The organism is Pseudomonas batumici (genome assembly GCF_000820515.1).
GTDB classification, from domain to species: Bacteria; Pseudomonadota; Gammaproteobacteria; order Pseudomonadales; family Pseudomonadaceae; genus Aquipseudomonas; species Aquipseudomonas batumici.
Window position 1 is genome coordinate 1 of the sequence record NZ_JXDG01000035.1, and the last position, 57671, is coordinate 57671.

A 57671-nucleotide genomic window follows, 5' to 3' on the forward strand; every position below is an offset into this window, starting at 1 on the left:
CTGACGCCATGGCCGACGTAGATCGCGCGGTCCAGGTCCTTGCAACTGATCACCGCGTGACCTTCGGCATCATCAACGACCGTGCCGTCAAAGGCGTTCACGTTGCCGATGAACTCGCAGACCAGGCGGCTGGTGGGGGTTTCATAGATGTCCACCGGGCTGCCGATCTGGGCAATCCAGCCCAGGTGCATGATGGCGATGCGTTCGGCCATGGTCATGGCTTCTTCCTGGTCGTGGGTCACCATCACGCAGGTCACGCCGACGCGCTCGATGATCTCGACCAGCTCAAGCTGCATCTGCGAGCGCAACTTCTTGTCCAAAGCCCCCATGGGTTCGTCGAGCAACAGCAACTTCGGCCGCTTGGCCAGGGAACGGGCCAGGGCCACGCGCTGACGCTGGCCACCGGACAGCTGGTGTGGCTTGCGCTTGGCGTACTGGCTCATCTGCACCAGCTTGAGCATTTCGGCCACGCGGGCATCGATCTCGGTCCTGGGGAGCTTGTCCTGTTGCAGGCCGAAGGCGATGTTCTGCGCCACGGTCATGTGTGGGAACAGCGCGTAGGACTGGAACATCATGTTGATCGGCCGCTCGTAGGGCGGCAGGTCGGTGATGTCGACACCGTCGAGGAGAATCCGCCCTTCGGTCGGCCGCTCGAAGCCGGCCAGCATGCGCAGCAAGGTGGACTTACCCGAACCCGATCCGCCCAGCAGGGCAAAGATTTCGCCCTTCTTGATTTCCAGGGACACATCGTCCACGGCAATGGTTTCGTCGAACTTCTTCGTGACCCTGTCGATCTTGACCAGCACCTGTTTCGGTGCCTGGTGACCTTCAAGAGCCTTCCTATAGGTGCTGGAGGCGTTTGCCATGTGAAACTCCCAACAGGTTTCAGTCGTCAGGCCAACGCGGCCCGACTTAATAGTTGATTGCAGCCCGCAGCGAGCGGGCTTATTCGGCGCCGCCGTCCTGGCTGCCTGGTTGTACTTGTTGTTATCGCGGTTTGTTGTTGTCGTGAAGGACGGGCGCGCAAAGGCACGCCCGCCTGTTTCACGGGGGCAGTTAAATCGTTGAGTGGGTCTTGAAGTCGTCAGTCAGCGCGTATCACGAAGCGCCGCGCGTTGTCGGCAGGCCTCGCCAAACGCCTGGAAAATACTCAAGTAGGGCGGGTTGTCCAGGACCTGCCATTCCGGGTGCCATTGCACGCCGACGGCAAACGCCGTGCTGTGCTCGACGGAAATCGCCTCGATCAAACCATCCGGCGCGACGGCTTCGGCATGCAGGCCGGGGGCCAGTCTGTCGATGCCTTGGCTGTGAATCGAATTGACCTGGAACACCCGAGGCAGCTCCAGCGCCTCGAACACGCCGCCCGGTTGCACGTTGACCGCATGAGCCGCTGCGTACTGCACGGCCAGGTCCGGATGATCCGCTTCGCGGTGATCGAGGAAACCGGGGAGTTCATGGACCTTCTGATGCAGGCTGCCACCGAACGCCACGTTCATTTCCTGAAAGCCGCGGCAGATGCCGAGCACCGGAACGCCCGCCGCAATGGCGGCCCGCAAGAGGGGAAGGGTGGTGGCATCGCGCGCCGGATCGTGATCCGTACCGGGTGCGCTGGCAGGGCCTTGATAGTGGAACGGTTCCACATTCGACGGCGAGCCGGTCAGTAACAAACCGTCCAGATGCGCGAGCAGCTCATCTATTTCGGTCAGTTCAGCCAGGGAAGGAATGACCACCGGCAGCCCCGACGCCGCGACGCTGACAGCACGCAGGTACTTGTCGCCGCTGACGTGGTAGGGGTGCAGGCCAATCTGTTTGACGCACGCAGTAACGCCGATCAATGGCTTGAGTGCCATTTTTATCACCTCGAAGTTTCACACTTGAACGAGCTTTTCCGGAGCTTAGCCTTGTTGATTTTAATTGACAACCTTAATGTAAAAAATCCTAAACACTGCGCGTCAGATGCTCATGCTTTACGTGTGCGTCAAGGCTGATCCGGCACTTCATCACCCCAATAATGGCCCGAAAAATAACGCTGAGAGGCCAGGTGTTCGCTATTGACTTCACTTTGCCTTTCGGATTGACTGGGGGCGTGAAAGGGCGGTGAACATAATAATTAACACAAAAAGGTGCATCATGTCGGTACCCCCGCGTGCCGTTCAGCTCAATGAAGCGAACGCATTCCTTAAGAAACATCCTGAGGTTTTGTACGTCGACCTTCTGATTGCGGATATGAACGGCGTGGTGCGCGGCAAGCGCATCGAGCGCACCAGTCTCCACAAGGTCTACGAGAGCGGTATCAATCTCCCGGCGTCACTGTTTGCCCTGGACATCAATGGCTCGACGGTGGAAAGCACCGGGCTGGGTCTGGACATCGGCGACTCGGACCGGATCTGCTACCCCATCCCCAATACCCTCAGCATCGAGCCTTGGCAGAAGCGCCCGACCGCGCAACTGTTGATGACCATGCACGAACTTGAAGGCCAGCCGTTCTTTGCTGACCCGCGGGAAGTGTTGCGTCAGGTCGTCAGCAAGTTCGATGACATGGGCCTGACCATTTGCGCCGCGTTCGAGCTTGAGTTCTACCTGATCGACCAGGACAACGTGAACGGTCGTCCGCAGTCGCCACGCTCGCCGGTGTCCGGCAAGCGTCCGATGTCGACCCAGGTCTACCTGATCGACGACCTCGACGAATACGTCGACTGCCTGCAAGACATCCTCGAGGGGGCGAAAGAGCAGGGCATTCCGGCCGACGCGATCGTCAAGGAAAGTGCCCCGGCGCAGTTCGAAGTGAACCTGCACCACGTCGCCGACCCGATCAAGGCCTGCGACTACGCGGTGCTGCTCAAGCGTGTGGTGAAGAACATCGCCTACGACCATGAGATGGACACCACCTTCATGGCCAAGCCGTATCCGGGCCAGGCGGGCAATGGCCTGCACGTGCACATTTCGATTCTCGACAAGCAAGGCAACAACATCTTTGCCTGCGAGGATCCCGAGCAGAACGCCGCGCTGCGTCACGCGATCGGCGGTGTGCTCGAGACCCTGCCGGCGCAGATGGCCTTCCTTTGCCCGAACGTCAACTCGTACCGTCGTTTCGGTGCGCAGTTCTACGTGCCGAATTCGCCGAGCTGGGGCATCGACAACCGGACCGTCGCGGTGCGTGTACCGACCGGTTCCGCCGACTCCGTGCGCATCGAACACCGCGTTGCCGGTGCCGATGCCAACCCGTACCTGCTGATGGCGTCCGTTCTGGCCGGTATTCACCACGGGCTGACCAACGAAATCGAACCGGGCCCACCGGTGGAAGGCAACAGCTACGAGCAGAACGAACAAAGCCTGCCGAACAACCTGCGCGATGCCCTGCGCGAGCTGGACGACAGCGAAGTCATGGCCAGATACATCGACCCGCTGTACATCGACGTATTCGTGGCGTGCAAGGAAAGCGAGCTCGCCGAGTTTGAGAACTCCATCTCGGACCTCGAGTACAACTGGTACCTGCACACGGTTTGATGGGCGAATGGCCGTCATAACCTGACGGCCATCAGTCTGACGATTACTTGTTTCTCTGCGTAAGGTCACTTCCATGGCAAACACTCGCAGCGACTGGGAGCAACGCTTTCAGTCCTTGACACTAGAAGGGCGGGCCTTCATTGATGGCCAATACCGCCCGGCACTCAGCGGCGCAACCTTCGAATGCATCAGCCCGGTGGACGGTTGCTTTCTGGCGAACGTCGCCAGCACCGACGAAGCCGATGCCAATGCGGCGGTGATCGTCGCGCGCCAGGCATTCGAATCCGGCGTCTGGGCCAAACTCGCTCCGGTCGAGCGCAAGCGTATCCTGATTCGTTTCGCCGACCTGATCCTGGCCAACCAGGAAGAACTGGCGCTGCTGGAAACCCTGGACATGGGCAAGCCCATCAGCGACGCCATGGCCATCGACATCCCGGCGACTGCCAACGCGATCCGCTGGAGCGCCGAAGCGATCGACAAGATCTACGACGAAGTCGCGGCCACACCGCACGACCAACTGGGCCTCATCACCCGCGAACCTGCCGGTGTCGTAGCGGCCATCGTGCCGTGGAATTTCCCGCTGATCATGGCCAGCTGGAAGTTCGCTCCAGCGCTGGCGGCCGGTAACTCGTTCATCCTCAAGCCTTCGGAAAAGTCGCCACTGACGGCTATCCGTATCGCCCAGCTGGCGCTGGACGCCGGTATCCCGAAAGGCGTGTTCAACGTCCTGCCGGGTTTCGGTCACACCGTCGGCAAGGCGCTGGCGTTGCACATGGACGTCGACGTGCTGGCCTTCACCGGCTCGACGGCGATTGCCAAGCAACTGCTGATCTACGCCGGCCAAAGCAACATGAAACGCGTCTGGCTCGAGGCGGGGGGGAAGAGTCCGAACGTGGTGTTTGCCGACGCACCGGATTTGCGCGCGGCGGCACAAGCGGCGGCCAGCGCCATTGCCTTCAACCAGGGCGAAGTCTGCACCGCCGGTTCGCGCCTGTTGGTGGAGCGCTCGATTCGCGAGCCATTCATTGCGCTGCTGGTGGAAGCCCTGCAAGCCTGGAAACCGGGGCATGCCCTGGACCCGGCGACCACCGTGGGTGCGGTCGTCGATCAGCGCCAGCTGGAGTCGGTCCTGCGCTACATTCAGATCGGCAAAGAGCAGGGCGCCCAACTGATCGCTGGCGGCCGGCGCACCCTCGATGCCACCGGTGGCTTCTATGTCGAACCGACGATTTTCGACGGCGTGACCAACACCATGACCATCGCCCGGGAAGAGATCTTCGGCCCGGTGCTGTCGCTGATCACCTTCGACACCGAGCAGGAAGCACTGGCGATTGCCAATGACAGCCTCTTCGGTCTGGCCGCCGGTGTGTGGACCAGCAACCTGAGCAAGGCCCACACCTTTGCCCGCGGCTTGCGCGCCGGCAGCGTCTGGGTCAACCAGTACGACGGCGGCGACATGACCGCGCCGTTTGGCGGGTTCAAGCAGTCGGGTAACGGTCGGGACAAATCGCTGCACGCGTTCGACAAATACACCGAACTCAAAGCGACCTGGATCAAGCTCTGACACCTTTGCAACGGCGGTCGCCGGCGCGTGCCGGCGGCCATCGGAGAAATTTATGAAACAAGTTCATGTAAACAGCTACTACGCCGCGACCCGCAATCACACAGGCGACTTCCCGGTTCTTGAGGAGCTGGTGGAATGCGATGTCTGCGTGATCGGCGCCGGCTACACCGGCCTGTCCTCGGCCCTGTTCCTTGCCGAAGCGGGCTACAGCGTGACTGTGCTCGAGGCCGCGAAAGTCGGTTTCGGTGCCAGCGGTCGCAACGGCGGTCAACTGGTCAACTCCTACAGCCGTGACGTCGACGTCATCCAGGCGCGCTACGGCGACAAGACGGCCGAAGTGCTCGGCAGCATGATTTTCGAAGGCGCCGACATCATCCGTCAGCGCATACAGCACTACGACATCCAGTGTGATTACCGTCCGGGTGGCCTCTTTGCCGCACTGAACAAGAAGCAGTTCAAAGGCCTGGCCGAACAGAAAAGCAGCTGGGAGCGCTACGGCAACCAGAACCTGACACTGCTCGACGCGGCTGACATCAAGCGTGAAGTGGGTTGCGACAACTACGTCGGTGGCCTGCTGGACATGCAGGGCGGGCACATCCACCCGCTGAACCTGGCACTCGGTGAAGCCTCGGCCATCATCGGCCTGGGCGGCAAGATCTTCGAGCAATCGGCCGCCGTGGACATCACTTACGGTGAGCCGATCACCGTGCGCACCGCCAAAGGCGTGGTTCGGGCCAAGTACCTGCTGATCGCCGGTAACGCCTATTTGCCTCAGGACCTCGACAGCCGCGTGACCCGCAAAAGCATGCCCTGCGGTTCGCAAATTGTCGTGACCGAGCCACTGTCGGAAAAAGTGGCCCGCAGCCTGATCACCCACAACTACTGTGTCGAAGACTGCAACTACCTGCTGGATTACTACCGCCTGACCGCCGACAACCGTTTGCTGTACGGCGGCGGCGTGGTCTACGGCGCCCGCGAACCGGACGATATCGAGCAACTGATCAGGCCGAAAATCCTCAAGACCTTCCCGCAATTGAAGGACGTGAAGATCGACTACCGCTGGACCGGCAACTTCCTGCTGACCATGTCACGCATGCCGCAATTCGGCCGTATCGAGAAGAACGCCTACTACATGCAAGGCTACAGCGGCCACGGCGTCACCTGCTCGCACCTGGCCGGCAAACTGATCTCGGAAGTGATCCGCGGCGACGCCGAACGCTTCGACGCGTTCGCCTCCCTGCCGCACATGCCGATGATCGGTGGCCGCACCTTCCAGGCGCCGCTCACCGCCATGGGGGCCGCGTATTACGCCATGCGTGACCGTTTCGGGATCTAGCGTCAACCCCGCTGGCGGCCACGCCACGGGTGTCGCGCATGGACTGACAGTGATCATGCGCCGGCTCTATTTATCGGCCATTTGTCGAACCTGCTGAGCAACGCGAACAAACGTGATTTAATAGCCGCCTTTCACGTTTCTGGGATAGGGGGACGGTGCGATTTGCGGCGCCCGTCGCCCGCCACCGACCCCCATCACCCTTCAGTCGTTCTCACATAAGGCTGTCATGGACACGGGCTCACGACTCAAATTAGTACGCGAAAGCTACAAACTGTCCCAGCGCGAGCTGGCCCGGCGTAGCGGCGTCACCAATGCCACCATTTCCCTGATCGAACAGAATCGCGTCAGTCCGTCTGTCAGTTCCCTCAAGAAACTGCTGGAAGGCATCCCCATGTCTTTGGCGGACTTCTTCACCTTCGACCAGCCGCCCCGCGAACACCAATACGTCTTCCGCGCCAGTGAACAGCCGGATCTCGGACGTGATGGCTTGCGGTTGCTGCTGATTGGCGCTTCGGTGCCGAGTCGGCAGATGCGCTTGTTGCGCGAGCAATACGCGCCGGGCGCCAGTTCAGGGGAGGAGCCGATCGTGCACGCCGAAGGGGAGGAGTGTGGGCTGGTGACGCGGGGGACGGTTGAACTCACCGTCGATGGGCAGATCAGCGTGTTGAATGCCGGGGATGGGTATTACTTTCCGACGACGCTGCCGCATCGGTTCCGCAATATCGGCGCGGATGAGGCAGAGATCATCAGCGCGAATACGCCGGCTAACTTCTGATGTGAAAGCGGCCTCACTCCGTTCCCAAGGCATCCCCTTGTGCGTCGAAAATGACCTGCAAATGCGGACTTCGAAGCACGCTTGCCGGAGTGACTGTGCAGCGTTGCCATGGAATTCGGCCGAAGTACCAGAAACGCCAGAAGGTGAGCTTCGGATCGGGGTTGTGGTGCAGTAACGTGGCGAACGTCTCCACTTCGCCGAGCTGAATCGCTGTCGCCTCCTGGATGACTTCACGTACGAAGCGAGAGCAGAACTGGCGTCGCGAACCGATGTTGAAACCGGTGTCGTAGAACGTACCCATCCTGCGATTGGCGGCCTTCACCAGCACACTGCGATGTTGCTCGTCGAGCGGTGCGGTCAGCCTTGCGATTGCGCAGCGCCCGTGTTCGGAGCGTTCCAGGAAGCGCGTCATCGGCGTTGTTCGGGCAAAAGGAAACGTGCTCTCCGCAATCAGTGGCTCATCGCCGCGGTTATCGACGATGACGCCCACATGGTTGGTCCATGAGTTGGTGGCGTTGGCCACTTCCAGGAAGGGGCGCGCGGTGACACGGATGAACACCAGGTCGCCGATTTGCAGATCACCCATCGGCGGTCTGTCCGCTACTCCGGCGACAGGTGGCGTGATACGCGGATTCGTGCGCCTGCCAGGCGAAGGTGTGGTGCTGATCATCCCGCTGCTGTCGAACATACCGGTCTCCTTGTTCTTTTGATGAGCCAGTATGGGAGGAGGTTGCAGGTTTCACACCTTTATCCTTGAGTTTTCCTTAAAATGATACCTTTGGTATCGGATTCCAATACTTATATGACCCAGATTACCCAGCTCATTGCGACGATCAAGCAGCGCCTCAAGTCAGCGGGAATGACCTATCGTGACGTTGCACAAGCGCTTGAACTGTCGGAGCCCAGCGTGAAGCGCCTGCTGGCTGGCGGTCGCCTGACGGTCGAGCGCCTCGCCCAGTTCGGTGATCTGCTGGGCCTCACGATGGCGGAGTTGCTTCAGGAGGCCGAGTTGTCGACACCGCGCCTGCAGATGCTGACGCGTGAGCAGGAAGCGCAGCTTGTCTCGAACGAGAAGTTGCTGTTGGTGGCCGTGTGCGCGCTGAACCAGTGGTCGCTGCAAGACATGGTGTCTGCCTACCACCTGTCGAAAGCCGAGTGCATCAAGCACCTGCTGGTGTTGGAGCGGATGGGCCTGGCGGACCTGAAGCCGGGAAACCGGATCAGGTTGCTGGTGGCGCGGGACTTTGATTGGCTGCCGGACGGCCCTATCCGGCACTTCTTCGTGCGCCAGGGGTTACCCGATTTCATGGGCAGCCGGTTCGATGAGCCTGACGAGACCCTGGACTTTGCCCATGGCATGTTGACGCAGTCGGCGTACGCCCAGTTGCAGGTCGAAATGCACCGGTTGCGTAGCAAGCTGGCAGCCCTTCACAACGAGTCGTTGACCGCCCCGTTGTCCGAGAAACGCGGCACTGCGCTCCTGCTGGCGATGCGTGTATGGGAGCCACAGGCATTCAGACAGCTTAAGCGGATGTAGTCGGCCAGCAAGGCTCTCTTCATCTCTCTAGCCTCTGCTGCAGGACGGGCGGGGTGGCCCCGCCCGGGTGAAACGGAAAGGACTGGCTTTTAGTAGCCGATCGCTGCGCCGGCCGGGCGGCGGATGTCGTTGGCACCGTAGTAGTAGCCGGAGTGCACTTTGCCGGACAACGCCGCGTCGTTGCCTGAAGTGGCTTCCTTCAGGCCCGGTGCGCCCGGGATGCCGGCCATGATCAGCTCCACCGCGCTCCACGGCGTCTGCTCGACCATCTTGTAGCCCATGCCGGTGAGCGTCTTCACCGTGTCGGGTGACAGGCCGCGCGTTTCATACGACACCTGATCCGGCAGCCACTGATGGTGGATACGCGGAGCGCTCACCGCTTCTTGCGGTTCCATGCCGTAGTCGATGATGTTGAGCGCCGACTGCAGCGTGGCGGTGATGATGCGCGAACCGCCCGGCGAGCCGAGCACCAGGAATAGCTTGCCGTCCTTGGTGACGATGGAGGGAGACATGGACGATAGCGGACGCTTGCCTGGCGCGATCGCGTTGGTCACGCCCTGCACCAGGCCGAACAGGTTCTGCTCGCCCACTTTGACGGTAAAGTCATCCATTTCATCATTGAGCAGGAAGCCGGTGCCCGGTGCGATCACGCCGGCGCCGAACAGGCCGTTGACGGTGTAGGTGGTGGAGACCGCGTTACCGTCCTTGTCGGCCACCGAGTAGTGGGTGGTCTCCGGCTTTTCATGCGGCTCCATGCCCGGCTGAACCTGCTTCGACGGCGTGGCCTTGTCCGCCTCGATATGCAGGCGGGTCTGCGCCGCGTAGTCCTTGCTCAGTAGCTTGTCGAGCGGGTTATGCACGAAGGCCGGGTCGCCCAGCAGATTGTTGCGGTCGACGTAGGCGTAGCGCATCGCTTCGGTCAGGGTGTGTACCTGTTGCGCCGAACCATAGCCCATGGCCTTCAGATCGTAGCCCTCGAGGATGTTGAGGGTCTCGCAGATCGCGGTGCCACCGGAGCTCGGTGGTGGCGAAGAGATAAAGGTATAGCCCCGGTAGCTGCAACTGAGCGGAGCGGTCTCCACCGCCTTGTAATTGGCGAAGTCCTGCGCGGTCAGGATACCTCCGCCTTGCTTGGAGGCCCGCTCGACCGCCTGCGGGATGCGGCCTTTGTAAAAGGCGTCCGGCCCGTGCTTGGAGATGGCTTCCAGCGTATTGGCCAGATCCTTCTGCACCAGCCGGTCGCCCGGCTGTAACGGGCTGCCGTCCGGACGCAGGAAGATACGCGCGGCCACCGGGTCTTTGCGCAAACCCTGCGTCTTGGCGTCCAGGATGTCGGTGTCGGCGCGGGTCAGCACGAAGCCCTGATGCGCCAACTTGATGGCCGGCGCCATCACCTGGGCGCGCGTCAGCTTGCCGTATTTTTGCAGCGCCAGATCCAGTCCGGCTACCGTACCGGGTACGCCGGCGGCCAAATAGCCGTCCAGGCTGGCGTCCTTGCGCACGTTGCCCTTGTCGTCCAGGTACATATTGGCGGTGGCCGCCGCTGGCGCGGTCTCGCGGAAGTTGATGAACGTGTCGCGCCCGTCGGCCAGGTGCAGGGTCATGAAGCCGCCGCCACCGATATTGCCGCAGCAGGGGTTGACCACGGCTTGCGCATAGCCCACGGCTACCGCGGCATCGATCGCGTTGCCGCCCATCTTGAGAATATCGACGCCCACTTGCGAGGCCAGGCGCTGCGAGCTCACCACCATGCCGTGCCTGGCTTCCACCGCCGGTTCGCTGGCGGCTTGGGCATCCGCACTCAGGGCACTGGCGCCGATATAAAAGACCAATTGCATAGCGGCCATGAGGGCCGCAGCCTGTCGAGGCTTACTGGGAGGCAGCGGTAGGGATTTCATCCTTATCTCCTGTAGCTAGGTGTTGAGTGGCGTTTCACGCGTATAATTTTTGCTAGTTATGAAACAGCCGTTGCATGCTGCACAATTTTTCATGAAACGTCAAAAACGTTTCATTATGTTGTTGAAATGAGTTTATGAAATGAACGTTTCACGTTGCAGGGACGAGACGGTTGCTGAGTATGGGGGGGAGATGGATCAGAACGGAATGACTGTTCACGCCATGATTTACGCGGCGATGGAGCGGCTGTCGCCGTCCGAACAACGCCTGGCCAAGGTGTTGCTAGCCAGCTATCCGAGTGCTGGCTTGAAGACCGTGGCCGAGCTGGCGGCTCGCGCACAGGTGAGCGGAGCCACCGTAGTACGTTTTGTGCGCCATTTGGGCTTCAACGGGTATCCGGATTTTCATCAATGCCTGCATGAGGAGGTGCAGCAGAGCGCGGCCTCGCCCTTGCAGAGGTACGAGTCGCACCAGGTAACGCACCGCATGGGGGAGCTAGAGAGCACGCTGGCGGGGTTCGAGCAGGGGCTGCGTCAGACCTTCGCTCGCACCACGCCGGCCGAGATCAAGAAAGTAGTGGCTCTGCTGGCCGATCCGGATCGGCGAATCCTGTGCGCCGGCGGCCGCTTCAGCGGCATGCTGGCGCAGTATCTGGCGCAGATGCTCACCCAGTTGCGCGAGCAGGTGAGCTATGTGCCGGGTGGCACGGAGTGGGCCAACCGTTTGTTGGACATCGGCAAGCGTGACTTGCTGGTGATGTTCGACTTTCGCCGCTACCAGGCGGACAGCGTGCGTTTTGCCCGGGCCTGCCGCAAGCACGGTGCGACCGTCATATTGATCACAGACCCTTGGTTGTCGCCAATCGCCGAAGTCTCCAAGCATGTGCTGACGTGCGAGGTTGATAGCACCTCGCCCTACATTACGTTCGTGCCGGCTATGGCCATGGTAGAGCGGCTGGTTTCCGAGCTGATCGACTCCTTGGGGGGGCGCGCTCGTGAACGCCTGGAAAAGCTGGAAGCGGTATGGCAAGAGATCACCAATGACAATGAGCGTTAGCACAGCGAGCGTGCCTGTTGGGAGACTCGCAGGGCTAGCTCCCGAACGTGGTGGGTGTCCCTTTTCCCATCATTCAGCCAAGGTGCGCTGAGGTCAGGACGATCTTGCCGATATGACGGCCACTGTCGATCAGCTCGTGCGCCTGGCGGGCCTGTTCGAGCCTGAACGTCTGGAAGATCACCGGCTTGATCTTGCCGGCCTGGATCAGCGGCCATACCTGCGCTTCCAGTTCGGCGATGATCTGTGCCTTCTCGTCAGGGCTGCGCGAGCGCAGGGTCGAGCCGATGAGGGTCAGGCGCTTGGTCAGCAGGGGGACGAGGTCCAGTTCCTTCGCCGCCCCCTTGATAACGCCGATCTGGACGATGCGCCCGTTCAGCGCGGCAGCCTGGAAGTTCCGGGCCACGTAGTCGCCGGCGATAATGTCGACGATGACATCCACGCCTCGGCCGTCGGTGGCCTTCATCACGGCTTCGGCGAAGTCCTCCTGCTGGTAGTTGATGGCCAGGTCGGCCCCCAACGCCAGGCTCGCCTGACGCTGTTCTTCATTGCCCACTGTGGTGATGATCTTCGCCGCGCCGAATGCCTTGCCCAGCAGGGTCGCCGTCGTGCCGATCCCGGAGGCGCCGCCATGGATCAGCAGGGTCTCGCCTTGCTTGAACTGGCCGCGCTGGAAGAGATTGACCCACACGGTCATGAAGGTTTCCGGGAGTGCCGCCGCCTCGATGAGGCTCAAGCCCTTGGGCAGTTGCAGCGTCGTGCGCTCGTCGGCCACGGCGTACTCGGCATAGCCGCCACCCGGGACCAGGGCGCTGACCTTGTCGCCGATGGCAAAACGGCTGGAGGCGCTGCCAAGGGCGACGATCTCCCCCGAGATTTCCAGCCCAGGGATATCGGAAGCACCGGCCGGCGGGTTGTACAGGCCCTGGCGCTGCAGAACATCAGGCCCATTCACACCGGCTGCCAGGACGCGAACCAGTACTTCGCCAGGGCCGGGCTGCGGCGTCGGCCGTTGCACAGGCACCAGCACGTCGGGGCCACCCGGCCGGGTGATCTCGATGGCGGTCATGTGCTCGGGGATGGGGGTGTTGAGTTCACGCATGCTGGCTTCCTCGGTAGATGGGATCAGGTTGGGATGCTCGCCATGGTAGTCACGTTGTATGATGCAGTCGTGCAGTGTTATTTCATCTGGAGGATGCATAAATGCATCACGAGCAAACCCCATGAACTGGGACGATGCCCGAGTGTTTCTGGCGCTTGGCCGAGCGCAGACGCTACGTGGGGCGGCACGGGCGCTGCACGTCGACCAGGCGACCGTTGGGCGTCGCATCGCCGTGATGGAGCGCAACCTGGGCTCCATGCTGTTCCTGCGCACGTCCACGGGCTATTTGCTGACCGCGGCCGGCGAGGCCGCATTCGAAGCCGCCGAGGGCATGGAAGCGGCCGCCACCGAGCTGATGCGCAGGACCCAGGGGCTGGACAAGGCACTGTCGGGTGAAGTGCGGGTGACCACCACCGATTTCCTCGCCGTTGACTTCGTCATCCCCGCCATGGCCCGGGTGCATGCCGAGCATCCGGAGGTGCGCGTGGTGCTTAACAGTTCCTCGCAACTGCTGAACCTTTCCAGGCGCGAGGCGGACATCGCCATACGCACACAGAAGCCCGAGAACCCCGACCTGATCGTCCGGCGGCTGGCCCGTTGGCCGATGGGGCTTTTCGCGTCCCGGGCCTACCTCGACAGCCATGGCATGCCTGAGCCGGGAAGGGCGTTCATGGGGCATGATCTGGTGGTGTACGAACCCCATCTCAGCGAGGGCAGGGAACTGTTGCTGGTGGGCGAGCCCGCTGGCGGAGGGCGGATCGTTGCCACTGTCAACTCCAGCATGATGATGCGCAGGGCCATTGCTGCCGGCCTCGGGCTTGGCGAGATTCCCCAGTACATCGGCGAGCAGGACGGGCTGGTACGGCTCTGGCCGGAGCGCGAGAGAAGCCGGCCCTACGAGGTCTGGATGGTGACCCACGCAGACTTGCGCCATACCGCCCGGATTCGAGCCGTTATCGATCAGGTGGTACAGGTTTTCTCCGAGGCAGGTCCCGGCTGATCATAGGCATCGCTGCCGATGGCGTGAGCCAGCCTCCGGGCAACAGGTGCCCGGAGGCTGTCGCCTGTTACTCGAGCAGTTGCTCCAGGCTTGGATCGCGGATCACTCGCTGCATCGGCTGCGGTGCCGCATTGCCGGACTTCATCATCTTCAACTGCATGTTGGCAATTTTCGAACAAGCGTTGATGCCGTTCTCGTAGATCCCGCCCATGTCACACTTCCACTGATAGAAGTTCACCAGTCCGCCTGACATCTGGAGGCTGAAGTCCGTGCTCTGGGTGCCCGGGGTGAACGGATGGCCCGCCGGGATGTTTCGGAACCACTCCATCCAGTAGGGCGAACCCGCCGCTGGCGGAATTTTCTGGAACAGCGGATTCATGATTGCCTTTTGCGGCGACTCGGCCGTCATGTGGCAGCTTTCGCAGGAGCTGTTGGGATTGTCCACCGGACCGTTGAGGCGACCGTTCCAGCCCAGGTGGGTCGGCGGTAGCTCCTTGGTGTTGGTGTTGATGGCCGTCTGTTGCAGCGCCTTGTTGATCCTGGTGATGGTCGGTGTCGGGTTGGTGAACTCATTGCCGACTTCTGTCGGGTCGTTGCCCCACATGATCCCTACCGGTACCAGGTTGTCCCAACCGGCCTTGCCGGTCTTGGCGCCGTTGTACTGGAAGGTGCCGAAGATCCAGCCGGTGTCGCTCATGCGGGTATCGCGCACGGCGATGTCCATCTGGACCAGGGCGACTTCCTTCACCTGGCGCTTGGCGGAGGTGAAGGTCTCGGTGATATAGCCCTGCCACAAAACCGGGTTGACCAGAAACGGCACGGTGCTGCGGTCGATGTCGGCAAACAGCGCCTTGCACACCACCGTACCGTTGGCGAAGCTGTTGGGCTGCGAGGTGTAGGTCGGATCAGGGTTCTGTGGGTCTTTCCAGACCTTGCCGATGGTGTAGGCGCCGATGTCGTTGTAAATACCCACGGCGTAGGTCTGGCCGCTGGCGGTTTGTGTAGCCGCCAGTTGCTTCACCTGAATCTGCGCTTCCTTGGTCAAGCCATGAATGCCCTCGCGCCCCAGTGGGCCATAGTGCTGCCATGGCATGTGATACCAAGGGCGAACCTTGTTTTTCTGAACGTCCCAATTGACGTCGACGTTACCTTCCAGGCAATAGTTTTTCACGGCGTCCATGTAGGCGCGCCAGGTTTCAAAATTATTGTCCCGTTTGGCCGGCAGCTGCTTGAAGAACGCCGGCAGCTGGCCGCTGGGCGGTGTGGTGGGATAACTCTGGCTGAGTACGAATTTGGCGCCGGTATAGCTGGCGGGTGGTGCGTAGCCATAGTCAGGGTAGGTTCCGGCCTGGGCGGCGACGCTGAACAAGGCGGCCGTCACCGCGAATGCTGTGAGCTTTCCTTGGGGCTGCTTCATCATGATCTCCTTGATCGGGAAACGCTTGGCATTGTTTGAGCCGGTGTCCGTCAATGCGGGGGGGAGGAGGAGGGGGTGAGGGATGCCATTTATCGACTCCTGTCGATCGCTTGCTGTTCTTCCTTGCTATCAGGTGTAGGCCATTTCCAGGAAAGTGCCATCCTTTTCATATCAACTATATGATATCAATAGATAAATGGATTAATCGCGCAGATCACTAGACGGATGTTAAATGGCTACCTATGCTGGAAAACGCTGCTGTTAAACCTGTGTCTGTAAAAGCTGGGGCGTTCGACAATACATCGGATGTGAATTTTTCATTGGCTAGGAGGCTGACACTATGTCTGTACAATCCCTCGCGCATCTACTTATAGATACCGATGTCGATTTCGACGATTACATGGCTAATGCAACGGAGGGGGCATACAAAAACGGTTGAGTCTGGACGCTTCGCTGCCCATGCAGATCGCGCTTCAGCAATGGAACGGCTACGCCTGTCAGGACGCATCTATGGCCTGTAGTAGCTACTAATTCAAAGGAGTGAAATAGATGAACGTCAAAGCAATACTCAGTCGATTGATGCTGTGCCTGTGCAGTTTATTGGCGGTCTCATCGGCTTATGCGGAGAGTGTGCTCATCGCGACGCCGCAACAAGGTGTGGGGATCACGGTCGATGTCTTTGACACTCCAGATGCCCCAGGCGGCAAGCCTTCTTCGACGAGTGTAGTGTCATTCCAGTCCCCTGCTTTTTATATACCTTCGGTGCAGTCGTTCAAGGGCAAAGTGTATATGTTTTGGTCCAATAATGATGATCAAAAAAATATCCATTTTTCCACTTCGTCGGACGGGAAAAGCTGGTCCAAGGAAAAGCCAATTCCTGTGGATAGCATATTCAGTGATGTTTCAGTGAGCGTATTCAAACAAAAACTGGTACTGACGTTTGCCGATCCCCAGAGTCGCTTGAAGACCATCAGCTCCGAAAATGGCACCGCCTGGTCCGATCCCAGTCTTATCAATACCGTCCATACAGCCGTCAATAACAAACCTGTCGTATATAACGGGCAATTATTCGTCTTTTATAGCCAAAACTCAGGTAAGGCTATTTACTACGTTACCTCGACTGATGGCGTTCGGTGGAGCCGGGAAAATGTAGCGGTCCAGGAAAACGCTGACTCGATATTGACGATGGTACCAGTCGTCTATAACGGCAAATTATGGGCCTATTACGCTTTTGAAAATGGCGCCATGTTCACCCGCACCTACGACCGGGCCGGCAACTGGGGAGCGAAGCAAGAGCTGGCGGGTATAATAGGCAAGGGCCCCAAGGGCTTCCTGAATAGTGCAACGATGATTGGTGGGCGTGTGTTTATCAGCAGCAACACCAATACGTTTTATTCAAACGATGGGCTGCACTGGGATCCGTATTTCTCCAGGAACCTCGCTGGGAAGGGTGGCTTTCCGTCGGGATTGGGCGTGTCCTATGCCATTACCGCAAGCGATTTAACCGTAGACAACCCGCAACTGCCTGCGGATCTGGCGACAGGCCTTAGCCATACTGACTACGCGACTTTCGCCTGGCGCAGCTTTATCGCACTGAACAATGCGGCCAACACTCCGTTGCCAGCTAACCGCGGCGTCGGCAATCCCCGTAGCAGCTTTGCCGATTCGGGCAAGGTGTCACATTCTCCCAGTCCCTTGTTGTGGCAAACCTTCGCCCACCGTACCGAGTTGTTTCCGGGGCTGGCGCTAGGGAAAAACCACGTAGGCGGCCCTACGCGGCCGTTTGCTTCCAGCCCGCAATATAGCTATACGGATTTCAGCAAGGGCAAGGTTATACCTTTGGCGCCAGGCGCCAGCTTTAATCATTACAACAATCTGGACGAGGCGACCCAAATAGGGCAAAACGCGATATTTTTCCCGGTCAACCCTCCGCGAGCGGCCATGAAAGGGCGCGACTATGCCCCTTCAAACGACAGCCAGATCCTGTTTGAGGCCAAGGCGAATCCGGTCATTTACGAGTATGCGAGAGGCCTGGACAGATACCCGCCTCATATCGTCCTGCCCGACGGCGCGCTGGAGGTCAAGGCGGCATGGCGCAAGCTGGCGGACATTCCGCCGTCGCAACGCGCGCGCTACCTTACGGCGACGGTGGTGACCTATCACGGCAAGGACAGTGAGCCGGTGGCCTACAACGAAGAATACGCCCTGGTAGCCTTGCATATCATCCATAAGACGCCCAACTACCCGACCTTCATATTCGCCACGTTCGAGCATGAGGATGCCCTGACGTTGCCCGACGGCTCGCCGACCGGGCTCTACTATATCGCCAACTATGACAAGATTGCCTACTCTCCCGGTTCAGCGTCGGTCGCTACCTTCTCTTCTGACAGCAACACAACCCATCAGGTGACCCTGCCCATAGGCGTTGTCGCCAAGGCGAAGCAAACGCCGCCCATCTACTCCGGCAGCAACGGGATCCCCGAGGGGCAGGCCGGACCGATCCGTGTGGTGCAACCGCAAACCGTCTATTCCGAAGTCACGGCGGTCAACGACCAGGTCAAGCAGCTGATGAACGCCAGCAGCGAGTTCAACAATTCGGTCTGGAAGTACTACCACCTCAAAGGGGTGCAGGCCATCCCGTCGAGCACTGAAACCGATCCGGACTATTACCTGGCCAACATCATGGTCGAAAGCAGCCAACCCGGGATTCAGCTGTTTCGCGGGAGCAACTCATTCCCCATTCCGAACACCAACATCCTGACCAATACGCGCGACGTCAAGAACATCCTGGTGCCGGATTATGATCACAGCATTCAAAGCCATACCATGGGTGGCTGCATGGGCTGTCACGGCATCGCCCAGAGCTCACTGAAACAAGGTTTCAGTTTCCTGTTTGATGCGATCAATCGCGCCAACTTCACTCACCCCACCGACCCCACCGGCTTTTCGAACCCGGAGACCATCGGTTTGCCGGATACCCGCACCCAGCAGAAACGAGCCCTGAAATACTCCCTCAGCCTCGGGAATAAAGGCGTAGTTGAGAAGACGGGTAACCAGCAGCCAAGCACCTCGAACACCAAAGGGGAAAATTAGGCCAATGTCCCGTCCTATGCCGGCGTTCAAAGAAACTCCTTTCGGATGTCGATACTCGACCGTTCGCCAATATTGTGGTAGTTCTCCGTGAGCCACGCCTCGGCCTCGCGTCGTCCGTTGTCGTGCAGTCCGCACAGGAAGCGCCAGTCCGCGTTGTATTTGCTGGACACGCTGAGCGCACACATCGCCTCGTCGGCCCGAATGGAGTGGATCAGCATTTCCTTCATCTCGTCGCGATCGACCTTGTCCTGCTGGATGAGGTCGGTGACAAAGGCGATGGTGCGCATCTCACGCATCAGTGACGAGTTGAAGCTGATTTCATTGATGCGATTGAGGATATCGGCAGCCGTAATGGGCACGCCGGGGCGAACGAGCGGGTTGATGTGGACGATCACCACATCGCGCGTATTGCAGTGGTAGATCAACGGGAAAATGGCCGGGTTGCCCATATAGCCGCCATCCCAGTAGTGCTGGCCGTCGATCGTGATCGCCTGGAACAAGGTCGGCACACAGGCCGAAGCAAGCACCGCTTCGGCGCAGACGTCATCGCCCGAAAAGATGCGGATCTTCCCCGTCTCGACATTGGTCGCGCACAGATAGAGGTGGAGCGGACATTGCTTTCGCAAAGCGGCGAAATCGACCTGCCTTTCCAGCACATTGCGCAGCGGACTCAAGTTGCGGCGATTGAACTGGTAGGGCGAGAAGAGACGAAGCGCCATGTCCGCGAACGTATACATGGGCGAATGGTCCAGCCCGAAGCTGTGCGTCCCTTTCAGCCATGGCATCCAGCGCAACGGGTTATGGCGCTCGGCGGACTGCGCCACGGCGTACCAGAAATCGTGCAGCGCCTGGCGCGCGCCGGCCTCGCCACCCTGCAGCATGCCGTAGGCCAACACGACGGCATTCATCGCGCCGGCGCTGGTTGCGCTCACTCCTTCAATGGCAAGCCTGCCGTCCTCGAGCAACCGATCGAGCACGCCCCAGGTGAACGCACCGTGCATTCCGCCGCCCTGCAAAGCCAGCGCGACCGGCTTACGCTCATCACTGCCCTGACGATTACCAGTGTTCGTGGTCACGCTTGGTCTCCTCGTCAGTGCTGAGCCGAATCGGAACTTGCTGCGGCGCTTCGCCCCGTCACGCGCTCGTCGACGACACGCCGATGCGCCATTGCGCACCGCACGTCATCGATCGTTCACCCCCCGCTTGATCCCCATGCATCGAGCAGTGCCTTGGCTTGTAGTACATCGACGCTGTCGAAGCCTTCGCTGAAGAAGCCAAGGATGTCGGCCAGCATTTGCCTGGCCGCTTCCTTGTTTCGTGTTTCCCATAGCTGAGCAAGGTTCACGGTGGCTCGTAGCTCGAGTGACTTTGCCCCTTGTTGTCGAGCGATCGAGATCGCCTTTTGAAAGCAGGCTTGTGCTTCCTGCTGCACGGAAGAGTCCAGTCTGGCTTCGCCCGAACCCTGGAGAACAAGCGTTCCCTTGAGGCGGTACAGCTCTGCTTCGTAAAAGTGCTCGCCTGTTCTGTTCACCATGGCCAGCGCTTCGCTCACGACTCCCAATCCTGCCTGCGGCTGCCCGACGCGCCCGTGAGCCGCGGCCAGCAGGGCCAGAAAATAAGAGCATCCCAGCTCTGCTCCAGCGGCTTGGTAGCTGGCGATACCCTGGGTTATCTGGGCGATTCCCTCGTCGATGTTTCCCTGCTCGGTGCGAACCCAACCCTGGAGAATGGACCCCCAGGCCACATAAAACGGAAACCCCTGTTCGAGTGAAAGCTTGATGGCGGCATCGGCACACTCTTCGGTGAGTCGTACGTCGTGCCGAAGCTGTCCCAGTATCGACGTAGCCGACAGGGTGAAGGCCAGGCTGAACGGGTCGCAAACCTTATTGGCCAGGGCAAGGGCATCCCGACCGCGCGTGCTTGCCTGATCGGGGAAACCCAATAACCAAAGGCACCAGCTCGAAAAGGTCAGGGCGTAACCCGGATCCATGCCATAGGTAATGGCATGTGTACGATGACGGTCCGGGTTGTAGAGGCCACGCGCCCGCTCCTGGTGTTCAAGGGCATTGCGCAGATCCCCCTGGAAAAGCAATGTCGCCCCGAGTGCGGCATGAGCGTCCACGAGCAAGTCCGGATCCTGCGCCGTTTGCGCAACACTGAGCAATCGTTCACCCAGTTCGCCCGCGGTTGAGTAGTGCGCACGCAACTCGTAGTAAGTCCGCAGCCCCAGGAGCGCAGGGAAAAGCATGTCGTCGCCGACTTGCGCACAGAGCGCCAGTGCACGGGTGTAGGTAGCCTCCACCTCGGGCGCACCATAACCGCGTACGGCCATCAAGGCCGGCCCCAGGCAGAGCAGCAATGTCAGTTCCTGATGAGCACGCGTGGGCGTGTCGGGCAAATGCGCAAGCAATTCCAGCGCCGCGCCGAGGTGACGAATCGCATCGAGATTGGCGCAGTGCTGGAGCGCCTGTTGCCCGGTACGGTGCAGGTATTCCACGGCCTTCGGGACATTGCCGCTCAGCCTGTAGTGGTGCGCCAGTTCGCTGCAGTAATCCTCGAGGCGGGTGGGGAACAGTGCCTCGATGGCTTGTGCGGTGCGTTCGTGCAGTGCGCTACGCCGCTCCGTGAGTAGCGAGTGGCCCGCGACCTCCTGGGTCAGCGCATGCTTGAACGAATACTCCACCTCCGGAAAGGCGGGCCGCTGGTAAATGAACTCCGCCGCCTCCAGTCGAGCCAGTAGATCGCGCAAATCGTCGTCCATCCGAGCGCCCCGCCCATCATGGATGTGCTGAATCAAGCTGAACGGAAACTCCTTGCCGATGACGGCGAGCGTCTGCAGCAATTCCTTCTGTGCAACAGGGAGCCGGTCGATACGGGCGGTCAGCACACCTTGCACGGTGGTGGGAATATGCAGCGCGGCCGGCGTTTGCTCGATCCGGTAGCGGCCGGATTCGCCGAGCAGCGATTTCTCCTCAACCAGTGTTTGCACCACTTCCTCCATGAAGAACGGATTGCCCTCCGTCTTTTCCAGGATGAGCTGTTTGAGGGGGACGAGGCTGGGGTCATCCCCAAGCAGTGCCGCGAGCAGTCCCTGGGCTTCGGCCGGGGCCAGCGGTTCGAGCCGCAGTTGGCTGCAGTGACCTGCGCGCGTCCACACGGGCTGATACTCAGGCCGATAGTTCACCAGGAGCAGGAGCGGGGCGCTCGCCAAATGGTCGATGAGGTAGGCGAGGAATGCTTCGGTCTCGCGATCCAGCCATTGCAGGTCTTCGAACAGCAGTTGGATCGGCTGATTGCGGCTCTCGCGCACCAGAAGTTGAGTGATCGCGTCGAAGGTGCGATCGCGGCGGATCTGAGGATCCATTTCGGCGAGCGCCGAACCGCGCTCGCCAATACCCAGCAGATAGAGCAGGTAGGGCACCAGATCCTCGAAGCTGCGCTCGAGCGTCAGGGTTTTGCCCAAGACCTTTTCCCGGCACCATCGTTCGTCGTCCTGGGCGGTGATCTGAAAATAGTTCTTCAGCAGTTCGATGAGCGGAAAATAGGCAAAGGCCTTGCCGTGCGACACCGAGAACGTCTCCAACATCAAACAGCCGTGCCGCGAGCGTTCCTTGAACTCATGGAACAGCCGCGACTTCCCGACCCCGGCTTCACCGACTACCGCGACAACCCGTCCGTGACCCGCCTTGGCCTGCTCGAGCGCCTGATGCAGGTGTTCCAGCTCGAACTGGCGGCCGACAAACCGGGCCAGTCCGCGATGTGCCGCCACCTGCAGGCGCGTGCGCAGAGCGCCGAGCCCCTGCACCTCGTAAACGACGAGCGGATCGGGAATGCCTTTGACCTGGGTCGCCCCCAGCGTCCTGAACTCGAAATAGCCCTCCGCCAGCTTGTGGGTGGACTCGCTTACCAGGATCGATGATGGCGCGGCGATTCCCTCCATCCGGGAGGCAATGTGGATCGTGTGCCCGACCGGATCGTAATCGGTGTGCAAATCGTCCGTGCGGATCGAGCGCACGACAACCTCACCGGTGTGGATGCCGACGCGGATTTGCAGCGGAATACCTTTCTCCAGGCGAATACGGTCGCCATGTTGGCGTATGGCCTGCTGCATGCGCAGTGCCGCATACAGCGCTCGCTGCGGGTGGTCTTCATGGGCGATGGGCGCGCCGAATAGTGCGAGGATGCCATCGCCCAGCGTCTTGGCCACATAGCCTTCGTAGTAGTGGACGGCTTCCATCATCATCGCGACGACAGGCTCGATCAGGCGCTGGGCCTCTTCCGGATCGAGGTCGTGGATCAGCGCCGTGGAGCCGGCCATGTCGGCAAACAGCGCCGTGACGGTCTTGCGTTCGCCGGTGGGCTTGCATGGCGGCCTGTTCGGCGCGAATACGCTCGGCCAAGTGGTGGGGGGTGTAATGAATAGGGGCTGGAGAAGGCCCTGAAACAGGCCGGGAGGGCGGTGATGGCGCAGTGGCTTCATCGGTCAGTGGCGCGCCGCATTCGCTGCAGAACTTGGCACCAAGGTCCGCCTCGTGGCCGCAGCGTAGACAACGGCGAGATAGCTTGGCGCCGCACGCTTCACAGAAGCCGGCCCCGGAGGGATTCTCGAATCCACAGGTTGCGCAGCGCATAGGACTTCTTCCCTTTGCACGTGTTCAAGACGACCACCCCAAATACGGAAAGCGCGACATCGATCTGGCGAAATACAGACTGAAGTCATTGGGCCAGCAGCGCATCCCCCCTTTCATCGAAAGAAGAAGGGGGAAAGCCCGAACCGATGGACATCCTTGCAACCCTACGTTTAACGATAGTCGACAAGGCTGCCGAGCGCGCCGTGCGCGACAAGGGGAAAGGTTGGAGCTGGGCAATACAGGCGTCCCCTCTCTGAGGTGTGGGGGCTCACGCCTGTTTTTCGGCCACCAACACCAACGACTGCGGCACAGGACTTTGTGGGTGCTGTGGCTCCTGTAGAGCGGCCAGCCGAAAACCGGCCATGTCCAGTGCATTGAGCCAGCTGGACAAGGTCCGGAAGTACCATGGCATGGGTTGCCATTGCCCCTGGAACCCTGTGAAGGTCTCGTTGCGCCAACCATCCTGATAGTCGCCTGCCGCCGCGGTCCACGGATGCAGGGTCTGGATCACCAGCGCGCCGCCAGGGGCGAGCAGGGCGTTCATGGCGGCGAGCAGAGGGATGATGTCCTGGTGCAGCAGGGCGAAGTTGGCGCAGATCAGGTCGTAGTCGCGGCCGATGTCCACTTTCGCCTCCACCAGCGCCTCATAGCTCGCCAAATGCACCTGCGAAGAGCCTGCCGCCTGCGCTGCCTCGACCAGCGTCGCATCGCCATCCACCCCGACTGCATCGATGCCCCGTTTGGCCAGCGCCCGCAACAGCCAGCCCTCACCGCAGCCCAGATCGAGCACGCGCTCGGGCTGGCGGCCCAGCACCGCCAGCAGGATGGCCTGGTCGGTGACCTGAAGGCGGCTTTCGATGGCGCCGCTGCGGACGGCTTCGATCCAGGACTGGGCGTTGTGGTGCCAGCTTTGCAGGAGGGTGGCTTCGGGGGCGGGCATTTCGCTGTCCAGAGTGGGTGGTTGGAGGGAAGGATAGGTCAAGTGCGGGTGCAGCGGACCTGCCTTTGAAAGACAAAACGCCCGATGCGAGGCACCGGGCGTTGGGGGTGACACAGGTGTAAACCTGTTTCAGGACTGGACCGCCTGCCTTTACAAGGCTCCGGCCCGCTGTTGTTTCAACCCGTCGACAACCTTCGGCAAAACAGGCTCGGGCGGTGTGCCGCGTCGCATGACGTGGCCGAGGGTCATGATCACGATCGGCGTGAAAAGAGCGATATAGGCATTGTCGATGCCCCACGGGTTGCCGGCCAGGAACCACCCGACAGTCGCCACCAGGGAGGCAATGATGCTCAGGAACGCGGCTTTCGGCGTGCCGAATTTAGGTGCGTAGAACACCAGGAGCACCAGCACCGCCAGAGAAGCGCGCAAGGCTTTGCCGAGGAAGGCGATCATCAGCACTTTCTCGGAGGTCAGGGCCAGCGCGATCGGCAGCAGGCCGACGGCGATGGTCGCCAGCCGGACAAAACGCAGGGATTTGACGTCGCTTTTTTCCGGGTTGAACCAAGGTTCATAGAAGTCGCGCAGCAATAACGTGGCTGAGCCCATGCTCACCGCCGAGATGGTGCCGAACAGCGAGCCCGCCAAACCTGCAACCACCAGGCCCGCTGTCAGCCGATCCATGCTCGCGATCAGGCGGGGAAAGGCTTGCAGCGAATCGATCTGCGGAAACAACGCGGCGCTGCACATGCCGATCAATGCCGCCCCGATACCGAAAGGGATCATCAGGCCTGCGCAATAGAAACATGCGCGTTGCGCCTTGCCCGCGTCGCTGACCGTGTTCACCGCTTGAATCACATATTGGGTGGAGAAGATCGAGCCGATGCCGGCGATCATCCAGGCGATGATTTGACCCCAGCCGATGGCGGTCCAGTCGAACATGTTTTGCGGCAGCTGAGTGTGCAGGGCGCTGATGCCCCCTACCTGTTTCAAGCCGAACCACAGCGCCAGCCCCACGCCGAGGTATTTGAGGCTGGCATGTACGAAGTTGGTATAGATGACTGAGCGCATGCCGCCGATGCTGACGTACATCACTGAAACGACACCCACAATGATGATCGCCAGCGTGCGATCGACTTGCAGCACACTGGCCAACACCGCGCCACCGCTGGCATAGATCGAAACCGCGACGATTTCCAGGGCGAAAATGGTGATGATCGACGTGGCAAAACGGGTTTTTTGCCCGTAGTTGCGCGACAGCACACCGGAGATGGTGTTGTCACCCAGGTCCTTGTATTTGCGCGCCAGCAGCCAGGCGAACAGCACAAAGCCCAGCGCCAGCGCGAAGAGGTTCCAGGCGGCGGAGATACCGGTTTTGAAGCCCGTCTGGGCGGTACCGACACTGACGGCCGTGCCGATGAATTCCGACAGCATCAAAAAGCCGATCAGGAACGCCGGAAAGTGCCCGCCACCTGTCGTGTAGTTATTGGTGCTATGGGAATGTCGACGAACACCGAAACTGATCAGCGCGAGGCTGAGCATGTAGAGACCGGTGATGGACAGGACGATCCAGGAAGAGGTGGGCTGCATGGTCGTTACCCGATCAACGTGATGAAGGTTGATGGGAACGCAGCAGGAGCGCTTTCGCAGGCTGGATTCATGGCTATGCTCTGTAAGTATTGTTGTGGTGCGTTTCAGCTTCCTCTCTCTGATTTGTGGTGTCTAATATTGATGAAGTATGGGTGAATACCTTCAAGGTATTGTTGTGTGAGAAAAAAGATCTCGCACAGGGCCTGGCGGCTGGTTTTATTCCGACAGGCCGGTCATCGCATCCGGCATCAGAGGTCCATCACCATCTCGTGCCAGGCCATTCCGCCGTGGTCAGAAGGCGAGGGGCGCACGTAGTCGTAACCCATGCGGCGATACAGTTCTACGTGGCGCTCCTTGCACATCAAGTGGATGCTTCGCTTGCCTTGTACTCTCATGCGTTGGACGAACTCGGCCATCATCCGGGTCGAGTAGCCCTTGCCTTGCCTGCCAGGGGCAATCACCACCGACATGATGACGACATTCGGCGCCTCCGCTGAATGGCCTACCAGTTCCTTGAAGGCCTCGTCAGACATGACGACTTCATGGGCGCAGCCACTGTTGATGAAACCGATGATTGTTCCGGCGTCTTCCAGAATCAGGAAGCCTTGAGGGTACTGCGCAATGCGAGTCGAGATCTTCTCCAGGGTCGCGGCTTCGTCGCCTTCATAGGCATCTGACTCGATCTGAAAGCAGGGGGCCGCGTCCGAGGGCACGGCGTTACGAAAAGCGAGGGTAGTCATCAGTGCTCCTGGGCGGGTTCTACACAGAGATGGAAGACAATGGCGCGAAGCCACATAGCGTTTTGCAATCTGTGCTGTGAAAGGGTGGGTGATCCCAACTGCGGATTCTGCCTCATAACGATCTTGCGATTGTCATGAAACTGCTGATTTTCTCACCCACGGAGGCACGCCCACTAGCGGTATTCTGCTCGATACAGATTCCGGAAAAGAACACCATCACCAGTTCCGCAATGGCATCCGCGGCCATTTTTGGATGCTCCGCTTCAATGTTCCTGACGATCATCGGCTTGAGTTGCGCTCTGACGCTCGCCGCCAGGTCGTGGACCTCTGCCGGCAGGTCGCTGAATTCTCGCATTGAGTTCACGGAGAAGCAGCCCGCCTGTCCGTTGGCTTGTACCTCGCTCAAGCGCAGGAAACGTTCGATGTTGTGCCAGCCTGAAGGCTCGGCATTGATGATCTCCCAGCCACCACGGGTCTCGAAGTAGTAGCGCAGGCTCTCTAGAAAGAGATCCTCCTTGCCCCTGAACTCGGAGTACAGGCCCGATTTGTTGACGCCTGTAGCCCGCTCCAGATCTTGCACACTGGTACCGTAGAAGCCGTGCTTCCAGAACACTGGCAGGGCTTTCTCCAGCACACCCTCACGACTGAATTTTTTGGGGCGACCCATTGTTGCCTTCCTTAAAAAACCATTTGGTTCAAAAAATCCTTGCCAGGGCTCCTAGCATGATTTAATAATGAACCAATTGGTTTTATACGTCCAGTCGCTCGTTGCCTCTGACGCAAGCCACTCCCAACCCCATAGCCCAGAGACCTGGAAATGACGACTCAACCCTCCTCCCTGCTGCACCGCTCGTTGCTTGGCGATCTCGAACTGCGCAATAGCGCCGTAATGGCTCCGCTCACTCGGGCGCGGGCGACGAATCCCGGTCATGTACCGAACGACCTGATGCGCCTCTATTACCAGCAGCGCGCAACCGCGGGATTGATCATCAGCGAAGGCACCTGGGTCAGCGAAGACGGGCAGGGCTGGTATGGCGCCCCTGGCCTCTACACCGCGGAACAGGTCGAGGGCTGGAAAGCGATCACTGATGCGGTGCATGCCGAGGGCGGGCTGATCTTTGCACAGCTCTGGCATCAGGGGGCGGTCTCGCTGCCTGAGTTCTTCTCTGACGGCCGGCTGCCGATAGCACCTTCGGCTGTCAATCCAGGGCAGTTGGTCCACGGCAGCAATGGCCTTGAAATGACCGTCGAACCCCGCGCCATGACGCGGGACGACATTAAAAAAGCGATTGCCGACTTCCGTCACGCGGCTGAGATGGCCAAGGAAGCGGGCTTTGATGGTGTGCAAATCCAGGCAGGCTATGTGTACCTGATCCAGCAGTTCCTGCATGAAACCACCAATCTGCGAACCGACGAATATGGCGGCAGCATCGAGAATCGCGCACGCTTTCTGTTCGACGTCCTGGAGGCGGTTCTAGAGGTATGGCCGAGCCACCGAGTGGGTGTGAAAACCGGACCGATGATGAACGAGCACGGCGCTTTGAAGGCAACAGAATCAACCTTGCCTACAGTCGAATACGTTTACAAAAAGCTCTCGGGCTACAACCTCTCGCATCTGCTGGTCATGCGGCAACAAGCCGATTTGACCGGTACGCCCATCGCGCATCTGGCAGGGGACGGGGTGCTGGACCACGTCCTTCAGCATTATTCCGGGAACATCATTATCAACACCAACGTCACGATCGAACACGGCCAGCAGTTGCTCGATGCCGGTTTGGTGGATGGGGTTGCGTTCGGTCGCGAGTTCATCGCCAATCCGGACCTGGTGGAGCGGATTCGCCTGGGCGCTGCGCTGAACGAACAGCGTCCAGAGGGGTATTACAGGGCGGGTCCTGAAGGCTATACGGATTATCCGCGCCTCATCGATTGACCGGAGTGATCCTTATGGAGGCGCCTGTGTCTGCGACGTCGGGGAGGATTCGATGGGCAGCAATGGAGGGAACTCTTCGGGCGTCAGCGTTTCCTTTTCCAGCAGCAGGTGGGCGCCAGAATCCAGGTCGGCCCGGCGACTGTCGAGCAGCGCTTTGGCACGGCCATAGGCTTCATCGAGCAAGGCGCGGATGCCCAGGTCAATTTCCCGTGCGGTTTGTTCCGAATAGTCCTTCTGGCCCAATCCGACCATGTGCTCGCCCAAATACGTAGGAGTTTGTCGTTCCAGTACCGACTGACCGAGTTCGGCACTCATGCCGAAACGGGTGATCAACTGCCGGGCGATGTCGGTCGCTCGGGTCAGGTCGTCGGCTGCGCCCGTGGAGATCTGGCCATAGACAATGTACTCGGCAGCCCGGCCGGCCATCAGCACGACGATTCGATCCTTGAGCATCTGGCAACTGATCAGGAAGTGATCCTCGGTCGGTCGCTGCAAGGTATAACCCAGCGAGCCGATGGAGCGGGGGATGATCGAGACTTTGTGTACCGGGTCCATCCCGGGCAAGGTGCCGGCGGCCAGGGCATGCCCCATTTCGTGATAGGCCACCACCAGGCGCTCATCAGGCCGTAACAGGCTGCTCTTGCGTTCGACACCTGCGACGATGCGTTCCACGGCGGCGGTGAAGTCGTCGAGGCTGACGACCTCGCCGCCCCGGCGGGTGGCAACGATGGCGGCTTCGTTGATCAGGTTCGCCAGGTCCGCACCGGTGAAGCCTGTCGTGATTTCGGCGATACGCTCGCAGTCGATGTCGGGAGCTGCGCTGATTTTTTTCAGATGGACCTTGAGAATGGCCTGTCGGCCTTTTCGATCGGGGCGGTCGATCACCAGTTGACGGTCGAAACGGCCGGCCCGCAACAGCGCCGGATCCAGTACTTCCGGTCGATTGGTCGCCGCCAGCAGGACCACACCTTCACGCGGGTCGAAACCATCCAGCTCGGCCAGCAGCTGGTTGAGCGTCTGCTCTTTTTCGTCGTTGCCGCCGAACGCACCGACACCGCGCATCTTGCCCAGGGCGTCGAGTTCGTCGATGAAAATAATGCAAGGTGCCGCCTCGCGTGCCTGCTCGAACAGGTCGCGCACTCGAGCGGCACCGATACCGACGAACATTTCGACGAAAGCGGAACCGGAAATCGAGAAAAATGGCACGCCGGCTTCACCGGCGATCGCCTTGGCCACCAGGGTCTTGCCGGTGCCCGGTGGGCCGACCAGCAAGGTGCCCTTGGGAATATGGGCGCCCAGGCGTGTGTACCTGGCCTTGTCCTTCAGGAACGAGACGATTTCCACCAGTTCGGCCTTGGCCTCATCGATGCCCGCGACATCGGCGAAGGTGACGCCGGTATCGCGCTCGACAAAGACCTTGGCCCGCGACTTGCCGATATTCATCAGCCCGCCCATGCCCTGTTTTTCAGCCATGCTGCGGAACAGGAATTGCCAGAGCAGCATGATCATGACAAAGGGCAGGAGCCAACCCAGCAGTCCGTTCAGCAGGGTGTTTTCGCTGACTCCGGAAAAGCTGACACCCGATTGAGCCAGTTCGGTCGCCAGCGTGGGATCGACCCGCACGGTCGTGAACAGGTCGTGGCCGTCGATGGGCTCCTGCAGTTTGCCGCTGATCTGGTCCTTCTCGATCCGCAACTCGCTGACCTTATGCTCGGCTGACAATTGCAGGAACTGACTGTAGGGGATGCTCTGTACAGAATGGCGCTCAACAAAAAAAAGCTGAGCGAGCGTAAGAACCAGAAAAGTGATCGCAAAGTAGGAAAGGTTCCACTGGTGATTCTTCTTCATGGCCTTGGCTCAGGGATGAAAGACGGGCTCGGGCGGTACCCTGCCTATCGGTTCAATCGCCCAACGCGCAGGCTCAAGCCCTTTGAGCATCTAAATACGATTCTAGACGTCATCAGCCCAGGCACCGGGTTTACGCTGGACCCCGAGCGATCAGACCCTGCCGTATTTCGGGTAGTCAGTAGGTGAGCCCCTCCTTACCACCCTGGTTTAGCGCCGCCCTTAGAGGGCCATGCGCACGGCCAAGCCCGCGAGGACCGTCCCCATCAGCCAGCGTTGCACGATCTGCCACATGGGCCTGCTGGCGAGAAATGACGCGATTGAGCCTGCCATGATGGCAATCACTGAGTTGACGCTCACGCTAATGACAATCTGTGTAAAGCCAAGCACGAGGGATTGCGTCAGCACGCTGCCGTGGCCGGTGGGGGTGATGAATTGGGGGAGCAGCGACAAATACATCACTGCGATCTTGGGGTTCAGCATATTGGTGACAAAGCCCATCATGAACAGCTTGCGCGGGCCGTCCTGGGGCAAGTCGCGCACCTGGAACGGCGATCGGCCGCCGGGCTTGACTGCCTGCCAGGCCAGGTAGAGCAGATAGAGCGCGCCGCCGAGTCGCAGGGCGTCATAGGCATAGGGAACCGCCAGGACCAGGGCGGTGATGCCCAATGCGGCGCAAAACATATAGACGACGAAACCCAGCGCCACGCCGCCCAGGGATATCAGCCCGGCCATTCGTCCCTGGCAGATCGACCGCGAGATGAGATAGATCATGTTCGGGCCGGGAGTCAGCACCATGCCAAGCGAGATCAGGCCGTAGGCAACCAGGTTGGACAGTTCGGGCATGGCGTAACTCCTGTAAGGACGAGATAACGAATGGGAGGCTGCGCGAAAACAAAACGGTTTTCGCCATCTTTGACGGTATGAACCTGATGAATGGGGCAATAGTAGGGCGGGCAAACGGGGAGCGTTAGATACAGATTGACTGACGAAACGTCATACAGCAGTTGCAGCACCTGATCTCAAGAGAAAAGGTGTAATGAGAAAGCCCAGCAGAGTGCTGGGCTTTGTTGTTTTTGGAAGCGGGGGAGATGGTCCGGATGAGGCTCGGATCACCGGATTAATGCCCCGTATTGCTCTGAGCCTGGCGGGCTGCTTTTTCACTTTTATGGTTCTTCATGTCCTGCCAGGCGCCCCAGGCGATGACAACGATTCCAAAGATGGCCAGCAGAATGAGTTGACCGGTAGGCATAGCCTGCTCCTTGCAAAAAACGCCCATTGAACGCGCTGCCGCGCCTCCTGCCAAATTGAGGGGGTTACTGAATGTTTCCGCATGACCACGCTGAGCCGCTCAGGTAGCAACCTCCACCTGCGAGCACGGGTCAACCCGCCGAACGGTCATTGGAGCTGCTTGACAGTATGAGCATATGCTCCTAATTTAGACGAATAGGGGCATATGCCCCTATTTCGAATCGTATAGGAGCATATGCTCCAATTAATTGAGAGGACCACGATCATGAGCGAAGCCGACATTCTGGTAAGCGGTGCAACCGGGCGTACGGGTGGGGCGGCCATCGATGAGCTGCTCAAGATGGGCAAGCACGTGCGAGCTTACGTGCGCTCGGACGACGAGAGGGCTGCGGCCCTGCGCGAGCGTGGAGTTGAAATTGCTATTGGCGATTTCACCGATATCGATGCTATCCGCGCGGCGATGGAAGGCATCCGCTCGGCCTATTTCCTTTATCCGCTGGCAGGGGGAATCGTCGAAGGTGCAGCGTATTTTGCTCAAGCAGCAAAGGAGGCTGGAGTAAAGGCGATCGTGAACATGTCGCAGATTTCTGCACGACGTGAGTCCAAGAGTCATTTGGCACAGGATCACTGGATCTCCGAACGTGTCTTCGACTGGTCGGGTGTACCCACAACACACCTGCGCCCCACGTTCTTCGCGGACTGGCTCGTGTACCCTCACTTCGCCAAGGAGATCTGGGCCAGGAAAAAAATCGAGTTTCCCTTCGAGAATGGTCGTCACGCGCCAATCGCGACTGACGATCAAGGGCGGGTGATCGCCCATATCCTGGCCAACCCTGCCGGACACGGGGGTAAGATCTACAGCCTTCACGGCCCGGTCGAGATGAATCAAACCGAGATCGCTGCTGCCATGAGCGAGGTGCTTGGCGCGAAAATCGAGTACGCACCGGCATCGATCGAGGCGTTCGAGCGTAAGATGACGCAGGAGTACAAGTTTCCGCCAGCCTTGGTACAGCATCTGGTTGAAGTCGCTCAGGACTATCGGGAGGGCGTCTTCGCGGGTGTGAACGATGTGGTGGAAAAGGTCACCGGTACGCCCGCGTTGTCCGTGCAGGCTTTCATCGAAAAATACCGGGACGTCTATGCGTGACCCGTACGTCCAGGTCATCAGTCATCATCTGTGGTAGAGAGGAAATATAGAGATGCTGCCGGTCAACCAACCGCTAGGGATCGCCCAGTGCAATTGCTCCGCAATCAGGAAGGCGAGCCGGCAGATCTCTCGTTTCTACGATGCGCACCTTGAGCCATCGGGGCTGCGAATCACCCAGTACCTGACCTTGGCCGCTCTCTATGAGTTGGGGAGTGCTGCAATCAATACCCTGGCTGAGCGGCTCGATATCGAGCGCACGGCGATGGGAAAAATGGCCGGTTTTCTGGAGCGCGAGGGATTGATCTCGATCCGTCCCTCGCCATCGGACGGTAGAAGTCGCCTTGTAGCGCTAACCGAGGAAGGTATGAGCTTGTTCAAAAGAGCCGCTCCTCTCTGGGAAGAGGCTCAACGGGAGTTCGAGCAATTGAACGGCACTGAACAAGTAACGTCGCTGCGCCAGGATCTGGCTCGCGTGAAAGTCGGTGATAGGGTTGGGATATCCGACGACTGAAAACCCGTTCGAACGCCCGATGGCACCTACCCGGCGATAGCGTTCGCCGCCTGCGCCAAACGCTGCGTAGCCTGCTGTATTTCCTCTCGATTGAGCGAGGCAAAGCCCAGGCGTAATGCATTCTCCGGTTGATCCATGGGCGAGAACTGGCGGCCGTTACGCACCACCAGGTCGTACTCCAGGGCCTTCTCCACCAGTCGATCGACGTCTATTTCATCCGCAAAACGAACCCACAGCGCCAGGCCGCCTTCGGGCTCCTGCACCGAGATCCGCTCGCCAAACGCCTCCGCCAGGCAACTGTGCAGGGTTTCCCGGCGCCGCCGATATTCCTTCGAGACCCGGCGCAGGTGCTTCTTCAGTTCACCGTCATTGATCAGGTCCGCCAGCATCTGCTGCGCGACCGCATCGCCTTGGCCCAGGATCAGCGCAGCGTTTTGCTCAAGGACCTCGATCACGTTGCGTGGCGCGACCACATAGCTGCAGCGGAAGGTCGACCCCAACGACTTGGACAGCGAGCCGATATAGATCACATGCCGCTGCGTGCTGTCGCTGGCGAGGGGCAGATATGGCCGGCCGTCAAAGTGATATTCGTGGTCGTAGTCTTCCTCGATCACGCAGAAATCATGGCGCTTGGCCAAGGCCAACAATTGTTGCCGACGCCCGGCATGCAGGCTGACGGTGGTGGGGAACTGGTGATGGGGCGTGACATAGATCATCCGGACCTTGTGCAGTCGGCACAGCTCGTCGATCTGATCGACCCGGCAGCCTTCGCTGTCCAGGTCCACGGTCACCAGTTGCGCGCCCAATGTGCGGAATATTTCCCATGCCGGCGGATAACTCAGGCGTTCCACCAGCACCACGTCACCGGGTTCCAGCAGCGCGCTGGCGGTCAGGTACAGCGACATCTGGGTGCCCTGGGTCAGGCAGATATGCTCGGCACCAACGGCCAGGCCGCGATTGTTTCGCAGCATCTCGGCCAGTGCCTGACGCAGCCCGTGGCTGGTTCCGTCGCTGCCGTGGCGCACGGTATTGGAGGCAAAACTCTTGCGCAGCGCGTTGCGATAGTAGCGATGCAAGACGGCTTGCGGCAGCAAACGGTGGTCGCAGGCGCCGTTATCGAAGAACAGCATTCCAGGCCGATGTTGCAGTGCCGTGGCCTGCTGGCGCTGGGCGAAGTACGGGACGGCGGGTTGCGCCAGCAGCTCCAGCGCGAAGGAGGGTGGTGCGCTGCGGACAGTGGACAGAGGGGCCAACTGCGCGTTGACGAAGGTGCCCCGGCGCGGTTCGCTGACCAGCCAGCCCTTGGTCATGGCCTCCTCATAGGCCAGGATCACGGTCTTGCGGTTGACGTCGAGCAACTGCGCCATTTCCCGCGTCCCGGGTAGCAGCGTCCCGGGCGTGAGGCGCCCGTCGACAATCGCGGTCACCAGGCCTTCGACAATCTGGCGATAGGACGCCTGGGCCTCGGTGTCATCGAGCTTGAGCAGGGGGCGCCATTTGCGCATCTGGACCATCTGAATTATCCAAAACTGGAGGTTCTCATGGTCCTAGTCTAACGCAACAATGGGACCTCATTCGCCCCGAGGTCCCTATGAACATACGCCATGTCATTGAATTGTCGCCCTCGGGCAAAACCTTCGAGGCCGGTGAGGAGTTGCTGCTTGACGCCATGCTCGCCAGCGGCCTGTCGGTGCCGTTCTCCTGTCGCCGAGGTGCGTGTGGCTCCTGCAAGGTCAAGGTGGTGGCGGGGCAATACCGTGAAAAAGACCTGGCGGCGAACGTTCCGCTACCTTCTTACCCGCTCGCCGCCGATGAAATGCTGTTGTGCCAGAGCCATGCCTGCGCCGATATGCGTCTGGAAATCCCCGGATGGTCGCTGGACACACCCACGCTGGAAATCCCTGCTCGGGTGCTGAGCAAACGCGCACTGAGCGTCGATATCACCGAACTGGTGCTGATGCCGCAAATGCCGGCGCCGCTTGAGGTCCGCGCCGGTCAGTACGTCAGATTTCGCCTCGACGATGGCGACAGCCGTTGTTTCTCCATTGCCAATCTCCCCGCAGAGGATCGCGGCCAATTGGTCTTTCATATTCGCCGGGTCCGTGGCGGACGCTTCTCCGAGCAGATCCTGGCGACGCTGGACGCCGGCCACGCGCTGACGCTGGAAGGTCCGTTGGGGGCCTGTACCTGGCAGCACGATGACGCCCGCCCCGTGGTCCTGTTCGCCACGGGAACCGGTTACGCCGGCGTCAAGCCGCTGCTGTTGACCGCGCTGTCCCGGGATGCCGAGGTGACGTTGTACTGGGGCGGCTCGCAACCAGCGGATTTTTACGACCGCGAGTTCCTGGATCGGGCCAGCACCGAGCACCCAGGTTTTTCCTGGCTCCCGGTACTGTCGTCAGAGGCCCGGGTGCAGCAGGTTGCCTTTGAGCAGGCGCATTGCTGGGCAGAGGCTCAGGTCTATGCCTGCGGTAACGGCTCAATGATCGGCCATGTTCGCGAACGATGCCTCGCGGCGGGCTTGCCGGCTCACCGTTTTGTCGCGGAAGCCTTCGTACCCAGTGGCCTGTCGCTACCCGGGGCGATGCTCAAGTCGCTGGATCCCGTCCGGGAAAAAGTCGGTCCGCGCTATTCCCTGGACGGCATGTTGGCGGCCCGCGAGCAATCGGTCCGCGCCCTGGCGTCGATCGTCAGTCAACTGCGGGTGGGCATGACCACCGCCGAGGCCATCGATATGGCCAACCGGCAACTGAAGTCCATGGGCGCTTCCCACACCTGGCACCCGACCTACATCCGTTTTGGCGAAGACACGGTTCGTACGCCACGCCAGGGCATTGATCCGCTGCGCAGGTTACGCGCGACCGATATCGCGGTGGTCGATCTCGGTCCGGTGTGGGACGGTTATGAAGGCGATTATGGCGACACCTTCGTTTTCGGTGAGCATCCGCTGCACCTGGCGTGCGTCAAGGCGTTGCATGAGGTGTTCGACGAAACCCGCGAGGCCTGGCGCGGCGGGCTGACCGGCCGTGGCCTCTATGACTTTGCGGAACGCAGTGCGGCCGCGAAAGGCTGGAGACTGGAGCGAAACCTGGCCGGTCATCGCATCGCCGACTTCCCCCATGCCTTGTTCGGGCAGGAGAAACTGGCTGAGCTGGAGATTGTGCCGAGCGAGATGGTCTGGGTTCTGGAAATTCAGTTATGCCATCCCACCGAAGCGGTTGGGGCGTTTTTCGAGGATATCCTGATCGGCGAGGCTGCCTCGGTCTGTTGATCCTAACTATTGGGAATTTGTACCGGCGTAGCGAGAGGCGGGATGTGAAGGCTTTCGGTCTGGAATCTTGGGGAATACTGGAGTAAAAATACCTTACCTGCCTCAATCCAGAGGATGTACAGATGGTCATTACTGTCAAAGAACGCGATGAGGATCACATGTCTCATGAGTCCAGTAGCGCGGGAGTCAGAATGTGGGATGTGTATCAGGGCGATGTTCTTGTAGGCGTTTATCACAGCGAGGCAGAGGCGTTGAAATACAAGGAATTGCTGGAGAGCGGTCGATTGGATAGCCTCAAGGCGCCTCCGAAACACTAAGGTCAACGAAATGAAAAAGCCCAGCCAGTGCTGGGCTTTGTTGTTTTTGGGGGGTTGCACCAGGCGTCGGTGACAGGGGAGTGTGGGCCCCCCCTTTCTCCGTCTTTGTCCACACACTGCTGAAAAGATCAATATTGACCTGACCGCCCGTCGACCAGAAGATGCCAGCCTTCCAGCCCAACATCAGGAGAAGGAATGGACGCCCCAAATGGTTACTTCAACGTCGGCCCCGAGGATCTGGAGGACCGGACTCTAGCTGAACTGGCGGATCTCCAATCTTTACCCTTGCGCTGCGTGGGGATCGACTTGAGTGGCCAGGATCTATCGCGAATCAACCTGGCAGGCGCCCATTTCGAGCGGTGTATTTTAACCGGTGCGGACTTACCGCAGCCAACCTGATCAATACCCGTTGGGTCAGCTGCCGCGCCGGCGAGGTGGTTTTTCGCTCTGCGGTGCTCACGGATGCCGGTTTCGACCGCTGCGACCTGAACAACACGAACTGGCAACGCAGCAAAGTCGCTCATGTGGCTTTCGAAGGCTGCAAGCTCACCGGGGCCAACTTCGCGGATGTCTCCGCCCTGGGCCTGAGTTTTTCCGACTGTCTGCTGAACAGCGCCATGCTGTCGGGGATTTCCTTCTACAAGTCGCAGTTGCACAAGATCGACTTCAGCGAGGCGGATCTGACCTATTGCGATTTTCGTAAGGCGGTCTTTGTTGACGGCGGCAGCCTGTCCATGGCCCGCGTGAATAATGCGCGTTTTGACGACGCCGATCTGCGTGAAGCCAGCCTGCAGGGGCTGCGCCTGGTCGACGCGAAGTTGTTCAAGGGTGCGATCATTTCCCGGAGTCAGGCCGGCATGTTGTTGGCCGGGCTGGGGCTGACCGTCCTCTGAGGCAGCCTCATGTCAGGCCGTCGTCGGCTTTTGGTACAGCGCACTATAATTAATCAGTGTCGGTGTGACTGCGGCGCGTACTCCACAGCTGCGCCCATGGGATGAACAGTACGTCTGAAGACTCGACAGAGGGTTCTGCCATGAAAAACCACTCCTTGCAGCATTACTCCCACGATCTGGGCATGGCCGTGCACGACACATGGACGACCACCCGGGTCAAATCTGCCCTGGCCATGGCGGACTCGGCCTTGAGCCTGCACGTCCATGTCAAGACCCTCGCCGGCACGGTGACGCTGAGCGGTCGGCTGCTGACGCATCGTCAGTGCGAACGGGTCATCGAACTGGTCCGCGCGGTGCCTGGCGTGCTTGATGTCGATGCCCATGAGCTGTTGACCAATGTGTTCACGCCCTCAGGTTCGGCGCAACCGCCCAATGCCGAAGAAACCAGCGAATACCGGCCGCCATTGCCACGTCGCGAGGACGACCAGTAATCCCTTCGACACATCAGCGGCAGGGTCGATGGTTGTCAGTCGATCCTGCCTTGTTGTTCCTCAGGGTCAGGTACTGTGCTGGGGGCTTGGGGTTCTGATTCAAGCCTCGGCAGCAGTGCCACGGCGTTTCTGTCGTTCGGACTCCAGCCAGAGCACCAGCGCCAGCAGGCTGCCACCCGCTATCAGCAAACTCATCAGCCAGCCCAGCGTCTCGGCGATCTGGGTGAAAAACAGCGTGTAGAGCTGGATGATGAAGAAGGTGGAGCCATAGCCCACCAACATGCCGAAACGCAAACGAATGCCCAGCGCCAGAACCCCCAGGCTGACCAGCGCCCAGAGCCCGTTGAACATCACCAGTTCGCCGGCATCGGCCAGGTGCCAGGGGCCATCGATCAACTCGTAGCTGCCAAACAGCGACAGCAGCCACAGCGACATTTCGCCGACGAACAAACCGCAGGAAATCCACACCTTGGCAAAGCCGGCATAACGCCTCAGCAACCCGGCCTCGCAGCGCAAATGCACCACGCCCGCGGCGATCAACGCGACCGCAGCGCCGAGAAAGCGCAGCGGGTAATTCATGCCGAACCAGTAGGCGCCCCAGCCGGACAGATAGCCGCTGCGACCGCCAAACCAGACAAAGAACAACACGCTGCACAACGTCAACAGCAAGACGTTGTTAAGGGCATAACTGAGCGCCAGCAGTATCAGCAGATCGACCAGCAGCAGCGCCGGCCAGTTGCCCGAACCGTCCGAATAGATCATGCCCAGCACGAAACTGGTGCCGATCAAGGCAAAGCCGCCGAGCAACTCAAGCGTGCCTCCCAGGAGTTTCAGTGGCTTGCCGATCAGCCAGCGCCCGCCAACAAACAGCCCCAGGGTTACCAGCGCCAGGCCGACGGCCAGTTTTGGCAAGGTGAATTCCAGGTGTTCGCGCAGAAACAGCAGCAACCCCGCCGCCAGGCTGATTGCGCCAAAGGTCAGGAACCAGCGGCCCAGCGATCGCCAGTCCCAGCGCGTCTGCACATAGAGTTCGCCAATCCGTGCGTGCTCGCTGATGCCGATCTGGCCGTCTCGCAGCCATTGATCCAGCGCCTTGTGGACCTGTTGATTGCGCTGATCCGGGCTCATTGTGAGGCTCCCTTGAGGTTCAGGGCCAGGCGTTCAAACCACCAGCCCAGTAGAAGGCCGATCAGCCCGCCCACCGAGAAAAACATCGCAGCGCTCAAGCGGTCCCATGAGTACTCATAAAAGCGGGTGTACAGGTCGATGCCCAGGAACACCACGGCGAAACCGGTAAAGCTCGGATGCTTGAATCGCGCACCTATTACCAGTTGTCCGATGGCCACCAGGGTAAACAGCAAGGTCCATACACGCGGGTCGTGGTTCAGATCTTCCAGGCTGAGAAACCACAGGGAGCAATTGAGGTAGAGCAACCCAAAGATCACATACAGCCGGCCAAACCCGCAGAAGCGGCGCAACGTGCGCTCCTCGGCCAGTTGATGGCCTAAACCCAAGGCCGCCGCGAGGGCGGCAATGACGGCCATCGAACGCGGGTCCTGGATGTCGAAAAAATAACTGCCGTGCCCGGCATAGCGCCCCCAGGCCCCCAACCCATGGAACGTGCACAACAGTCCCAGCAGCAGTGGCCAGCGCAGACGATAACGGTAGGCGGTGAGGACGCTCAGCACGGCTGTGACCAGCATCGCCAGCGGCACGCTGCCAAACTCAACATCGTCATTGCTTGAAGCACCCAGCAACAGGCTGGCGCCGATGAGGATCAGGCCGATGGTCAGGATCGCCACACCGGTGACCGGCGTCCTCTGGGCCGGATCACGGGCCAGACGCACACCGCCCCACCACAAGCCGGCTCCGGCTAAGAAGAACAGCACGGCCCCGACCATCACCGACTGGCTAAGCAGGCTCATGCCCCCCAGCACCGCCATGCCGATCAGCAGGACCGCCCCGATTCCCAGCCATTGCAATACGCTGGACAACAGGTGGCCGGGCTGCTCATACGGAGCACTCAACCGCTTCCGAGCGTCGGCATCGATCAGGCCACGGTGATGCCAGTCGGCAATTTCGTGAACCAACAGCTGCTTGGTTGTTTTTCTCATGGTGTCCAGAGGTCGGTGGTGGGAAAAGATCAAAGGGCGTACAGCGCATTGACGCCATTTTGAACGCGAGGCGTCACGTTTCGGCACTGAAGCATAGTCAAACTCTGCGCTGCCGAGGGCGGGTTCTTTTCAGCAGCACGCCAGCCGGCGATACCCAGGGTCAAACGATATCGTCGATCAGGATATGGCGGCTGGCCTGGCTGCACGTTTCGATCCGCGCCTTGACCTTGTAGACCTCACGCAGCATCTGCACGGTGATCACCTCATGGCTGGGGCCACTGCCCTGGGCGCGGCCATTGGCGATGACCAGGACCTGGTCGGCGAAACGCAGGGCCTGGTTCAGGTCGTGGATGGCAATGAACACGATGACTTCCCGTCGCCTGGCCAGTGAGCGCATGAAGTTCAGCACCTGCACCTGGCGGTGCATGTCCAGCGCGCTGGTGGGTTCGTCCATCAACAGGATTTCCGGCTCGCGCACCAGGGTCTGCGCAATCGACACCAGTTGCTGCTGGCCGCCGCTGAGTTCGCCGAGGTTGCGAAAGGACAACTCGGTGATCCCCAAGGCACCGAGGATCTGGTCAACCAGCCTCAATTCATCGTCGTGGGTCACCCAGCCGGGGGAGAGTTGCTTGCGCGCCAGCAGCACCGACTCATAGACGGTCAGGCGCGCGCTGGCATTCAGGCCCTGGGGCATGTAGCTGATCCCTTGCAGGCCTTTTTTCGAGTCCTGCAAGTTGACCCGTCCCGGTCCGTCGATCAGCCCGGCCATGCGCTTGAACAGCGTGGACTTGCCGGCGGCGTTGGGACCGACCACGGCGACCACCTGGCCGCCGAGAAAGGTCGAGGTGGTCACGCTGGAAAGGATCTCCTGCTGGCCGTAACGGGCGCCCAGGTTCTCCAGTTGAAGCTTCACCATGAGTTTTTCTTCCCGTTGAGGATCAGAGAGATGAAGAACGGCACGCCGATCAACGAAGTGACCACGCCGATGGGGAATATCGCGCCTGGAATCAGGGTCTTGCTGAGCACCGAACTGGCCGACAGGATCAGTGCGCCGGTGATCAGTGAAGCCGGCAGGAAGAACCGCTGATCCTCGCCGATCAGCATCCGCGCAATGTGCGGCCCGACCAGCCCGATAAAGCCGATGGTGCCGACAAAGGCCACGGGGAACGAGGCCAGCAGGCTGACCATGATCAGGGTCTGGAAGCGCAGGCGCTTGACGTTGATGCCGAAGCTGGCGGCCTTGTCATCCCCCAGGCGCAGGGCGGTCATGGCCCAGACGCGTTTGGCGAAGATCGGCAAGGTGATCAGGATCACCAGGCAGACCACCCCCAGTTTTGGCCAGGTCGCCTTGGTCAGGCTGCCCATGGTCCAGAACACCACCGCCGCGACCGCTTGCTCGGTGGCGAAGAACTGCACCAGCGCCAACAGGGCGTTGAAGGTGAAGACCAGGGCGATGCCCAGCAGCACGATGGTTTCGGCGGTGACACCGCGGCGCAGGCTCAGCAGGTGGATCAGCAGCGCACAGAGCATCGCCATGATGAAGGCGTTGAACGGCACCATGTATTGCACCGCAAACGGGAACAGCGCGACGCCAAACGCCAGGCCCATGGCCGCTCCGAAACTGGCGGCCGCGGAAATGCCCAGGGTGAAGGGACTGGCCAGCGGATTGTTGAGGATCGTCTGCATCTGCGCGCCGGCCAGGGACAACGCCGCCCCGACCGCCACGGCCATCAGGGCCACCGGCAAGCGGATCTCCCACATCACCACCCGCACTTGCGCCGGCGCGCTATCCGGTGACAACAGTGCCCCCAATACTTCGCCCAGGCTGTAGCTCGCCGGCCCCAACGCCAGGTCGAGCAGTACGCTGAGCACCAGCAGTGTCGTGAGCCCGGCGAGAATCAGCCGCTTGCGCAGCACCAGTTGGCGGTAGGTATCGCGCTGCAGGATCTGTGTTTCACCCAGGGAGCTCATGGCTTGGCCTCCGTGGACTTGAGGCTGACGAAGTAGCCCGGTTCGTAGGGAACCGGCAGGAAGCGTTCATGCAGTTCGCGAAACGACGCATCGGGATCGAGATCGGCAAACAGCGTCGGGTGGAACCATTTGGCCAACTGCTGGATGGCCACGAACTGATAGGGACTGTTGTAGAACTGGTGCCAGATGGCATGGAAGGCCTGGTCCTGCTGCGCCTTGATCCCGGCATAGGCCGGGCGTTGGGTGTACCAGGCCAGTTTCTGCCGGGCCTTTGAAAGATCCGCGCCAGGGCCCACGCCGACCCAGCGACCCCCCGGGGCAAAGGCTTCCCAGTTGGCGCTGGTGACGACCACCTGGTCCGGGTTGGCGACAATCACCTGTTCCGGATTCAGTTGTCCGAACGTGCTGGGGATGATGCTCCTGGCGATGTTGTTGCCACCGGCCATTTCGACGAAACGCCCGAAGTTCTCGTTGCCGAAACTCAGGCAGCAATCCTCGGTGTAGCCGCCGATGCGCTCGATAAACACATTCGGGCGCGCGGGCTGGCGTGCCTCGATCACATCGGTGACCCGGCGGATCTGCCGATTGCTAAAGTCGATAAAGGCCTCGGCGCGCTCTTCCTTGCCAAACAGCTTGCCGAACAGGCGCATGGTCGGTTCGGTGTTTTTCATCGGGTTGTTGCGAAAGTCGACATACACCACCGGAATGCCCAGCGCGTCGAGTTTCTCGATATACCGGGCGTCCTCGGTGGCGTGCTGCGCCTCGCTATTGAGGATGATCACGTCCGGTTGCAGGGCGATCGCCTGTTCGATGTCGAAGGTGCCGCTTTCGAAGCCGCCGAAGGTCGGAATCTTGGCGATGGCGGGGAATTTGCGCAGGTAGGCGCCGTAGGTGTCCGGGTCGGACTGGATCAGGTCCTTGCGCCAGCTCACGATGCGCTCGAGGGGATTCTGGGTATCCAGCGCGGCTACCAGGTACAACTGGCGGCCTTCGCCGAGAATCACCCGCCTGACGGGGATATGGACCTTGACCTTGCGTCCCTGCAGGTCGGTCACCGTGACCCGGGCCGGGTCCTGCTCGGTCGCGACGGCATTACGCGGTGCCAGTGCGGACCATAGCGTCATGCCCAGCAGGCCGGCCAGGAGCAGGGCGGTGAGCGCGTGGCCGCGTCGTTGAACGGATGCCATGATTGATGCCTTTGTTGAGGTCAGCCCAGGCAACGGCCCAGGCCGCTGCCCGAGGCTGAACGTTTCAGAAATCGACGGTGGCCGACAGTTGCAGGGTGCGTGGCGAGCCTTGGGAGAACGCCCCGTAGGACGCGACGCCGGACCAGTACTCACGATCGAAGACGTTCTGCACCGTGGCCCGGAACGTGGTCGGACGCTCGGCGATCCGGGTGCTGTAGCGTGCGCCCACGTCGAAGCGGGTCCACGGATCGAGTTTCTGGGTGTTGGCCTGGTCCACGTACTGGCTGCTGGTGTAGATCGCGCCGCTGGTCAGGGTCAGGCCTTCAATCCAGGGCGTGTCCCATTCGGCCCAGAGATTGGCCTGCACATCGGGCACCCCCACCGGTGTGTTGCCGCGATTGGCGACCACGCTGGTCTTGGTCATCTCGGCATCGAGGAAGGTGACGCCACCGAGCAGGCGGGTGCCCTCGGCGATCTCGCCGAACACGTTCAGCTCTACGCCACGGTTGCGCTGTTCGCCCTGCACCGAGAACACCCCCGAGGCCAGTTCGCCGCTGGGTTTCTTGATCTGGAACAGGCTGAGGGTCGAGGTGAAGGTGCCGTAGTCGACCTTGATCCCGACTTCCTGCTGGCGAGAGATGTAGGGCGCAAAGATCTCACCCGAGTTCGAGGCCGTGGCCGGGGCGATGTCGCCTTTGCTCAGGCCCTCGATGTAGTTGTAGTAGAGCGACACATGCTCCCAGGGCTTGACCACCACGCCGAACAAGGGCGTGGTTTTGCTTTTGTCATAGGATGAGGTGACGGTGCCGGCCGTGTTGTAGTTGTTGGAGTGGATGTTCTGTTCGCGCAGACCGAAGGTGACCTGCAAGCGCTCGTCCATCATCGACAGGGTGTCGGCCAGGGCCGCGCCGGACAGTTCCGTCGCGGACACTTTCAGCACATCCGGCGTCGCGATGAGGGGCTTCGGGCGGTCGATCGGGTGGTAGAGGTTCGACAGCACCGGCGCGCCGGTGATGATCCCCCGCGACAGCTCGTCCTGGTAATGGGTCACTTGAAACGTGGCACTGTGGCTGATAGGGCCGGTGTCGAAGCGCAGGCGGGCGCCGGCATCCACGGTGTAGCGTTCGACTTCGAATTTGTAATAACCGGGGGTTGAAGTGGTGTCCCCGGCGTCGTTGAGAATGGTCGGCGTCTGGTCGGACAGGCGCGCCACGTCCGACTTGCCGCCGCCGGCATGGGCGAACACCGTGAGGGCGTCGTTCATATCGTATTCGGCACCGAGCAAGGCGGCCTTGTCGCGGGTTGTCGTCCAACTCCAGTCCTGGGTGACGTTGATACGACCGTCGGCGGCGGAGGGAACCTTCACGCCGGACTTGATCAGGAAGGGCCGCGAGGGCGCATCGAACTCTTCTTGCTGGCTGATCAGGTCCAGGGTCGTGCGCAGGCGTTCGCCCCGGTAATCCAGGGAGATAGCGCCGATGTCCACGTCCCGCGACTGCTTGTCGATGGCGGTGTCGCCTTGCTGGGTGCTGCCGTTGATGCGGATGCCGAACTGGCGCTCCTCGCCAAAGCGCCGGCTGATGTCGACATGCCCGCCGACCTGGGTGTTCATGGCGTAGCTGGCGGTGAAGCGGGTCAGGTCTTCGTCGAGGGAGCGCTTGGGCACCACGTTGATCACCCCGCCGACCCCGCTGTTGGGCGACATGCCGTAGAGCAGGGCGCCCGGTCCCTTGATCACCTCGACGCGTTCGGCGTACTCGGTGAACACCCGGTAGTTGGGGGCCACGCCGTACACGCCGTCGAAGGCCAGTTCGCCCAGGTTGCCTTCGCCGACCGGGAAGCCGCGAATGAAGAACGAGTCGACCACGCCGCCGGTCTGGCCGGTGGAGCGTACCGAGGAGTCGCGCTCCAGCACGTCGGCCACGGTGACGGCCTGTTGATCCTTGATCAGGGTCGAGGTGTAGTTGCTGACGCTGAACGGCACGTCCATCACATCCTTGTTGCCCATCAGCCCGAGTCGTCCGCCACGGGCCACCTGGCCGCCGGCGTACACCGACGGCAGTTCGTCCGGGCGCGCCTGGGTGGCGTTGATGGTGGTTTCGGCCAGGGTCAGGCCGCCGGTGCTGTCGGTCGGGCGTGGTGCCAGGCTGTAGCTGCCATCAGTGCGTGAAACGATCTCCAGGCCGCTGCCGGCCAGCAGCCGGCTCATGGCTTCCTGGGTCGAATAGGACCCCGAAAGCCCGGGACTGGCCAGCCCCTCGGTCAGCGACGGCTGGAACGACAGCGCAATGCCGGACTCCGCGGCAAACCGCGACAAGGTCGCCCCCAGCGGTCCGGGCGCAATGTTGAAGCTGCGCACAGCGGTCGAGTCCAGCTGCGCCGGGGCGGCTGCCATGGCGATGGGAGTCGCGACGCTGGTCAGGGCAAGGCTGAGGAGTGCGCTGCGGACAGCCAGTTTCAAGGAGCGGTCCGGACGCGGAGATCGTGCAGCGAGCATAGAGTGGTGACCCTTTCGGTAAGGTAAAGAACTGCTTTCCTCCCTAGCCAGCCGAGATCGAAAAAAGTATCACTCGCGTTTGGATATTTTTTACTCGGGGCTTTTCAATACGCTTCAGGCGGGGGAGAGCGTCACCCAGTAACCGTTCAAATGCCGGGTGGCGGTAATCGGGTAGGTTTGCACCAGCATGCCGAGGGTGCGTTGGCTGTCGCTGATGGGGAAGGCACCGGAGATGCGCAGGTCGGCAATCGCCGGATCGCAGCGCACGAAGCCTTTTCGATAGCGCGCCAACTCGGCGACGAAGTCGGCCAGGCGCAGGTTATCGGCCATCAGCATGCCTTGGGTCCAGGCACTGGCGGAGCTGTCCGCCGGGACCACCTGGCCAAAGGCCCTCGACGAAAAATCGGTTCGTTGCCCGGCATTGACGATCAATGGGGCAACGCTGCTGTCCTGGGGCAGTTCGACCCTGACGGCGCCTTCCAATACCGAAAGCCGGGTATGGCCGGGTAATTCACGAACGGTAAAGCGCGTACCCAGTGCCTGTATCCGTCCCTGGAGGGTGCTGACCAGAAACGGTCGGGCCTGGGGTGACACATCCGGTGCGGTCTGCACCAGGATTTCGCCTTCGCGCAGTTTGACCAGGCGCTGCCTGGCGTCGAACAGGACATCGATGGCGCTGTCGGTGTTCAGGGTGATCCGCGAGCCATCGGCCAGGGTCAATTCACGGCGTTGACCCACGGCGCTGCGGTAGTCGGCGGTCCATTGCTGCGACTCCAGCAGGTTCAAGCCGCCCCAGCCGACGGGCAATACCGCCAGGATCGTCGCCAGTTTGGCCAGGGCGCCGCGCCTGCCGGGATTGCTGGGGCGATCCAGGGCCGACAGCGCCAGCGAGCGCGGCAGCCCGCCGAGCTTGCTTTGCAGGCTCTGCGCCCGGGCCCAGGCGCGATGGCGCTCGGGGCTGCTGCCGCTCCAGCGTTCCAGTTCGGCGCGTTGGGCGGCGCTGAAGTCGCTTTCGCCCAGGCGCATCAGCCACTCGGCGGCCTCTTCCAGGGCCTGGGGATCGATCGGCGCGTCACTGCGACGGATCGGCATTCAGTCCACCAGCATTAGGCAACGCACGAAGGCCTGCTTCATGTAGCGCTTGACGGTAATCAGCGAGACCCCCAGTTGCCCGGCGATGTCCTCGTATTTCAGGCCGCCGATCTGCGACAGCAGGAAGCAGCGCTTGACCAGGGGCGGGAGGGCATCGAGCATGGCGTCGATTTCGTGCAGGGTTTCCAGCACCATCAGGCGCAGTTCGGGCGCGGGCACTTCGGGGGCCGGCAGCAGCGCCAGGGCGTCGAGGTAGGCGCGCTCGAGCGCCTTGCGCTGATACCAGTTGACGAGAATGCCCTTGGCCACGCAACTGAGGTAGGCCCTGGGCTGCTCGATCACCGCCACCTTGGAGGCGAGGATGCGGGTGAAGGTGTCCTGCGCCAGGTCGGCGGCATCCATGGCGTTACCCAACTTCTTGCGCAGCGTGGCGTACAGCCAGCCGTGATGCCCGCTGTACAGGGCTTCGATCATGCGCAGATGATTGGTGTGGGTCGCGGGAAGGGTAGCGCTCATGGTTGAGTGATTGTTTTGCGATTGAGAAGTGTTCGCAATTCTAGTTTGCTGTGTACCTTCAACGCAAGGGGTAGTTGCCGGGCTCAGCCTTGGGGCATGCGCAATAACGCCTCGATCAGTGTGTCGATTTCGCTTTCGGTGTTGTAGGCATGCACCGAAGCACGGCTGACTTCCTGCAAGCCTCGTTGCTGCATATCCAGCAGGGTCGAGCGGACCGTCGAAGTGCTGACATTGATCCGTTTGGCCTGTCCCGCCAGCCACTGCTGCACCTGCGCGGCACTGCTGCCTTGGCGGGTAAAGGTGACGATACCGGATTTGACCGCTCCCAGGTCCTGGGGCGTGATGCCGGGGACCTCGCCCAGTCGCCCGCGCAGATAGCCCGCCAACTGCTGGATACGCTGCCACATCGGCTCCATACCCTGGGCTAGCGTGTAATCTGCCGCCGCCCCAAGACCCAGCTTCGCCGCCACATTGCACTCCCAGTTTTCAAAGCGTCGGGCATCGGCGCGAATTTCGAAGCTTTGCGGGGTCAACAGCGACGCGGCGTGCAGGTCGAGAAAGGCCGGCTCCAGATTCTGGCACAGGCCTTTTTCGACGTAGAGAAAGCCCATGCCCCGAGGCCCGCGCAGGTATTTGCGGCTGGTCGCCGCGAGCAGGTGGCAACCGATCTTCTGCACGTCGATCGGCATCTGCCCGACAGCCTGGCAGGCGTCGAGCAGAAACAGTACGCCCGCGGCCCGGGCCAGGGCGCCAATCTGTTCGATCGGCTGGACCGGGCCGCCGTTGGTGGCGATTGCCGGCAGCGACACCAGGGCCACGCGCTTATCGCCGAGCATGTCCTGCAGGGCCGTCAGTGAGACCTGGCCCTGTTCATCGTTGGGGATGATGCGGATTTCGATACCACGGCGCTGCTGCAGTTGCAGGTAGGGAATATAGTTGCCGGCGTATTCGGTGGTCGAGGTCAGCACCACGTCCCCGGGGCCCAGCGGCAGCGAATAGAAGGCCATGTCCCAGGCGCGGGTGGCGTTCTCGATCACCGCGATTTCGTCCGGTTGGGCATTGATCAGTCGGCCGATGGATGCGTAGACATTTTCCAATTCGACCGTCCGCTCAGCCGCCGCCTCATAGCCGCCCAGGCGCGTCTCGAGTTCGAGGTGCCCGGTGACGGCCTGGATCACCGGCGCCGGCATCAGCGCGGCCCCGGCGTTGTTGAAGTGAATCAGCCGTTCGACAGCCGCGGTATCGGCACGCAGTTGCTCAATGTTCAAAAAGACTCCTCCTTGTTCAGTCGCCACGGGTGGGCTGGCCCGCCGGCATGACCATTGGCCGGTAACGCAGGGCGACAATGGGCACCAAGGCTACCGCGTAGACTAGGCAGACGAACAGATAGGTATATTGCAAGCCATAGACCTGGCTCAGCAAACCACCGGCCGAGATCCCGGCAATCGAGGCAAATTGCGCGGTACTTTGCGCAATCCCCAGCACATGGCCCTGCCGGGAGCTGTCGGCGGTTTTCGAGATCAGCGCCATGAGCACCGGTGTCGTCGCCCCCAGCAGCACGCCCCAGATGAAGTAGGCGACGACAAACACCGCGGGGGTCCGCGTGAGGCCGGCGACGGCGGTCAGGCCGATACAGCCGATGACCACGAAGGTGATGCGCTGCAGGGTGTCCTGTTGGGTGCGGTGTTCGAAGTAGCGCGACCAGTGCGTCGCCGACAGGATGAAGCCCAGGGCCAGCAACCCGTAGCACAGGCCGACCACCGAATTGCTGACCTCGAACACCGAGCTGACATACAGCGAAAACGAGGTCTGCGGCAGCATCCGCGCCAGCAGCAGGATGCCCATGACGCCGAGCAACGAAAGCAGCGGCGTACCTTGCCAGAGACCCTGGGCGCTATGGGTTGCCGTGGTGCTTTCTGCTGCGGGGGCTTTCTTCACCGGCGGCACATTCGGCAGGGTTACGGCTGCCACCACGGTGCAGACGGCGCAGAGGGCCGAGGCACTGATATTGATCCAGAAGAAGGTGGCGTGGTCGAGAATCAACCCGCCGACCACGGCGCCGAGCAACGAGCCGACGTTGGTCGATATCTGCAGGATGGCGAACAGCCGTGCCCGCCGCGCAGGTGCCTCGATACTGACCCCGTAGGCCTGGGCCGGGGCAATGTACCCGGCGAAGGCGCCTTGCAGGAAGCGCAATACCAGGATCACCCAGATATCGCTGAAGAGTGCCAGCCCAAGCTGGGTCAAGGACAAACCGGCCAAGGCGCGGATCATCATCAACTTGTGGCCGTAGCGGTCGCCGATACGACCCCAGAAGGCGCTGGTCAGCATAATGCCGAGCATCGGGCCGACATAGACCGCGATGCTGGCGAAGCTGAACACCGATTCCGATGCGGTCAGCCCACGCAGGTGGACGGGCCAGAAGGGCCCGCTCATTTCCATCGCCCCCATGGAGATCAATTGGATGGCGAACAGAAGATAGATCAGGATTCTTACGGACGAACCCTGGAGAGCACCTGCATGGGACATGAATCAACCTCTGTGGTTAAACGGCGTTAAGCGGATTGGTCAGGGTGTGCTGCACTCGATAGTTGCTGTACTGCATCAAGTGCATGCGCAGCAACGACCGGGTTGGCCAGGGATCCTCAATGAACGCCTTGCGCTCGACTTCCCACAGCGCCGGCGCCACCCGCTCGCGCACGGCCGCGAAGGCCCGTTCGGTTTCTTCGCGCAGCACCTGCCACAGCCGTGTGTTGCCCAGGGCGTATTCCTGGGTCAGCCACAGGGCCATTTCGTGCAGGTGGGTCAGGAACGCCGCACTCAGCACGAACATGCGCACCGGTTCGATATCGTCGACGAAAACCGTCGGCAGGATGCCCGGTTGGACATGGGGTTGCAGGGTGTAGCCGCGTTCCTCCAGCAGTGGAGCATAGGTCCTGCCGTCGCCGAAATCGCGGATCAGCAGGCTACTGGCTTTGCCGTCGGGAGAGAACAGCACCATGCTGTTCTGTTGATGGGCCTCGAGTCCGATGCCGTACAACAGATAGATCGCCACCACCGGTTGAGTGACCACCTTGGCGTACTGGCGGAACCAGGTTTCGACATGGACGGCGCTCGCTCGTACACCGTCACGCTCGATCAGGTCGGTGAACAGCGGCCGGCCATTTCCGGGCAAGCGGGTGAACAGCGAAGCCACGGTGATCGGCAGGCACCCGTCGTTGCGCTCGAAGGCTTGTCGGCTGGCGCGATAGACCACCGACAGGTGCCGCCCCGGTGCATCGTCCTGGGTGATCGCGTTTTTGTAACGCACGCCGATTTCTTCGGGAAAGATTTCCAGGCCCCGGTCGAAGCCGTTTTCGGCCTCCAGGATCCGGGTGATCACCGTGCTGATGCGCGGCCCCATGTGAATCGACTTGGCCTGCAGGCTGCGCATCTCGCTGGTCATCCACAGGGCGATGGGTAATTTGATCAGCGGTGCGCTGTCGTTCAGCACCGGCATCATCGTCCGATAGGACATGGTCGGCAGCGTCTGGATATCGGGGCCATCGGTGATCAGGATGCCTGCTTCGATTTCCGCGGCGAAGGTCTTGAGCACGTAGGCTTGCAAGTGCCAGGCATGGATGGGCAGCGGCAACCAGTCGAGCTCGTTCAAGCCCTTGGCCTGGAGCGAGGCCTTCCATTGCTCCCATTGCGCCGGGAAGTTGCTGGCAAACCAGGCGTGATAGCTGGTCACATGGGGCATGCTTTCGCTTTTCGCCATGTCGGCGCGCAACGCAGCGATGCGCAGCGGTACCTGGGCGTTGAACTCGGGGGACAGTTGCGCGACTTCGGCATCGGTCAGGCCCGGGCGGGATTTCCAGGTCGGGTAATACGGATGGCCTTCCAGCGAGCCCCACTGGTCCAGCAGGATGGCCGCGTCCTTGGTGCTGGCGTGCTGGCGAAGGTAGTCGGTGAAGCTGTCGAGCCCGTGGCTGCGGGTGGCCTCGGCCAGTCGCGCGTTCCACTGCTGGTGGTACTGACGGGCATGGGCATCGTTGGTCAGGCTGTTTTCCATGTCCGCCTTGAGCCCCTCGACACCGTCGTCCGAGGGTTCGAAATCGAAGCTGTCACGCAGCACGTCCAGCAGGTCCTGGTGGGTGTGGATCGGCTGGCGAACGCCTTCCTCGGTCAGCAACACCACGTCACCGTCGTTGACCAGGGTATCGGCCGGCCCCAGGGCAATATCGGAGAAAAACAGATGGGCGCGGGCGTCTTTCAGGGGAAACGTCGCCTGGGTGCCTTCGGCGGAAAAATTCAGCGCCGAGCGGTCGAGAATGTTCTCGGCAAACAAGCAACGAATCAGTCGTCGCAAGGCATTTTTACGGGAGTAGGCGATCAGTGTCTTGAGGTCATCCATAGCTGCTATGTGCTCGTCGAAAGGTAAGGAGGAGGGGCTCAGGCCGTGCGCGGCCAGTGGCGCGGGAAGTAGTCCAGTGCCGAATCCCGTAGCCCTTGCATGTAGGAAACGCTCCAGTTGAGGACCTCCTCGATGTAAGGCACTTTCAGGTCGAAGCGCTTGGCCATTTCCACCAGCAGCACCAGGCCGTAGGCCACGTCCTCGTTGAAGGCGCGGCTTTCCCGTTCGATCACGTAGCCGGCGCGGTTGTCCGCCGGCACCATGGGCGCGAGGATGTCGTTGTAGGCCTGGTTGGAGCGCAGGATGGACAACATGCTGCTCGGGTCGCGGATCTGATCGCCGTAGGCCTCGACGATTTCCTGTTTCAAGGACTTCACCGAAGACAGGTCGACGCCCAGCCGCTGGCTGATCACCGCGCACAGGTCCTGGCTTTCCTGGTCCATGCGCTCGAGGAAGTACGCGCCCAGCTCGGGGCACTCGGTCCACCAGCACAGGGGGCGTGGGAAGATTTTCCGGTGCCATTGGCCATAAGGGCCGATCAGCCCGTAGATCACCGAGCTATGCATGATCGGATTGCCCGGTGTCAGGGTGATTTCCAGGTAGTTGTCGAGCATCGTCACGCAGGGGCCGTACAGCCGGGTCAGCAGTTGCTGCAGGTGCTGGCGCGAGGCGGCGGATTCCCGGGCGTGGGTGGCCACGTAGAGCTGGCTTTTGCCGCCGCCCATTTTGACCGACAGCCCGGGCTTGAGGTCGAACGCGGTGTGCGGGACATCCTTCATCCCCCAGATCACCAGGTTCGGCCGGTCGGCCAGGGTGGATTCCGCCAGCCAGTCGAAACCGCAGAACCCGGGAATGGCACCGATGTACACCGGTTTTTCGGTACTCAGGTGCGGCGCGATGGCCTGCAGGGTTTGCGCGCGGACGTGGGCCGGCACGGTGATGATGACGAGGTCGGCGTCCTCGACGGCGAGCCGGGCATCGCCGGTCACGCAATCCAGCCGGGCATTCAGCGTCGAGCCATCCGGCAACAGCGCCTGCATCGACCCCTGGCGGGCGTGTTGTTCGACCACCTCGGGGTTGTGGGTGAGCAGCGAGACCTGGACATCGGGCAGTTGCTTGAACAGGATGGCGTTGAGGTGCCCGGTCCTGCCACCGCCACAAATGGCGACTTTCAGCGGTTTCATCGAAAGGTGTTCCTGTGTCGAAGACGGATCATGCAACGCTCAGTTGCAGCGGCGTGGAGGCGGATTCCAGCCATTGGGTCTTGCCCAGCCAGGTATCCAGCTGGACGGCCACGCTCGGGTCGAGCAGGTCGCGTTCGGCCAGCCATTTTTCGTCGAACACGGTGTGCAGGTACTTTTCCCCGCCGTCGGCAATCGGTACCACGACGTTGCCGCTGAGCACCCCTTTATGGATCAGCTCCAGCGCCTTGAAGATCGCGCCACCGGTTGATCCCCCCACCAGCAACGCCATGTTCCTGGCGATGTAGCGTGCGGTTTCGAAGGCTTGGGCGTCGGTGACCTGGACGCCCAGGTCGATGCAGCTGTAGTCGAGCACCAGGCCCACGGTATCGCCGGCGGGGGTGCCGGTACCGGATTGGTAATACGGATAACCGGGGTGGCCGAAGACGATGGAACCGGCGGGCTCGACGCCAACCGTCACCGTGCTGGAGTTGTGCGATTTCAGTCCACGGGCGATACCGGTCATCGACCCGCCAGTGCCGACGCAACCCACGTAGGCCCCGACCTTGCCCCCGGCCTGGGCAATGGTTTCCCGGACGAAATCGCTGTAACCGCCGGCGTTGGCGGCATTGTCGGACTGGTTCATGAACACCGCGCCGGGAATCTGTTCGGCCAGTTCCGCCGCCAAGCGCTGGCGTTCGACCACCGCGACCTCATCCTCCCGGTAAGTGCCCGAGACATAGCGCACGTCCGCGCCCAGTGCCTTCATCACGGCAATCTTGTCCTGGGCGGCGTGGTGGTCGACCACGGCAATGAACTGCAAACCGAATTCGACAGCCGCCATGGCCAGGCCGATGCCGGTATTGCCCGAGGACGATTCGACCACCACGCCGCCGGGCTTCAGGCGCCCGGACTTGAGGGCGGCGAGCACCATGTTGCGGGCCATTCGGTCCTTGATACTACCGCCGGGGTTATTCTTCTCGATCTTGAGCAACAACCTGGCGTTCGTATCCGGAACAGCAAGGGCCAACATCGGCGTATTACCAATAAGGTCCGAGACTTTATTCAATATCATTTGAAGTGCTCCTTTCAGTAGTCAGGTGAAAACGCGTAGTGACCGTCCGTACAACAACTCGCCATCAGTCGCCGGGGCAGGGGATGGCGATGGAATTCGTTCTCCAACAAGTCCATCTGGTAGCCGGCGGTATTGGCATAGATCAATAAATCGCCGGCTTGAGGCGTTGTATTGAAATGGATCAAACGGTGGGTGATGACATCGTCTTCCAGGCAACTATGGCCGGCGATATAAGCTTGTATGGGTTTAGGCGCTGATACTGGCTGGGTGATCAGGATCGGATCGACAAGGTATTCCGATGAGAACCATGTTTCGCAGGCACTGAAACTACTGCCTTCGACAAACAGAACAGTCTTGTCGTTGGCCAGTTGTTTGATTCGGGTTATACGAAACACTGAGATCGCCGCTTGGTCGACCAGGCTTCGGCCGGGCTCCAGCGCCAACGTAATGTTCTGGTTTTTCAAGTAGTCAGCAATGGAACAGCCGGCCGAATGTTCGGCCTGGAGAAACAGTGTCAGCCACTGGCAGGCCGTTAGATGACTGCCATAAGGATAAAAAGAGTTGGGCACTCTCTGGTTGTGATAATGACTGGGCTGATTGGCGTTCTGTAAGAACTGGGCATAGGCCTGGGGGTCGATATAGCGTATTGGCAAGCCGCCGCCGATGTCGATGATCCCTGGGGTCAAGGCCATTTCCCGAGCCGCGTCGACGAATCCGCCGAGCTCGCGAAAGGCCTGTACCCGGGTTTCGACGTCATACCCGCCAAGATGAAAATGGAACCCTTCGAAGTGGATGATTTCGCTGAGTTCGGTCAGGCGTTGCAAGCAGGACAGCAGCTCGTCCGCGCCCATTCCAAAGCGGCTCGATGGGCAGCTCCTTGGCCTGTAGCGCAGTAGAACCCGGGCTTTGACGGGGGCCGACAGAGACTCGACCACGCTCTTCAGATGATCGAACTCCTCCTGGGAGTCGACGCAAATCAGCGCACCCTCGCGCACCAGCGCCCGGTGGAAGGCTGCGGTTTTGGCCGGCCCCGTGGCACACAGTCGCTCCGGCGGCGTACCGGCACGCAGCGCCGACTCCAGTTCGTAGAGGCTGGAAACATCGGTACCGATACCCGAGCCGGCGGCGGCGCCGAGCAGACTTTGCGACTTGTTGGCCTTGGCGCCATAGAAGATCGCATGGCGCACGCCAAATTGATTCAACACGGATTGGAAGGCGGCTACGTTGGCTTGAAATGCATGTGGCCATACCAGGTTCAAGGGCGAACCGTGTTGCGTCACCAGATCGATAAGTGTGTCCGGGGTATTGTGGAGAAAATCTGAAATAACCGGGTCAAGCAGTGGCGTCAGGAGTTCGGGGGTATGAACTTCAATTCGCTCTTTGAGTCGTGGCGCCATTGAAACAGGCATAGTTAACCTCTGGCATCGAAAACGTCGCCATTCATATTTCGACAACTAAATGTTGCCGACAAAAGTGATACTGCCTCTCGTCAGGTGCGAGAATTCAAACCGGTGGCGGAGGGGGCCAAACAGTATCGGATGACAAGGGAATGACACGGACGACAGTCATAGAGTGACAAAACAATTGCATGACAACCTCATTCCATGTGGTTTATGCGGGAATGGCGTCTAGCCATTAATTAATGACCCGCCGCACAGTTTCTAAAGTGCTAGCAGCTGACATCTAAAGGGCATCACTGCATAACACGTCTCGGAACATTTCCTGGATGTACGAGGAAACCTACGAACTGGTGAGAACGATATTGCTAATGTGAATGATTATCAAGTAGGATTTTCAAATATTTTGCGTAGGCCCCCCAGCGCCGGTGCGCCAAGCACGTTTTATTCGCGCCCTCATCACAAGCCATTGCAGGCCAAGGAGAGATTCAATGACAACTGATCGTCTCAGCACCACCGCCACGCTTCCCATCAGCTACCTGTTTGTTCCGGGCAATCGTCCCGAGCGTTTTGCCAAGGCCGTCGACGCCCGGCCCGACGCGATCATCCTGGACCTGGAGGACGCCGTTCACCCCGACAGCAAAGCGGCTTCCCGGGCGGCGATCTGGGTCTGGCAGGAGAAAACCCCGTTCACGGGCTGCCAGCGTTACATCCGGTTGAACGACGTCAACAGCCGCTTTTTCGCCCAGGACATGACGTGGCTCGGCGACATGCGCTACCCGGAGCGTTGCGCCGGCATTTTCCTGCCCAAGGCCGAGTGCCCCGAGACCTTGTCCCGGGTGGTCGAGCGGTTGCGGGCCTGGAATCCCGACTTGCAGATTGTCGCGATCATCGAGACCGCCAAGGGCCTGCAGCAGGTCGAAGCCATTGCCGGGATCCCAGGGGTGACGCGCCTGGCGTTCGGTTCACTGGATTTCTCCCAGGACATCGATTGCCGCCAGATACCGGAAGCCTTTCTCTTTGCCCGCAATCGCATCGTCCTGGCTTCGCGCGCGGCCTGTCTACCGGCACCGATCGACGGGGTGACGCCCGCGCTCAGCGACATGGCGGTGGTGGCGCGCGAGTCGCACGACGCACGGGCCCTGGGGTTTGGCGCCAAGCTGTGCATTCATCCCGCGCAATTGGACACCGTGCAGCGGGCCTTCCTGCCCGATGCCTGCTGAACCGACCGTCAACTCAGGAGATGCGCCATGGAAAACCGCCAGCCTTGTTTCGCCGAAGCGGCTACGCAGCAAGGGTACGACATCGTGTTGCGGCCTTTGGATGATGTGCGGCAGTCGGAACAGGTCGACCCCGGCAATGTGCAGCGGCTGCGTGAGTCGATCCTGCACACGGGCCAATGGCTCGAGCCGATCATTGTGGAGCGTTCGAAAGGGATCGTGATGGATGGCAATCACCGCCTCAACGCCGCGTTGCAACTGGGCTTGAAACGGGTGCCCTGCATTGAGCTCGATTACGCCGACCCGCGGGTGCGGGTGCGGCATTGGCAGACCGGGCAGGCGTTTGAAGTGACGCGGATTTTCACCACGATTGCGCGAGGGGAGATCTTTCCCTACAAGACCACCCGGCATGCCTTCGACCCGGCACTGCCGGTGGTCGCCATCCCTTTGGACAACCTGTATGGCTGAAGGCTGGCGCACATGCCAGGCCAAGGTGCTTCATGAGCACCTTGGACCGGCCTCAGGCTTTCTCGGACTCCGGCCATAATCCGACATGGATCAAGAGGGTGACGATGACCCCCAGCAGGATGCCGACCAGGCGATCGCGGATTTCGCTCAGGTTGGTCATCGGTGCGAAGTCCGCCAGCAGCGCCAGCGCGAAGGCGAACGCGATCTGGATACCGGCATAGCTGCTGCGTGGCGAGCCCGCGCTGACCCACGCGGCCAGGCCCAGCACGGGCAGGCTCATCAATAACAGGCCGACGATGCTCTCGATCTGCGGCACCACCCACACCATGCACAACAGCGCCAGGGCACTGCCGACCAGGCAGCCGAGGATGCGCAACAGGCCTTTGTGCAGGGTCTTTTCCAGGCTTGGCATGGCCGTGATCAGGCAGGTGAGCATGGCGGTGTGGATCCCGGGCCAGTCGACCGCGGTGTACAGCAGGTAGCACAACAGGGCGGCAAGCAGGGTCTTGAAGGCGAACTGCAGATAGGCCGGGTTTTCGAAGGCGTCGGCCACCAGCAGGGGCGGCTTGGGTGCCCGTGGGGTTTCGGCGGGGGGCGGTAGCGGCAACAGCAGGGTGTTGACCGCCACGGTCACCACCGTCGGATAGACAATCGCGACCCAGGCCCAGAGGCAGACACGGGTCAGGGCTTCGGGATTGTTATTGAGGTCCACCTGGCTCTGGA

Annotated in this window: 49 protein-coding genes and 1 pseudogene (1 of these 50 running past the window's edge); 18 read left to right on the top strand and 32 right to left on the bottom strand. The window is 60.8% G+C overall.

Annotation, left to right across the window (positions count from 1 at the left end; genetic code table 11):
* Both UCMB321_RS13170 and UCMB321_RS13175 read right to left on the bottom strand, forming a co-directional pair.
* On the bottom strand, positions 1 to 866 hold an 866-nt coding region (locus tag UCMB321_RS13170), incomplete at its 3' end, for an ABC transporter ATP-binding protein (protein ID WP_040067384.1).
* Between the two features lie 222 nt (positions 867 to 1088).
* Positions 1089 to 1850 (bottom strand): gamma-glutamyl-gamma-aminobutyrate hydrolase family protein, encoded by a 762-nt coding sequence (locus UCMB321_RS13175; RefSeq protein WP_040067385.1) that lies wholly within the window; start codon positions 1848 to 1850, stop codon positions 1089 to 1091.
* A gap of 280 nt (positions 1851 to 2130) precedes the next feature.
* On the opposite strand from UCMB321_RS13175, the gene UCMB321_RS13180 reads away from it, so the two are divergent.
* The 4 genes from UCMB321_RS13180 to UCMB321_RS13195 all read left to right on the top strand — a co-directional run bounded on the left by UCMB321_RS13180 (position 2131) and on the right by UCMB321_RS13195 (position 7182).
* Positions 2131 to 3507, top strand: a complete 1377-nt coding sequence (locus tag UCMB321_RS13180; RefSeq protein WP_040067387.1) for a glutamine synthetase family protein — start codon at positions 2131 to 2133, stop codon at positions 3505 to 3507.
* A gap of 73 nt (positions 3508 to 3580) precedes the next feature.
* Positions 3581 to 5071 (top strand): aldehyde dehydrogenase, encoded by a 1491-nt coding sequence (locus UCMB321_RS13185; protein WP_040067390.1) that lies wholly within the window; start codon positions 3581 to 3583, stop codon positions 5069 to 5071.
* A gap of 52 nt (positions 5072 to 5123) precedes the next feature.
* Positions 5124 to 6407 (top strand): NAD(P)/FAD-dependent oxidoreductase, encoded by a 1284-nt coding sequence (locus UCMB321_RS13190; RefSeq protein ID WP_040067391.1) that lies wholly within the window; start codon positions 5124 to 5126, stop codon positions 6405 to 6407.
* A 226-nt stretch (positions 6408 to 6633) separates the two neighbouring features.
* Entirely contained in the window at positions 6634 to 7182 is a 549-nt protein-coding gene (locus tag UCMB321_RS13195; protein ID WP_040067393.1) for a cupin domain-containing protein, read from the top strand.
* Between the two features lie 13 nt (positions 7183 to 7195).
* On the opposite strand, the gene UCMB321_RS13200 is transcribed toward UCMB321_RS13195, so the two are convergent.
* Complete coding sequence (locus UCMB321_RS13200) at positions 7196 to 7870, bottom strand: YebB family permuted papain-like enzyme (RefSeq protein WP_084614987.1); 675 nt, start codon at positions 7868 to 7870, stop codon at positions 7196 to 7198.
* Positions 7871 to 7984: 114 nt separating this feature from the next.
* Here UCMB321_RS13200 and UCMB321_RS13205 point away from each other — a divergent pair, with 114 nt between their 5' ends.
* The gene (locus tag UCMB321_RS13205) at positions 7985 to 8719 is read left to right on the top strand and encodes a helix-turn-helix domain-containing protein (RefSeq protein ID WP_040067396.1); all 735 of its coding nucleotides are present in this window, start codon (positions 7985 to 7987) and stop codon (positions 8717 to 8719) included.
* Between the two features lie 89 nt (positions 8720 to 8808).
* On the opposite strand, the gene ggt is transcribed toward UCMB321_RS13205, so the two are convergent.
* The gene (ggt, locus tag UCMB321_RS13210; protein WP_084614989.1) at positions 8809 to 10566 is read right to left on the bottom strand and encodes a gamma-glutamyltransferase; all 1758 of its coding nucleotides are present in this window, start codon (positions 10564 to 10566) and stop codon (positions 8809 to 8811) included.
* 190 nt (positions 10567 to 10756) lie between these two features.
* Here ggt and UCMB321_RS13215 point away from each other — a divergent pair, with 190 nt between their 5' ends.
* Positions 10757 to 11671, top strand: coding sequence for a MurR/RpiR family transcriptional regulator (locus UCMB321_RS13215; protein ID WP_084614991.1), 915 nt, complete (start codon positions 10757 to 10759; stop codon positions 11669 to 11671).
* Between the two features lie 73 nt (positions 11672 to 11744).
* Here UCMB321_RS13215 and UCMB321_RS13220 read toward each other — a convergent pair whose 3' ends face one another.
* A complete protein-coding gene (locus UCMB321_RS13220) occupies positions 11745 to 12737 on the bottom strand; it encodes an NAD(P)H-quinone oxidoreductase (RefSeq protein WP_040067581.1) in 993 nt (330 codons plus the stop codon).
* 154 nt (positions 12738 to 12891) lie between these two features.
* Between UCMB321_RS13220 and UCMB321_RS13225 the strand changes: the two genes are divergently transcribed.
* Complete coding sequence (locus UCMB321_RS13225; protein ID WP_040067401.1) at positions 12892 to 13770, top strand: LysR family transcriptional regulator; 879 nt, start codon at positions 12892 to 12894, stop codon at positions 13768 to 13770.
* Positions 13771 to 13837: 67 nt separating this feature from the next.
* On the opposite strand, the gene UCMB321_RS13230 is transcribed toward UCMB321_RS13225, so the two are convergent.
* Entirely contained in the window at positions 13838 to 15187 is a 1350-nt protein-coding gene (locus UCMB321_RS13230; RefSeq protein ID WP_040067584.1) for a hypothetical protein, read from the bottom strand.
* A 549-nt stretch (positions 15188 to 15736) separates the two neighbouring features.
* Here UCMB321_RS13230 and UCMB321_RS13235 point away from each other — a divergent pair.
* Entirely contained in the window at positions 15737 to 18280 is a 2544-nt protein-coding gene (locus tag UCMB321_RS13235) for a sialidase family protein (protein ID WP_040067403.1), read from the top strand.
* A gap of 26 nt (positions 18281 to 18306) precedes the next feature.
* Here UCMB321_RS13235 and UCMB321_RS13240 read toward each other — a convergent pair whose 3' ends face one another.
* The 7 genes and pseudogenes from UCMB321_RS13240 to UCMB321_RS13265 form a co-directional block, all read right to left on the bottom strand.
* Positions 18307 to 19356 (bottom strand): patatin-like phospholipase family protein, encoded by a 1050-nt coding sequence (locus tag UCMB321_RS13240; RefSeq protein ID WP_040067405.1) that lies wholly within the window; start codon positions 19354 to 19356, stop codon positions 18307 to 18309.
* A 116-nt stretch (positions 19357 to 19472) separates the two neighbouring features.
* Positions 19473 to 22760, bottom strand: coding sequence for an adenylate/guanylate cyclase domain-containing protein (locus UCMB321_RS13245; RefSeq protein WP_209437168.1), 3288 nt, complete (start codon positions 22758 to 22760; stop codon positions 19473 to 19475).
* Positions 22761 to 22770: 10 nt separating this feature from the next.
* Positions 22771 to 22911, bottom strand: a pseudogene (locus UCMB321_RS31750) (double zinc ribbon domain-containing protein); the annotation flags it as partial.
* Positions 22912 to 23179: 268 nt separating this feature from the next.
* The gene (locus tag UCMB321_RS13250; RefSeq protein ID WP_040067407.1) at positions 23180 to 23851 is read right to left on the bottom strand and encodes a class I SAM-dependent methyltransferase; all 672 of its coding nucleotides are present in this window, start codon (positions 23849 to 23851) and stop codon (positions 23180 to 23182) included.
* A gap of 150 nt (positions 23852 to 24001) precedes the next feature.
* Entirely contained in the window at positions 24002 to 25438 is a 1437-nt protein-coding gene (locus UCMB321_RS13255) for a sodium:solute symporter family protein (RefSeq protein ID WP_040067409.1), read from the bottom strand.
* 248 nt (positions 25439 to 25686) lie between these two features.
* Positions 25687 to 26178 carry a GNAT family N-acetyltransferase gene (locus UCMB321_RS13260; RefSeq protein WP_040067411.1) on the bottom strand — a complete coding sequence of 164 codons (492 nt, stop codon included), beginning with the start codon at positions 26176 to 26178 and terminating at the stop codon, positions 25687 to 25689.
* 112 nt (positions 26179 to 26290) lie between these two features.
* Complete coding sequence (locus UCMB321_RS13265; protein WP_040067413.1) at positions 26291 to 26845, bottom strand: TetR/AcrR family transcriptional regulator; 555 nt, start codon at positions 26843 to 26845, stop codon at positions 26291 to 26293.
* A 150-nt stretch (positions 26846 to 26995) separates the two neighbouring features.
* Between UCMB321_RS13265 and UCMB321_RS13270 the strand changes: the two genes are divergently transcribed.
* A complete protein-coding gene (locus tag UCMB321_RS13270; protein ID WP_040067415.1) occupies positions 26996 to 28108 on the top strand; it encodes an alkene reductase in 1113 nt (370 codons plus the stop codon).
* Between the two features lie 12 nt (positions 28109 to 28120).
* On the opposite strand, the gene ftsH is transcribed toward UCMB321_RS13270, so the two are convergent.
* The 3 genes from ftsH to UCMB321_RS31605 all read right to left on the bottom strand — a co-directional run bounded on the left by ftsH (position 28121) and on the right by UCMB321_RS31605 (position 31205).
* On the bottom strand, positions 28121 to 29956 hold the full coding sequence (ftsH, locus tag UCMB321_RS13275; RefSeq protein ID WP_040067417.1) for an ATP-dependent zinc metalloprotease FtsH: 1836 nt from the start codon (positions 29954 to 29956) through the stop codon (positions 28121 to 28123).
* Positions 29957 to 30175: 219 nt separating this feature from the next.
* A complete protein-coding gene (locus UCMB321_RS13280; RefSeq protein ID WP_040067419.1) occupies positions 30176 to 30799 on the bottom strand; it encodes a LysE family translocator in 624 nt (207 codons plus the stop codon).
* 274 nt (positions 30800 to 31073) lie between these two features.
* Positions 31074 to 31205, bottom strand: a complete 132-nt coding sequence (locus UCMB321_RS31605) for a hypothetical protein (protein ID WP_280806655.1) — start codon at positions 31203 to 31205, stop codon at positions 31074 to 31076.
* A 264-nt stretch (positions 31206 to 31469) separates the two neighbouring features.
* On the opposite strand from UCMB321_RS31605, the gene UCMB321_RS13285 reads away from it, so the two are divergent.
* Positions 31470 to 32351, top strand: coding sequence for an NmrA family NAD(P)-binding protein (locus UCMB321_RS13285; RefSeq protein WP_040067586.1), 882 nt, complete (start codon positions 31470 to 31472; stop codon positions 32349 to 32351).
* Positions 32352 to 32403: 52 nt separating this feature from the next.
* The gene (locus UCMB321_RS13290; RefSeq protein WP_040067421.1) at positions 32404 to 32862 is read left to right on the top strand and encodes a MarR family winged helix-turn-helix transcriptional regulator; all 459 of its coding nucleotides are present in this window, start codon (positions 32404 to 32406) and stop codon (positions 32860 to 32862) included.
* A 26-nt stretch (positions 32863 to 32888) separates the two neighbouring features.
* Here UCMB321_RS13290 and pdxR read toward each other — a convergent pair whose 3' ends face one another.
* On the bottom strand, positions 32889 to 34376 hold the full coding sequence (gene pdxR / locus UCMB321_RS13295) for a MocR-like pyridoxine biosynthesis transcription factor PdxR (protein ID WP_040067423.1): 1488 nt from the start codon (positions 34374 to 34376) through the stop codon (positions 32889 to 32891).
* Positions 34377 to 34453: 77 nt separating this feature from the next.
* On the opposite strand from pdxR, the gene UCMB321_RS13300 reads away from it, so the two are divergent.
* From UCMB321_RS13300 to UCMB321_RS13315, 5 genes are all read left to right on the top strand, one after another.
* Positions 34454 to 36133, top strand: coding sequence for a M24 family metallopeptidase (locus UCMB321_RS13300; RefSeq protein WP_040067426.1), 1680 nt, complete (start codon positions 34454 to 34456; stop codon positions 36131 to 36133).
* Positions 36134 to 36255: 122 nt separating this feature from the next.
* Positions 36256 to 36450 (top strand): hypothetical protein, encoded by a 195-nt coding sequence (locus UCMB321_RS30070; protein WP_084614995.1) that lies wholly within the window; start codon positions 36256 to 36258, stop codon positions 36448 to 36450.
* A 195-nt stretch (positions 36451 to 36645) separates the two neighbouring features.
* The gene (locus UCMB321_RS31420; protein ID WP_245220793.1) at positions 36646 to 36849 is read left to right on the top strand and encodes a pentapeptide repeat-containing protein; all 204 of its coding nucleotides are present in this window, start codon (positions 36646 to 36648) and stop codon (positions 36847 to 36849) included.
* A gap of 35 nt (positions 36850 to 36884) precedes the next feature.
* Complete coding sequence (locus UCMB321_RS13310) at positions 36885 to 37343, top strand: pentapeptide repeat-containing protein (RefSeq protein WP_425338564.1); 459 nt, start codon at positions 36885 to 36887, stop codon at positions 37341 to 37343.
* Positions 37344 to 37483: 140 nt separating this feature from the next.
* Positions 37484 to 37834 carry a BON domain-containing protein gene (locus UCMB321_RS13315; RefSeq protein ID WP_040067429.1) on the top strand — a complete coding sequence of 117 codons (351 nt, stop codon included), beginning with the start codon at positions 37484 to 37486 and terminating at the stop codon, positions 37832 to 37834.
* 99 nt (positions 37835 to 37933) lie between these two features.
* On the opposite strand, the gene UCMB321_RS13320 is transcribed toward UCMB321_RS13315, so the two are convergent.
* The 14 genes from UCMB321_RS13320 to UCMB321_RS13385 form a co-directional block, all read right to left on the bottom strand.
* Positions 37934 to 38962, bottom strand: a complete 1029-nt coding sequence (locus tag UCMB321_RS13320; protein ID WP_040067431.1) for a hypothetical protein — start codon at positions 38960 to 38962, stop codon at positions 37934 to 37936.
* Entirely contained in the window at positions 38959 to 39948 is a 990-nt protein-coding gene (locus tag UCMB321_RS13325) for a DUF2157 domain-containing protein (RefSeq protein WP_040067434.1), read from the bottom strand. The genes UCMB321_RS13320 and UCMB321_RS13325 overlap by 4 nt, the downstream gene beginning before the upstream one ends.
* Positions 39949 to 40108: 160 nt before the next feature.
* A complete protein-coding gene (locus tag UCMB321_RS13330) occupies positions 40109 to 40864 on the bottom strand; it encodes an ABC transporter ATP-binding protein (protein WP_040067435.1) in 756 nt (251 codons plus the stop codon).
* Entirely contained in the window at positions 40858 to 41919 is a 1062-nt protein-coding gene (locus UCMB321_RS13335; protein WP_040067436.1) for a FecCD family ABC transporter permease, read from the bottom strand. Before UCMB321_RS13335 ends, UCMB321_RS13330 begins: the two co-directional genes overlap by 7 nt.
* Positions 41916 to 43106 carry an ABC transporter substrate-binding protein gene (locus tag UCMB321_RS13340; RefSeq protein WP_040067438.1) on the bottom strand — a complete coding sequence of 397 codons (1191 nt, stop codon included), beginning with the start codon at positions 43104 to 43106 and terminating at the stop codon, positions 41916 to 41918. Before UCMB321_RS13340 ends, UCMB321_RS13335 begins: the two co-directional genes overlap by 4 nt.
* Before the next feature lie 64 nt (positions 43107 to 43170).
* Positions 43171 to 45603 carry a TonB-dependent receptor gene (locus tag UCMB321_RS13345; protein ID WP_040067439.1) on the bottom strand — a complete coding sequence of 811 codons (2433 nt, stop codon included), beginning with the start codon at positions 45601 to 45603 and terminating at the stop codon, positions 43171 to 43173.
* A gap of 114 nt (positions 45604 to 45717) precedes the next feature.
* Positions 45718 to 46695 (bottom strand): FecR domain-containing protein, encoded by a 978-nt coding sequence (locus UCMB321_RS13350; RefSeq protein WP_040067441.1) that lies wholly within the window; start codon positions 46693 to 46695, stop codon positions 45718 to 45720.
* A complete protein-coding gene (locus UCMB321_RS13355) occupies positions 46696 to 47211 on the bottom strand; it encodes a sigma-70 family RNA polymerase sigma factor (RefSeq protein ID WP_040067443.1) in 516 nt (171 codons plus the stop codon).
* 83 nt (positions 47212 to 47294) lie between these two features.
* The gene (locus tag UCMB321_RS13360) at positions 47295 to 48479 is read right to left on the bottom strand and encodes an aminotransferase class V-fold PLP-dependent enzyme (RefSeq protein WP_040067445.1); all 1185 of its coding nucleotides are present in this window, start codon (positions 48477 to 48479) and stop codon (positions 47295 to 47297) included.
* A gap of 16 nt (positions 48480 to 48495) precedes the next feature.
* Entirely contained in the window at positions 48496 to 49740 is a 1245-nt protein-coding gene (locus UCMB321_RS13365; RefSeq protein WP_040067447.1) for an MFS transporter, read from the bottom strand.
* Positions 49741 to 49756: 16 nt separating this feature from the next.
* Positions 49757 to 51607 (bottom strand): IucA/IucC family protein, encoded by a 1851-nt coding sequence (locus tag UCMB321_RS13370; protein WP_040067449.1) that lies wholly within the window; start codon positions 51605 to 51607, stop codon positions 49757 to 49759.
* Positions 51608 to 51645: 38 nt separating this feature from the next.
* The gene (locus tag UCMB321_RS13375; protein ID WP_040067451.1) at positions 51646 to 52791 is read right to left on the bottom strand and encodes an NAD/NADP-dependent octopine/nopaline dehydrogenase family protein; all 1146 of its coding nucleotides are present in this window, start codon (positions 52789 to 52791) and stop codon (positions 51646 to 51648) included.
* 28 nt (positions 52792 to 52819) lie between these two features.
* On the bottom strand, positions 52820 to 53863 hold the full coding sequence (locus UCMB321_RS13380) for a PLP-dependent cysteine synthase family protein (protein ID WP_040067453.1): 1044 nt from the start codon (positions 53861 to 53863) through the stop codon (positions 52820 to 52822).
* 14 nt (positions 53864 to 53877) lie between these two features.
* Positions 53878 to 55272 (bottom strand): Y4yA family PLP-dependent enzyme, encoded by a 1395-nt coding sequence (locus UCMB321_RS13385; RefSeq protein ID WP_052451174.1) that lies wholly within the window; start codon positions 55270 to 55272, stop codon positions 53878 to 53880.
* A gap of 479 nt (positions 55273 to 55751) precedes the next feature.
* On the opposite strand from UCMB321_RS13385, the gene UCMB321_RS13390 reads away from it, so the two are divergent.
* Both UCMB321_RS13390 and UCMB321_RS13395 read left to right on the top strand, forming a co-directional pair.
* On the top strand, positions 55752 to 56483 hold the full coding sequence (locus UCMB321_RS13390) for an HpcH/HpaI aldolase/citrate lyase family protein (protein ID WP_052451175.1): 732 nt from the start codon (positions 55752 to 55754) through the stop codon (positions 56481 to 56483).
* Between the two features lie 27 nt (positions 56484 to 56510).
* Positions 56511 to 56948: a ParB N-terminal domain-containing protein gene (locus tag UCMB321_RS13395; protein WP_052451176.1), complete on the top strand. Its 438-nt coding sequence runs from the start codon at positions 56511 to 56513 to the stop codon at positions 56946 to 56948.
* 52 nt (positions 56949 to 57000) lie between these two features.
* Here the strand turns inward: UCMB321_RS13395 and UCMB321_RS13400 are convergent, their stop codons facing one another.
* A protein-coding gene (locus UCMB321_RS13400; RefSeq protein WP_084614997.1) for an FUSC family protein crosses the window boundary here: on the bottom strand, positions 57001 to 57671 show its 3' portion. The gene runs 400 nt beyond the window's last position; the window shows 671 of its 1071 coding nt (coding positions 401-1071); the start codon falls outside the window, past its right edge; the stop codon is at positions 57001 to 57003.

Excerpts from the sequence above, each read along its gene's own strand:
- UCMB321_RS13175 (WP_040067385.1), bottom strand. The coding sequence starts at position 1,850 with ATGGCACTCAAGCCATTGATCGGCGTTACTGCGTGCGTCAAACAGATT.
- UCMB321_RS13180 (WP_040067387.1), top strand. The coding sequence starts at position 2,131 with ATGTCGGTACCCCCGCGTGCCGTTCAGCTCAATGAAGCGAACGCATTC.
- UCMB321_RS13185 (WP_040067390.1), top strand. The coding sequence starts at position 3,581 with ATGGCAAACACTCGCAGCGACTGGGAGCAACGCTTTCAGTCCTTGACA.
- UCMB321_RS13190 (WP_040067391.1), top strand. The coding sequence starts at position 5,124 with ATGAAACAAGTTCATGTAAACAGCTACTACGCCGCGACCCGCAATCAC.
- UCMB321_RS13195 (WP_040067393.1), top strand. The coding sequence starts at position 6,634 with ATGGACACGGGCTCACGACTCAAATTAGTACGCGAAAGCTACAAACTG.
- UCMB321_RS13200 (WP_084614987.1), bottom strand. The coding sequence starts at position 7,870 with ATGTTCGACAGCAGCGGGATGATCAGCACCACACCTTCGCCTGGCAGG.
- UCMB321_RS13205 (WP_040067396.1), top strand. The coding sequence starts at position 7,985 with ATGACCCAGATTACCCAGCTCATTGCGACGATCAAGCAGCGCCTCAAG.
- ggt (WP_084614989.1), bottom strand. The coding sequence starts at position 10,566 with ATGGCCGCTATGCAATTGGTCTTTTATATCGGCGCCAGTGCCCTGAGT.
- UCMB321_RS13215 (WP_084614991.1), top strand. The coding sequence starts at position 10,757 with ATGAACGTTTCACGTTGCAGGGACGAGACGGTTGCTGAGTATGGGGGG.
- UCMB321_RS13220 (WP_040067581.1), bottom strand. The coding sequence starts at position 12,737 with ATGACCGCCATCGAGATCACCCGGCCGGGTGGCCCCGACGTGCTGGTG.
- UCMB321_RS13225 (WP_040067401.1), top strand. The coding sequence starts at position 12,892 with ATGAACTGGGACGATGCCCGAGTGTTTCTGGCGCTTGGCCGAGCGCAG.
- UCMB321_RS13230 (WP_040067584.1), bottom strand. The coding sequence starts at position 15,187 with ATGAAGCAGCCCCAAGGAAAGCTCACAGCATTCGCGGTGACGGCCGCC.
- UCMB321_RS13235 (WP_040067403.1), top strand. The coding sequence starts at position 15,737 with ATGAACGTCAAAGCAATACTCAGTCGATTGATGCTGTGCCTGTGCAGT.
- UCMB321_RS13245 (WP_209437168.1), bottom strand. The coding sequence starts at position 22,760 with ATGAAGCCACTGCGCCATCACCGCCCTCCCGGCCTGTTTCAGGGCCTT.
- UCMB321_RS13250 (WP_040067407.1), bottom strand. The coding sequence starts at position 23,851 with ATGCCCGCCCCCGAAGCCACCCTCCTGCAAAGCTGGCACCACAACGCC.
- UCMB321_RS13255 (WP_040067409.1), bottom strand. The coding sequence starts at position 25,438 with ATGCAGCCCACCTCTTCCTGGATCGTCCTGTCCATCACCGGTCTCTAC.
- UCMB321_RS13260 (WP_040067411.1), bottom strand. The coding sequence starts at position 26,178 with ATGACTACCCTCGCTTTTCGTAACGCCGTGCCCTCGGACGCGGCCCCC.
- UCMB321_RS13265 (WP_040067413.1), bottom strand. The coding sequence starts at position 26,845 with ATGGGTCGCCCCAAAAAATTCAGTCGTGAGGGTGTGCTGGAGAAAGCC.
- UCMB321_RS13270 (WP_040067415.1), top strand. The coding sequence starts at position 26,996 with ATGACGACTCAACCCTCCTCCCTGCTGCACCGCTCGTTGCTTGGCGAT.
- ftsH (WP_040067417.1), bottom strand. The coding sequence starts at position 29,956 with ATGAAGAAGAATCACCAGTGGAACCTTTCCTACTTTGCGATCACTTTT.
- UCMB321_RS13280 (WP_040067419.1), bottom strand. The coding sequence starts at position 30,799 with ATGCCCGAACTGTCCAACCTGGTTGCCTACGGCCTGATCTCGCTTGGC.
- UCMB321_RS31605 (WP_280806655.1), bottom strand. The coding sequence starts at position 31,205 with ATGCCTACCGGTCAACTCATTCTGCTGGCCATCTTTGGAATCGTTGTC.
- UCMB321_RS13285 (WP_040067586.1), top strand. The coding sequence starts at position 31,470 with ATGAGCGAAGCCGACATTCTGGTAAGCGGTGCAACCGGGCGTACGGGT.
- UCMB321_RS13290 (WP_040067421.1), top strand. The coding sequence starts at position 32,404 with ATGCTGCCGGTCAACCAACCGCTAGGGATCGCCCAGTGCAATTGCTCC.
- pdxR (WP_040067423.1), bottom strand. The coding sequence starts at position 34,376 with ATGGTCCAGATGCGCAAATGGCGCCCCCTGCTCAAGCTCGATGACACC.
- UCMB321_RS13300 (WP_040067426.1), top strand. The coding sequence starts at position 34,454 with ATGAACATACGCCATGTCATTGAATTGTCGCCCTCGGGCAAAACCTTC.
- UCMB321_RS30070 (WP_084614995.1), top strand. The coding sequence starts at position 36,256 with ATGGTCATTACTGTCAAAGAACGCGATGAGGATCACATGTCTCATGAG.
- UCMB321_RS31420 (WP_245220793.1), top strand. The coding sequence starts at position 36,646 with ATGGACGCCCCAAATGGTTACTTCAACGTCGGCCCCGAGGATCTGGAG.
- UCMB321_RS13315 (WP_040067429.1), top strand. The coding sequence starts at position 37,484 with ATGAAAAACCACTCCTTGCAGCATTACTCCCACGATCTGGGCATGGCC.
- UCMB321_RS13320 (WP_040067431.1), bottom strand. The coding sequence starts at position 38,962 with ATGAGCCCGGATCAGCGCAATCAACAGGTCCACAAGGCGCTGGATCAA.
- UCMB321_RS13325 (WP_040067434.1), bottom strand. The coding sequence starts at position 39,948 with ATGAGAAAAACAACCAAGCAGCTGTTGGTTCACGAAATTGCCGACTGG.
- UCMB321_RS13330 (WP_040067435.1), bottom strand. The coding sequence starts at position 40,864 with ATGGTGAAGCTTCAACTGGAGAACCTGGGCGCCCGTTACGGCCAGCAG.
- UCMB321_RS13335 (WP_040067436.1), bottom strand. The coding sequence starts at position 41,919 with ATGAGCTCCCTGGGTGAAACACAGATCCTGCAGCGCGATACCTACCGC.
- UCMB321_RS13340 (WP_040067438.1), bottom strand. The coding sequence starts at position 43,106 with ATGGCATCCGTTCAACGACGCGGCCACGCGCTCACCGCCCTGCTCCTG.
- UCMB321_RS13345 (WP_040067439.1), bottom strand. The coding sequence starts at position 45,603 with ATGCTCGCTGCACGATCTCCGCGTCCGGACCGCTCCTTGAAACTGGCT.
- UCMB321_RS13350 (WP_040067441.1), bottom strand. The coding sequence starts at position 46,695 with ATGCCGATCCGTCGCAGTGACGCGCCGATCGATCCCCAGGCCCTGGAA.
- UCMB321_RS13355 (WP_040067443.1), bottom strand. The coding sequence starts at position 47,211 with ATGAGCGCTACCCTTCCCGCGACCCACACCAATCATCTGCGCATGATC.
- UCMB321_RS13365 (WP_040067447.1), bottom strand. The coding sequence starts at position 49,740 with ATGTCCCATGCAGGTGCTCTCCAGGGTTCGTCCGTAAGAATCCTGATC.
- UCMB321_RS13370 (WP_040067449.1), bottom strand. The coding sequence starts at position 51,607 with ATGGATGACCTCAAGACACTGATCGCCTACTCCCGTAAAAATGCCTTG.
- UCMB321_RS13375 (WP_040067451.1), bottom strand. The coding sequence starts at position 52,791 with ATGAAACCGCTGAAAGTCGCCATTTGTGGCGGTGGCAGGACCGGGCAC.
- UCMB321_RS13380 (WP_040067453.1), bottom strand. The coding sequence starts at position 53,863 with ATGATATTGAATAAAGTCTCGGACCTTATTGGTAATACGCCGATGTTG.
- UCMB321_RS13385 (WP_052451174.1), bottom strand. The coding sequence starts at position 55,272 with ATGCCTGTTTCAATGGCGCCACGACTCAAAGAGCGAATTGAAGTTCAT.
- UCMB321_RS13390 (WP_052451175.1), top strand. The coding sequence starts at position 55,752 with ATGACAACTGATCGTCTCAGCACCACCGCCACGCTTCCCATCAGCTAC.
- UCMB321_RS13395 (WP_052451176.1), top strand. The coding sequence starts at position 56,511 with ATGGAAAACCGCCAGCCTTGTTTCGCCGAAGCGGCTACGCAGCAAGGG.